Below are 51,491 nucleotides of genomic sequence, written 5' to 3'. Positions count from 1 at the left end.
TGAACTCCTGGAATCAACGGTTCAATAATTGCCCACTCAACATCGCTAACGTCAGTATTGTCAGGTTTTCGCTTCATCCCTCCATTCTACCCAATGAGTATAATTTGCTACTTCTCAAACATCCTCTAACTCCTGCTTTGTCCAATTCAATTCGTCAATGCGCTGATCCGCTTGTTGACCCGCACTCTCATCGACCCGTCGATTCACTTTGAGGGGACAGTAATATACCTTGTCGAGCTGGTCGATTTAGCGCCATCAAGGCTTGAGTCGCGTACTAGCTATCCATCAACACTGGAGAAAACGGGTGCTTGCTGGGAACCACCCTTACCAGCATCGCTGCCACATGGTCTAACAAGCTCAAGCCCATCCCCATCGGGGTCATACACTCGATAGTCAATCACCCAAAACTGTCCCGTTTCACCATTGACGTACACACAGCTAATCAACCCGATGCTCCGAATCACTCGATGTGCATTGCCGCTGTATTGCCGTCGTGTCAGTTCAATTGATGTGGAATAGCGTTTGTCCAACACCGTATCATCGCACAGAAGATAACCGTTCTCTGACGCTTGTCATCAGGGTTTGACGTTGTCCCACAACAAACGAGGAGTCAGCTTCTCTCCACGCAGATAGCGATTAATCCGCTCATGGCTCATCTCGTCGGGGTGGTCAGCCAAGTTGTCATCGTGTAGTTGACGGGGCTGCTGAGCAGATCTTGGCAGTAGTTGAGTTTAGTGGACTTCATCATGTTCAGCTTAAATTGCTGCTGCGTCAGTCCTGTCGGTTTGAATGAAACCAGCACCACCATCTGGAATCTTAATTTGGGTAGAAACCCGCTGTCCATTTTCCGCCTGTTCGATATATATCCGGTTGGATTAACGTAACATTTAATTCCAGTTTCTGGGTGCTACACGATGCAACGAACTTATAGCATTACGAAGATAAACCGAAAGCGTGGAAAACTTGGGGAAGATAAATCAGCATCACGCAAAATATTGATTTCAATTGGTACATCTCCACCCAAAACGCTCTAGCTCTTTAATTTTCGACTACTCAATAAACTCCTTGCCAGCGATTTTGTGTTGCTCGATAGTGATATTATCAACTCCTAATCGCTGGGCTAATTGCTGTTGATTTAAGCCTTGCTTTTGTACCTCAATGAATTGCTCTATTGAATTGTCCTTGAAATGTAGTTATACATGAGCCAAAATAAGATTTTTTATTGCCCAATTTTACCGCTATTCTAGTTTCAGGATTTACGCGATCGCCCAATATTGGGGTAAATTCAAGAAGGTAGTATCGTGACTAGTTCACCTAAGATGCTAATGAAACAACATTGGCTTGAGCTAAAGTTACAGGTCTTAACTGCTTCGCTGTCAATAGCCGTAAGCACTTTTATTATGCCTTTTGTTAGCGCCAATGCACAGAATTTAAACCCCGCAAATAACAAAGAGAACCAACTTGCGCAGGCTGCGGATAGTTGTCGCCGAGTGTTTCCTCCTGAAGGAGTATACGTACACACTCAGCCAACAGTTTACGGCTCCGTAATTGGTAGTATTGCTGGTGGACGTTATGTGAGGATTGAACCTAAAAACATCAATGATTGGGTACCTATTTCAATTCCTTTAAAAGGTTACGTGTTTGCGGGTTATCTCACCTCTTGCGCGCCTGCACCACCGCCGCCGCCAAATTGCCGTCAAGTTGCAGCTAATAATGGTATATATGTTTACCAACAACCTTTGGCAAAGAGTCCTATTGTCGGTCTCATCGCGAGTGGACGCTATGTCATGATTGAAAATCAAAGTAGCAATGGTTGGGTACTTATTTCAATTCCTCTGAAAGGTTATGTATTTGCTAATTATCTGAGCGAATGTTCTTGATAGGGCTGCTATATAAATAAATAGTAAGCGTATACTTAAGTAAGTATATAACAAGTATTTCGCTGCTTCATTAATAGAATGATCCTCATTGATCTTCAGGTTTATAATAGGTGAGTTGAGTTTTGAGTATAGTGCCGCACTATTTAAAGCGATCGCCTTTAATAAGTAGTTATAAATATTATCCTTGACTCATTGTAGTGCCCATATGTTGTTCATGGGTTTTAAGAGTGCTGAGGGGATTTATATTCCTATTTACATAGCTAGCTATTTCTTAAGTCGTATTTTAGTAACGAGTAATCATTTCTCCACGAGTTTTCCACTATCTCAAATTATCGTTTTAAAGTCAGTATACATTGCTTATTGCAGACATTTCGTGAAATATAGTTTTTCTGTTAAATAAGGGATCGCTAAACATTTGTATCCTAGCTTTCTCAATGTTTTCGTGACAAAAAGGCATTTATGAATAGAATCAATCAGCTTTATTTACGTAGAAAGGTTGGGATTTGGGGAAGCATCTTTGGAGGATTACTCATTGGGATACCAGCCATACCGCTAGCAGCAAGTGCCCAATCCTCAGTCCTCAATCCCTGTCCGCGTATCTACTACGAAGAACCTTTCAACAGTAGAAATTTAGTACCTCAAGGTTGCCCATCTAATGCATTTACGCAGCAATATAGTGCATTATCGGCAACTCCCAATCGCATCGTTCCAGCTGATGCACCTACTACACCAGGAGAGGTAGTTCCCACACTTAGTCAACCAGGTGTAGCAGTTAGAGGAGCCACCCCAGGAATCACTAACCCCCCAGGAACCGCCCAGACACTTCCAGTACAGCCTCCCTTACCAGAAGAACGTAGTGAGCCAGTAGCACTGCTTAAGCCGACAGGTCAACAAGTTAGCGTGAGACTGAAGAACAATACTAACGCACTCGTTACCTATGAAGTTACTGGACAAACTGGACGGCGCTACTTGCCAGGTGGAGAAGAAGCGACATTGCAAAATGTGCCATTACCAGCAACGATAACCGTTGTCCGCCAAGATGATGGATTTGTGAAGATCTTACCCGTGACTACAGATGCTGAACCTGGTCTACTAGCAGTCTCACTCGATGAAGATGCAACTCCCCTTGATGACAATCAAGGCGTAATCAGAATTCAAAGCGATGGTCAAGTTTTTGTGAACTAAGGATGCATATGTAGTGCTTTACACAAGCAGCGATTGCAGAATAACCTTCCTGATTTGTAGCTGCATGGATCGCCAGTTGATTGAAGCAGTATTTGTCACTTAGTGCGATCGCTACAACAACACATACACCAATTTATGGAGAGGAGCGAACAATGATGAACATTAACCGTATTAGAAGCAGTGGAATACGTGCGAGTGCTGTCACTTTAGCATTAGTAACGACACTTGTTGCTGCTTGCACTGATAACCAGATTGCAGGTGGTCCCACAGCAGAGAGTAATGTAACCACAGAAGAAGTAGCTGAGGAAACAGCAGAACTAATCGGTAAACCAGTAACTGTGAGAAGCGAAGCAGCAGAGAAAGTTGGCGACAATACCTTCACTATTGTCAATGACGAGTTGTTTGGTGCAGACCAAATCTTAGTAGTAAATGCTACTGGAGAACCTTTCGTTCTTCCAGCAACTGATACACAGGTTCAAGTAACAGGTACAGTTACTCGCTTTGTCGTTGCTGATGTAAATCGAGTGTACAACTTGGGTTTAGATCCTAACTTGTACGTTGACTACGAAGGTCAACCTGCAATCATTGCACAATCGCTTGCGATCTCACCAAAACCAGGTGAAATTACTGAAAATCCTAGCGTTTACTACAATCAAGTAATCGCAGTTCCTGCTGAAGTTGAAAACATCGTCGGTCCTAATGCATTTACACTAGATGAAGACCAGTTAATTGGTGCGAGCGATCTGTTAGTCTTAATTCCAAATTCTCAACGCCCAGTTGAAGAAGGCGCAAGGGTTGTCGTTACTGGTGTACTTCGCCAATTCGTCGTTGCTGACTTAGATAGAGATTACGATTTAACCTGGGACTTGGATTTACAACGCAGGCTAGAAGTAGAATACGCTAATAGACCCGTGCTTATTGCTCAATCAGTGTATCCAGCATCACAAGAATAAGTAGTAACATCATTGCTGCTTGCAAAAACCAACCTATATTCGTATAGCTTGCTAACTAACACAGGCAATCTGAAACTATAAGGATTTGCTCTGCTGAACTCATAGCAGGGCAGGTTTCTTATTCCTGATAAAAATAGCCTTTGTACATAAATTTACTTAGTTTAAGGGTATTGAAAAAAATACATTTACGCTTTTGTAAACTTATTTATGAATGTAAAAGATAGCAATAAATTTAAAACTATCAATTACTTTGTCTGCCCTTAGTTGGAATATAAAGTTCTAGTTTTATAGCTTAAGATTGATTTTATCAAAATAACTAAACGATAAATTGTTAAATAGATTTTTGTAATAATTTCGGCAAGGAGAAACTAGTAATGAAAAGCTCTTTTTTACTTAAAGCAACTGCAGTAAGCTTGCTAACAGCAGCAACAACAATTTTACCCTTATCTCTATCTGCTCATGCTCAAGTAACTGCGCCTGGAGTGGTATCAGAAGATATTTATGAAGATGATGATTTTGATTGGGGTTGGTTAGGATTAATTGGTTTGTTTGGTTTAGCAGGTTTAGCAGGGAAAAAGCGTTCTGAACCCACAGCTTATCGCGACCCTGAAGTAAGAAGATAAATCAAAACACAAGCTCTTCTGTAATGACAAGCACATATTTAAGTCTTCTTAAAGAAGGTTTATTACTTCTTTTGCCAAAGTGCTGCAAAACAGTTAATTTGATATTTCAGCTATGAGAAGGGATTTTGAAGATGAAGCGTCTTAAATTTTCTAAAATTGTTAGTGCTGGCGCTCTAATACTGAGTGCAGTAGTTTTGTTTCTAACTCTTTCTGCTTGCGCTCCAACTCCAGTAACTACTGTTCCAGCAGCCCCTGTGGTTCCGCCTACAAGAGTTGTGTACGCTGATGATGGTTTTGATTGGGGATGGTTAGGGTTAATTGGTTTATTTGGTTTGTTTGGCTTATCTCGTAAAAAAAGCCGTATAGAAACTAATGCATATCGAGAGCCAGATGTGGTTAGTCGCACAGATTATCGGGAATAAAGCTCTTTGACTTTTAGAACGCAGATTAGAGCAGAATAGCTGCTAAGTGTAAAAAATGCCAGTAAGCAAGTAGTAAGCCTTAGAAATACCATCTAAGGCTATTTTTTATAAGAAATTATTTAGTAATATTATCCTTTACTACGAATAGTAAACCTCACACACGAATGTTGGAAAGGTTCTTCTTGTACCTCAATTCTGAGGAAAGGTAATGTTCTATTCCTTCTCTAGTTTTCCCTAATTGTAGTAGGAAGATATAAAGAAATGTTGTTTTATTTGTGCAACACTTTCATTGAAGTGAAACGATACAAACTACAACAAATTGTAATGACTTACTTGCCAATTTTTATACTTGTAAAAATTGGCAAGTAAGCCTGAATGTAGCAATTTGCATAAACAGCGATCGCAGCACATAAAAATGAAATCAGGGTGAAATCACTGCCCTTCGTTTGAGTGAAATTACTGTTACATCATCAGATAGAGATATTAATGATTTGAAATTTGTATATTCATGAAATAAAGATTTGAACGGAAAGATTAATATGCCTCATCAACAATATCAAACTAGTATTGACGCAGCGATTCACTGCGCATATGAATGCGAACATTGCGCCGATCAGTGTTTAGGCTCAATGCCAGAATGCGCTCGTCTTTGTCGCGATTGCGCTCAGATCTGTTGGGCGATCGCAAGTTTCATGAGTCGCGGTTCTCGCTTTATTCCGAATGTCGTTCGTGCTTGCATAGATATCTGCGAAGCCTGTGCAGCAGAATGCGAACAGCACGATAGCCCACATTGCCAAAACTGTGCTAAAGCTTGCCGCCAAGCCGTAGAAGAATATCATAAGATTGCAGACATTGCCGCAGCACGAGCTTAATTAGTTCAGAACCAACAATCGTTTGGGGTAATGCAGATGATAGGAGATGGTAAGGAACTTATACAGCAGAAAACGCGATCGCATCACAACGAGCATAACGGTCATCACGCACACCACTAACAGAATGCCGATACTCCCCATCACGGACACGCTGGACATTCTGGACACGGAGGACATCTAGGACATCACGATCCAGCAATTTTTAAGCGACGGTTCTTTATCTGCTTAGTCCTTACAATACCTATTCTGTATTTTTTTGAGCAATTGCAAGGCTGGTTAGAGTATGAAGCGATCGCCTCTCCTGGCTCTAACTGGATCAACCCGCTCTATTGCCTATGCTGCCGTATTTCTAGCCTCAAGTGATGCCAAGTACATTCACGGTACAACTTTAGTTGTAGATGGCAGATTAATGCAGTTTATGGGACAAGGAGCTTAATCACGAAACATAGCTTTCTGCAAAGATTGTGTGGTTACATTTGTTATAGACTGGCAACAGAGCCATCATCTACCCGCTAGTAGCACCGAGTACAAAGCTTAACCGTTTGGAACACACACAAAGCAATGACATCCACTACTTCTTCCGGTCGTCCACGTCGCTTCAATTCGAGGTAAGGGCGATTCTCTTCTAGCAACTTAGCGATCGCCTCATTAAAACACACTTCCATTTAGTTTGATCTCTTTTTCATCTTTGCATCTGTCATCGAAGTAGCGATAAAAGCAGGAGAAACTGTAATCACCTGTAGGTCATATTTGGCAAGGTTCAGGGCTGCTTTGCATACGCAGTAAGGTATTTCTTCTGGAGCAGGCTGTACGGCATCTTCAGACAGACATATTTTCCGAAACTTACTTTTTTGCAACACGTTGACCCACTGAAAGTACACAATTTGCATAAGAGCATTGGTGTTTAAAATTATTCTGACCAACCCATGATTTCAGTCGAAGGGTAACAATGTCAATTTACAGATTATTAATAGGGAGGAATCTTTAAAAACTACTGTTTTATTGAGTGAAACCGTTGCTGCTAGTATTTCAGTTCAAGTATTAGCTAGTTATTTTCAAATCCTTAGCATTGTTTTTCTACTTTCATTTGGGATTCTTCTGAGATCAGATGGCTTCGGATTATTACAGGCATCGTTGTCAAGTAATTGTAGTTAGTGTTCCATCTCGGTTTATCTTCAAACGTCAGTTCAATTTATAAGGTTTCATTAGCTTCTTACTTCAATCTTTAGAGGGTTTTTTTAAGAAAAAGTTTCATTTTTACTATTTTTTATTAGCCTGTATTACGGAATAAAATTAATACTTTAGTTGTGACAAGTTCAACGATTTTTGGCGATCGCTTTTAAGTTAAAGTTCTTCCTCCACGACTTTTCCACTATCTCTCTCTATCTTCGAGCTATAGCAATTCAATTTGGCTAATAGTTAAGTTTGAGAATTTTGGAGAAAAAAGATGACTCTTTACAAACTTGATGAATATTATCCTGACTATCAAAACGACATTTTTGATGGTGATGATATCAAAAGCTTTGATGTGTATGCACAGGATGATAAAGTTGGTTCTGTAAAGAATATCATGGTCGATGAAGACGGAAATTTTCGTTATTTCATTGTTGATACAGGCTTTTGGGTGTTTGGTAAGAATGTGTTTCTTCCAGTGGGCATGGCTAACATAGATTATGACGACAAAAGAGTATATGCTCCGCAATTAACCAAACAGCAGGTAGAAGATTTACCAGAATTCAGTGAAGATTTAGCGCTCGACAATGACTACGAAGAGCGCGTTAGAGGAATTTATCGTCCTTACATGACGATGCCCATTCCCAGTGCAGCGATTGGTGCTACTACCTATACGTATGCTCACGAGCCTTACTTCTACAATCTGCAAGACCGCAATCTGACAACTTATCAAGAACGACTAAGAGAAAGAGGTCGTTATAGACGCGACATTCTTTAATTTGACAATAATTTGTGCTGCCGCAGTTTTACCTGTGGCGTAGCACCAAGTCACACTTATTCTATGTCCCAACCAGCCGATCGCGATCGCATCACTAAATATAAACGAAGCAACTCTTGTATATAAATTTAGGTAAGTTCTTATCACTAAACTTGTGGTTCGTTAAGTTTCGGTGGTTTTTAGGAGCGCTCATCTATCCAATTCAACACGATCGCCTAGCACGGTAATCAAGTCTGGTTAGTTGGGAAAGAAATTGCTTTAGAAGATAAATATTTGGAGTACAACCCTTTTGAGCAGGTTTATTTTTAGGGAGATCAATCTCAATCTTTATGTTAAAGCTAACTATCAATTTAAATGCTAAGTGAGTGAAGAACAATAGCGGTTCATGACACTTAACAGTATAAATTCGCAAGCGAACTATGAAGAAAATTAAGTATGCTTTATTGAGCTTATTAGGATTAATTGGCGCAATTCTGATTTGGGGTTTGCTCGAACCCTACCTCATCGATGTAGAACCTCAAGTTGCCGTAATTCCTGGTTTACCTGCTGCTTGGGAAGGGCAAAAAGTTGCGGTTATCGGTGATTGGCAAGTGGGAATGTGGCTAGACAATACCCCTACAATTAATCGGATTGTTCAGCTAGTTAAGGAACGCCCCGCGTTCGCGCTAATTATTGGTGACTTCATTTACTCTCCAGGCGAGAACCCCAGCGCAGAAATTAGTAAGGCGATCGAGCTTGTGCGTCCACTACCTGCCTCTGGTATCCCAACATATGCCGTATTAGGCAATCACGATTATGGCATGAAAGCAAAGGATGCTCCTCCAAACGCGACTTTAGCAACCAAAGTAGCTGAGTCTCTTGAAGCAGTGGGCGTGCAAGTATTGAAAAATGAAGCTGTTGCGATCGTGCCGTCTTCAAACCAAAGTCAGACATTAGCGAGCGATCGCAAAGCACTTTTGTATTTAGTAGGTATAGGATCGCACTGGGCTAATGAGGATAAACCAGCTGTAGCGCTAGCTGAGATACCGGATTCAGCACCTAGGTTTGTAATGATGCATCATCCTGAATCCTTTGCTCTATTTCCTGCCAACTCTGCACCTATAGCTGTAGCAGGGCATACTCACGGCGGACAAATTCGCTTGCCATTTACTCCAGAATGGTCTTGGCTAACTTTTACTAAAGAAGATCAAGTTCATGCTGACGGCTGGATTGATGAATATGGAAAACAAGGAAACCATCTTTACGTCAACCGAGGGATTGGTTTCAGTATCTTACCAATCCGAATCAATTGTCCGCCTGAAATTACTCTTTTCACACTTATGTCACACAGATCTACATAAAACTTATTTTTTATTTCAACATTTTTGTTTGCTAATTAACAAATAGAATACGCTCGTGACGGTAGTTTACTGTTGTTTGACTTCTAAATTTAAATAAAGTTAAGTTCGACTATTTTTACGATTTTAACGCTACTCAATGCATATTTTTGGTGAGTAAATTATGTGCTTTCTTTTGACTTTTTAAATAGTCATTAAATTACATTGACCTCTTACTTTGCAGCTACAAAAGTCGTTTCTTCAGTAGTTTTTTTGAAGTTCCCTTTTAAGTAATGTACGCTACTCGTTCAATTACTTGCATGGTCTTTTGTTCAGCATCTCTTTTGATTTAGCCAGGTGGAATCGCGCTATTTTTTGCTTATGAGATTAACTTAGACTCAGTTAAACTCGATATTGTTAGTAGAAATATAGAATAAGCCATTTTTAAAAGCTAATTTCTCTAGCAATGGTGTTAATTGTGTTAGTTACCATTATGGTACACACCCTAGCTTAAGCTTAAAGTTCCCTCTCTGATGCTGTGATACCATTTCTAGATATTAACTTCGGGAATTTACTGATATACAAATCATTCCAGCACGGTATTATCGAACATAAAATAGCTTTATAAGATGTTAAACCCCACTTCATTTAGTACGTCGAAACAACTGCCATTCTCTACCTAAAATGTTTCTCCACAAGTTTTATAACCTTTTTTTCTGAAATACCGCAGATTACCATCAGTCAAGTTAATTGTGACAAATGTTCACTCTTGTATGTAAAGTGACAAAAGAATGGAAGCTATAACCGCTAGAAAGAAAGCAAACATTAACAGATGAAAACTCCAGAAAAACAGGTACTCAATCGAGAACGGCAGGAAATTTTGCAACAGTTAGAAGACTGGCTTGAGACACCAATGCTCGTACTGAGTTTTGCGTGGTTAGCACTGTTCGTTATTGAGTTAATCTGGGGTTTAACGTCCTTACTCCAAGCAATTGGTACTGTTATCTGGATAGTTTTTATACTTGACTTTATCCTCGAATTTACTCTAGCTCCATATAAGCTTGCCTATCTTCAACGTAACTGGTTAACAGTTATTGCTCTACCCTTACCAGCACTGCGCTTATTCAAGTTTGTTCGTATTTTACGGGTGCTGAATACTACACGAGCGGCTCGTGGCATCAGGTTACTACGTGTGATTACACGGACTAATCGGGGAATGCGGACGATTAGTGCTAGTTTAGGTCGTCGTGGCTTCGGCTATGTTGTAGCAACAACGCTGATAGTTACCTTAATTGGAGCCGCAGGAATGTATGCGTTTGAAAGCAATACTCCTGATGGGCGCGGTCTAAATGACTATGGCACAGCACTTTGGTGGACGGCAATGTTGATGACCACGATGGGTTCGGAATATTGGCCTCAGACTCCAGAAGGGCGAGTGCTTTGCTTTTTCCTGGCACTATATGCTTTTGCTGTATTTGGTTACTTGACAGCAGCGATCGCTACATTTTTCATCGGTCGCGATGCTGATGATGACGAAGCTGAAATTGCTGGGGCTAAATCTATAGCAGCACTACATGCTGAAATTAAAGCTTTACGTCACGAAATTCAGGCGCTATCTCGCCAGTCAGAATCGTAAATATTTCAAATCTTGATACAAGCAATATTATAATGAAGCATTAAGGTCGAGTTAGCAAAACAAGAAAATTATAGTTAAGCAAAATTAAAAAGATTTGCAAATAAAGTTATTGAGTTACTAAGTTGCTGCGACTAGCTAGATTGCACAACTTATTTTTGAAATTCTTACTTAAATCTCCCCGACTTTTCCACAATCTACAGCTAACTTCAAATAAAGGCAGTTAAATCTACTTAACTGTAGTTCATAACTCATCTCTTAATTCAACCAATTGCTGGCGTTGTACATCGTAGTTGCGGTTTAGAAAAGCTTTTCAGCAGGAGCTAAATTGTCAATGCGATCGCGCAACGCCCTTTACTGTTCAAAGACAGTATAATGCTGAACTAATCAATTCATTTTTTACTGCGATTATACTGAACAAATTACCTGCTATAGCAGTCCTAAATTGTTTATAAAAATTTCTTCGTGTGTCTTCTCTTTGTGCCCTAGCCTAGTGCCTTCGGTTAACGGCAACCCCTGCGGGGAGTGAGTCCTACCCTGCGAGAAGGATACGCCTAAGTGATGCTTTTCCCAAAAAAACTTAGAACCTAAATAGGATACTTATACAAGCCTTGTATTTGAAGTTTTGCTATCAATTTCATTGTTCACAATTCGAGTCGATTAGTAGAGTAAGTAAATCAGATTAGCTCTGATGTGGTTTTCTCTAGACTTACGTTTTTACTTGTTTAGGACAATCCAAAATTACGGTGCTACCAGGCTGCTTTATAATTCTACAGAGCAGATTTTTCATATTATCAATGTCTAAAGATATACCTTTTCGTATCTAAATATTACTAGATCAAAGCTGTGGAAATGGGACGGTCAGGTTCATGGTTTTAGGTTTTTCTCCACTTCAGATTGAGAATAGCCTTAGTATTACAAAAAAAATTCACAGTATTACTCCGCTTTATTAGAAGTAGTTTTTCCTTACTCAAGGTAGATTTTAACTTTGCATTATCTCAATTAAAATGACTGTTTTGTAAGTAATAGTACGGTGGTAATTGTATAAAATTACATTATTCGAGACAATTGCCAATTCAAACTTTAAAATGCAAAATCCAAATTTTAAGCATTAGGATCAACAGCTATGAATATTCAGGCAGCAATAACAGCAGCATGGAATAAAATTGGAGGAATGATTGACAGCTTTATCATCATGCTGCCAAACATCGTCTTGGCACTTATTGTTTTTATCCTATTTTTCTTTGCTGCTCGCTGGTTGAAGTTATTAGTGAAACGCTTCACGCGAAGGCATCGGCAAGCACGAAATTTAGGGATGGTACTAGGGCGATTAGCTCAGGGGACTGTCATTCTCCTGGGGTTATTTGTCGCGCTATCAATTATTGTTCCAACATTTAGAGCCGGAGATTTAGTACAACTACTAGGTATTAGTGGTGTAGCAATTGGTTTCGCTTTCCGCGACATTCTGCAAAACTTTCTAGCTGGAATTCTGATTCTTTTGACTGAGCCATTCAAAATTGAGGATCAAATCGTCTTCAAAAACTTTGAAGGAACGGTGGAAAACATTGAAACGCGTGCTACAACAATTAGAACCTACGACGGTCGCCGGATTGTCATTCCTAACTCCGAACTATTTACAAATTCGGTGACTGTCAACACTGCTTTTGATGCTCGCCGGATTGAATACGATGTCGGTATCGGTTACGGTGATGATGTTGACGAAGCAAAACGTTTGATGCTAGAAGCGATCTATAGCGTGGACGATGTTTTGAGAGATCCAGCTCCCGATGTCCTCGTACTAGAACTAGCTGAAAGTAGCGTTAATATCCGCGCTCGTTGGTGGATTAAACCGCCAAGGCGGATGGACGATCTCAATTCGCGAGACAAAGTAATTTCTGCCATCAAGCATAAGCTAGTAGAAAATGGCATTGACTTGCCTTATCCCACACGCCAAATTTTATTTCACGACCAAACTGAAGAAACAGATGGCATTCGCAATCGTCAGCGTGAAGGGTGGCCCGCTGGCAATAAAGAAGTACCGAAACCTCGCAGCATTAGCGGTTCTCTCAAGCGGTTAGCTGAAATTCGAGCCTCAAAAAACGGTGATAACAGCAACCAAAATTTAACTGCGGAAGATGGCAAATGAAAAACGTCAAAATCGCTAAACTCTGGGACTCGCTGCAATCGAGTTACTTGTTCTTGCCAGGAGTTATTGTGGTAATCGCCATCGCCTTGGCGATCGCAATCTTAACGCTTGACCGAGCCGGATATTATGGTCCCTTAGAAAAGTGGGGCTGGATGTACACAGGCGGTACAGATGGAGCTAGAGCGGTACTTTCAGCTATCGCTGGTTCTGTAATTACCGTTGCAGGTACTGCCTTTTCAATTACAATAGTGGCTCTGCAACTAGCTGCTTCTAATTTTGGTCCCCGCTTGCTGCGTAACTTTATGCAGGATGTTGGTAATCAAGTTGTCCTGGGGACATTTATTGGTACATTTATCTACTGCTTGCTTGTTCTGCGGACAGTCAGGGGAGAAGGAGATGGTTACACCTTCTTTGTGCCGCAAATGTCGGTGACAGTCGCCTTAGTACTCGCGATCGCAAGTATCAGTTTGCTAATCTATTTTATTCATCACGCCTCCACTATCATTCAAGCGTCGCACGTAATTTCAGAGGTCAGCACCGATCTCGACCGTGCTATAGATCGATTATTTCCCGAAAAAATTGGACAAGGCTTGTCTCAAGTTGGGCAGCGCGTGGTAGAAATTCCTGCAAATTTTGATGTAGATGCCTACCCGATTAAGGCAAATCGTAGCGGTTATTTACAAGCGATTGACGATGACAAGCTCATGCAGATTGCCTCTGAAAAAGAGTTGCTAGTGCGGTTAGAATTTCGCCCAGGCAAGTTTGTCGTCCAGGGTAGCGAGTTAGTTGTGGTCTATCCTGAAGAACAGGTCAACCAAAAACTCATTAAAGAGCTTCGAGATACTTTTATTTTTGGTAAAGAACGCACCGAGCAGCAGGATGTAGAGTTTCCGATTCATCAATTAGTTGAAATTGCGCTACGTGCGATTTCTCCCGCCGTTAACGATCCATTTACTGCGATTAGGTGTATTGACCGATTGAGTGCCGGACTGTCACGCCTTGCAGGGCGCGATTTCCCCTCTCCCTACCGCTACGATGATAAAGACAACCTGCGCGTCATTGCCCAACCAGTGACGTTTGCAGGGCTAACTGATGCTGCCTTTAACCAAATTCGACAGTATAGTACCTCGGATGTTGCTGTGACTGTTCGTTTACTAGAAGCGATCGCAACCATTGCTCTTCATACCAAAAATCCCAGAAACCTTGCAGCACTGCGTCGTCATGCCGAAATGATTAAGCATGATAGTTTCAATGACGTTTCCCAAGAATTAGATAAAAAAGATATTGAACAGCGATATCAAGCAGTAATGAAAGTGCTTTAGACGGCGAGGAGCGATCGCTTGATGGCAACCCATTAATTTGAGTATTGCTACATCCGGTTCATCCAAAACCAACGATAGCCATATGCTTCTAGAGGAATAGAACTAGAACCATTGCTTAGGGGTTCGTACTGGCGATCGCCAAATAGCTCAATCAAACGTTTGTCATCCTGCAATTTAAGCGTTACACTACACGCTCTGTCTGCTAAATTATGCAACACAACCACTACTCGTTGCGACTCGCAGCAGTGGGCGAAGACACATGGTTCGTCTGTTTCTATAAATCTGCCACGAACCTATGCCTAACTCTTGGCATTGCTGGCGGGTACGAATGAGGCGCTCCATCCAATTGATTAATGAGTTGGGATCGCGCTGCTCAGTCGCAACATTCACTCGCTGATACCCGTACTCTCCTTCTGCAATCACTGATCGCACATTAGCAACTCGTTGGCTTTGGGTCAGGTTTAACTCCCGTCCCCATTCTTCTGGTGTCTGATTTTTATAAAGCGCGATCGCCGTACCCTGTTCTTGATTGAGTAACGAAAAGCAGGGAATATCCGACGCTCCATCACCAACATAGATCGCTTGCGTCAGAGAATACGCAGTTCTTCGGCGGGTACGTCTCGGTAAACAAAAGTTTTACCGTCATCTTGATGATGCTCAATTCCTTTTGCTATTTGAAAGAGATAACGAGTTTTCTCAGTATGAGTAACAATTTTTTTCAAAAACTTAATTCCGCCATCTTCGTCATAAGAGAACTCACATCCCCACATAGCTTTAAAACAAGGCGCAATGCAATTATGGTAAGCAATTTCTACCATGCCGCAAGTAATTAGGTAAAATTCAACTTCTACTTCAGGATTGATTTGGTAAGCGCTTTGTTGCAGGCGATCAAACATTTGAGTCACGCCATCAAATGGCTGTAACTGTTCGCCGAAACTAGTAATATATTCCTTGGTAATCTTATTGCCTTGACGTTTTGATTCCTCAATTAGAGCGTAGAATCTTGCTAGAATTTTATCCCAACCGCTTTCAATCAGTTATAAGATATTTTCATTTGACTTGATTGCAGTGGTCTTTCTGTGACTCGAAGCCATTAATAAGTTGCTGAGTGCAAACAACACAGAATTTTGTTTACTTGTTCAACTTTAATCAAGCCACTGATTGGGTTTTATAAATTAGATTGCTATCCGAATCGCTAAATTGATCCGTTGAGGCATCCAAGACTAATTTACCCGCTTGAATACCAAGAATGCGATCGCTATACTGTGTTGCTAATTCAACTTGATGTAAATTGCAGAGAATCGTGATGCCTTCCTGGTCGCAGAGCGATCGCAACAGTCGCAGCACCACATGGGCAGTTTCAGGGTCAAGACTAGCGACAGGTTCATCTGCCAGAATTAGGCGAGCTTTTTGGGTAAGGGCACGGGCAATTGCAACTCGCTGCTGTTGTCCTCCCGAAAGGCGATCGGCGCGTTGAAAGGCAAACTCTAATAATTGCACCCGCTCTAAGGCAGCTAACCCTTCCCGCAATAAGCTAGCAGGAAACTGGCTCGTTAAACAGCGCCACAGTGGCAGTTCTGGCAAACAACCTCCCAGGCAATTCTCTAGAGCGGTGCGACGCCGCACCAAGTTAAATTGCTGAGCCACCATTGCAATCTGCATGCGTGCCTGCCGTAACTCTAGAGCAGAACATTGGTTTAAATTCCGCCCTTGAAACCAAATCTTTCCTGTATCAGGCTGAGTAAGTTGCAGAAGGCAGCGCAGCAAAGTTGTTTTTCCAGATCCACTCGTACCCAAAATCGCAGTGAAAGTATGAGGCATGACCTCAAAGCCAACATTGTGGAGCGCGAAGTGACCGCGCTGGTAGGATTTAGTAAGATTTTCAACAACAATCATGTCAATTCAATCGCTGGCGGAAGTAGGCGCTGAATGCATCAATTAGACTGACCATAGCTAGAATCAGCAGCAAAATAGTACAAAGACGAGGAAAGTCGAGCAACTTTAAGCTAACTAGCAATTCGTAGCCGATACCTCCAGCCCCAACGATACCCAAAATTACAGAAGAACGGACATTAAATTCCCATAAGTACAAACTAATGCCAATTAATCCAGGTAGAGCTTCGGGCAAGACCGCAAAGGCAAAGGTGCGAAGGCGATCGCTTCCAGTGGCTTCAATAGCTTCAATCGGTTCGCTGGGTAGTGACTCCAGCACTTCAGCATAGAGCTTTGCCATCGATCCAGTCGTGTGAAATGCTACACCCAAGGCTCCAGCAAAGGGTCCTAAACCCACAATTGAAACAAAAAATAAAGCGAAAATAGCAGTATCAATACCGCGTAGCAAATTTAGTAGCCCTCGCAAGGGAGTGGCTAACCATTGCACCGGAGTAATATTTCGCGCAACTAACAAGGCTAGAGGAACGGCAACCAGAATTGCACAACCTGTACCAATAATGGCAATTGCTAAGGTTTCCCAAATCGCTTCAAAAAAGATGGGTAGCTCTGAAAAATCAGGCGGAAATAAACGAGACAGCCACTCTCCCACCGTAGGGATGCGCTGCCAAAATTGCAACAAATTGACCCTTGCTGTGCGGGCACTAGCAATCAGTAGGGCGATCGCCAGCACTCCCCAAAAGCTACGATGTAGGAGTTTCCAGATACCTCCCTGTCGTCGTTGCTCCGCTGCCAGGATTGCATTTAAATTAGGGGAATCATCTGCTCGATCGACCTTGTGCTTAGTAGATGGAAAGGTCATTTTAGCTTGCCAACTAGTAATCCTGCTTGCTCAATCGGAGCGTAGTTACTGCCGTCGGATGAGACAAACCCCGTGTAATTTTTGGGCAATAAAGTTTTAGCTTGTTCTGGAGGTAGATTAACTAGTGCTTCTTGCAATTGAGTTCTAATTGTCTCTGGGAAATCGCCTCGAACTACAATTGGATCGTTAGGCAACGGCTCAGATTGCCAAATGATCTTGAGTTTACTTTTGTCAATCTTGCCTTCATCGGTCAAAACATCTAGATTACGGTCGTAGTCAGAGGCAATATCCACTTGGTTGCTTAGTACAGCGATCGCTTGTGCGGCGTGACTGGCACCTTCGTTATAGTCAAATACAACTTTCGGATCGAGATTGCGTCGCTTAAATTCCGCCTGGGGAACGAGCCAACCCGACGTCGAGCCTACATCTGCCAAACTGAGCTTGAGCTTGGTACCCTGCTGACTCTGAGCAATTGCCTCTTCTAGAGTATTGAATGGTGCATCTGCTCGTGCCATCAAGACTGAATAATAAGTAGGTTTGTCTTTGTAATTGACAGTAGCAATTGCCTGCAAGGAAGGATCGGTGTGCTTTGCCAGCATATAGCCCCAAGGACCTAACCAAGCAACATCCAAAGTGCGCGATCTTAGTGCCTCTGAAATACCAATCCAGTCATCCGCAACTGTTACCTCAGCTGGTAAATTTACTTGTTCTGCCAGTGCGTTAAACAATGGTTCAAACTGTTTGCGATTTTCGTTAGGAATCGGAAAGTAAGGACCTACCCCAAAGGTCAGCCGAGTAAGTGAGGTAGCTTCAGGGGAGTTGTTAGAATTTTGCGTTGTAGTGGGAGTGCAAGCCACCACCACGACCATTGCCATTATTCCTAATAAAACTCCTTGTATCCAACGGCTTTTGAACATTTTGAGATTTTGAGAGCAGTAGTTATTGTTGTCACTTTTACAAGGATAGCTAGCTGAGCGCGCTCAAGCGCATGCATAGTAAATAAAAATTTCTGAAATCTCTTCAAGTTACGAGTGCTTAGAGTAAAATGTTGCTGTCAGAGATGATTTTTGCTCGAATCATGGGGTAGGATTAAGCCGAAGCCTTTCTCCGTACGTTGTCAAACACTGTTACATGTACCTGCAACTGAGCAACACCATCTTTACTCGCGGGCGTGTGGGCATCTCCTATAAATAAATGCAAAGCAAAGATTTCAGTTTGGGTGCGATCGTCTGAGTCGTTTATTTAGTGGTGTAGCTTTTGAATAAGTGCAACTGTTCATTTACACTCGCATCCACAAGTTAGAACGTGACCCCAACCGAATCATACGCGGTGATTCTTGAGCTATTTTGAGGTAGACACACTACTGCTTACTCTTCTGCCGTAAAGAATAGCTCCAAAGCCAGTTACGTACATTAGCAAGCTATAAACAGCAGCAGGTACAGCCATATCAAGATTATTGAGTAAACCAGCAGTGATTGCGATCGCTAACGTTCCATTCTGAATTCCAACCTCGATCGCAATACAAATCTGTTGAGCTAACGGCAAACGAAATAGCTTTCCGACCCATAATCCTGCCAATGTTGCCAGTAGATTGAGTAACAAAACTCCGATTCCCACCTGTGCGATGAATCCTGGCAGTTTACTTCCTTCCCGAATCAAGATCAGCACAATAATCAATGCCAGTAAACCTGCTGCAAGACGACTCATTTGTTTTTCAATACGCTTCGCTGTGTTGGGAAACTGGTGACGGATGACCATTCCGATTGCAATTGGCAACAATGTGATCAGAAAGATTTGCAGTATTGTTCTTCCGATCGGCAGTGAGATTGCGGCATTTTGACCCATAAAATACTGAAGCGCCAGATTCGTAAAGATGGGAATCGTGAACACGGTGATTATGCTGCTGAATGCTGTCAGCGTCACTGAGAGAGCAACATCGCCTTTTGCTAGATAGGTAATAAGATTGGAGGAAGGACCACCAGGGCAGACAGCAAGGACAATTAAGCCAACTGCGATCGCACTCTGCATCGGAACAAAGAGCGTAATTAGCACTCCAATGAGCGGTAGTAGCAATACTTGACATATTGTTCCCACTGCAACGGCTACAGGGTCGCGGGTAATGCGTTGAAAATCTTTTGGAACTAGACTTAGCCCCATTCCTAGCATGACAACTGCCAGAGCTAGTGGCAGTAAAATAGTAGTGAAGAAATTGCTCTGCATGATAGTAGAAATTTACACGATTGAGTCAGTTCTCTCGGTGCGCACTGGGGAACTCAAGGGAAAGTTATCGAGCCGCCATGAGCGTAGACGCTAACCTAGCCATCACTGTGTCCACGAGTTCCTCATCCACTTCAGGCGAAGCAGCACAATTAGACGCAGGCGCAGGTAATAGAACTATACCAGGAGCCGCACTCGATTCTTGAGGATCAAAGTTTTTCAAGTCCGTCGCGCCTTTCGTAGCCTCATCAAAGGTGGCAGGGATCGCACCAAGGGTTGCCCCAAGAAAATTCGCAGAGCAAAATTACCGATTTGGACAAGTTCGCCGAGTTTGTTCAGGAGCATGGAGGCAAAACTCAAAAGCAGATGGCTCAGTTGTGGGATGGCACAATTACAACGATTTCAGTTTGGGCGCAACCGCCTCTCACCAAAAGTGTCAAAATTCCAAAAAAGTCATCCACTTTTAATAATATTAGTGTTGACAACTTGTTCACATTTTGTGAACATAGAAGGATATTAGATTATTTTTCTTAGTTTTAATTGACTTAAAGAGGCTATTTTATCTAATATTCATGCACGTTATTAGTAATAAAAAGCTAGAAGAATTTTATGAAATTCATTCAGACGCAAAGACTCCTTTAGATAACTGGTACAGGATTGCAAGATCAGCTGAATGGAGAAATTTAGCTGAAGTGCGTCAAGTCTTTCCAAGTGCTGATCTTGCTAGCAACTCTACGATTTTTAATATTAAGGGCAGTACCTATCGACTCATAGTAAGTATTGATTATGCTAGGCGAATAGTTTATGTCAAATACGTTTTGACTCATGCAGAATACGACAAGGAGAAATGGAAAGATGACCCTTACTATTGATAAAAACGTTTATGGTTCTCTGTTGGTAGAATTTCAACCAAAAGTAGTAGAGACTGAAGAAGAAAATGAGAAGTATTTGGAGATCATTGAAAAGTTAATGGCGGAAAAAAACCGCACTCCAGAGCACGATACTCTCTTGGATCTTTTGGTGATTTTGGTTGAAAAATTTGAAGAGGAGCATTATCAACACAAAGGCTCAACTCCTCAATCTATTTTGCTGCACCTAATGGAGGAGCATAATATGAGTCAATCAGAACTAGCAGAATTAGTTGGTTCTAAAGGTGCTACTTCAGAAATCCTCAGTGGCAAGCGCGGTGTTAGTAAGCGATTGGCTAAGAAATTAGCAGAGTTCTTTCACGTATCGCCTGAGGTGTTTATTTAGTGGCGAAACTTTTGATATAAGTGCAACTTTTCATTTACACTCGCGACTCAAAATAAGCTGACCATTTGGCAGATGAAGCTGTAGTATCTCCAGGCCGTGTCGGTAAGCCACCACTACCTGTGATGATAAAGTTTCCCGTGGAGCGATCGCTACTACGAGCAATGCAACTATTAGCAACTAGCGTACCGGTGTCAATCACGTTTGCTGGTAATTCTGTCAAGCTGTTTTGGACAAATGTGGTGTCTGGTGTAGTGATGTTACCTGATGCGATCGCGCCACTCGCATTAACATCAACTCGGTTATTGCCATCAAGGATAGCGTAGTTCGTTTCTGAAACACTTGGGCGATAGCCAAAGCCAAAAAAGACAGGAGTATTCAGCGTAATGTTACCACCTTGACCTTCAGGTGCAAATGCCAAAATATCACTGTCATTAAAAGCAATGATTGAGTCAGCCGTTAGGGTAATGTTACCGCCACTTCCTACACTGCTAGCCAGGTCTGTTCTAATATCGCTGTTACCCCGCAGGCGAATATGACTTGCAGCGATCGTAATGTTGCCACCACCTGATTAAGTAGCAGCGGTAGTAATTCCGCCATTTTTGGCATTTAATTCTTCTCTGGCATTGGTTAAACATCTGCTATTAGACAACTCTAAGACAAAATACGAAATTGCAAATCTCTATCTCGAAAATCATACTATTTAGTATGATGAAAATATCCTTTTGAGAATGATTGCTTATGAGGCGAAAGATCGCTGTTACTCTAACTGAGGACTTGGTTGCCTTTCTCGACTCACAAGCTGATGGCAACCGCAGCCAGTATTTGAACTCCTTACTCGCAAAAGAGCGCCAGCGGACTATTGAAGCTGAATTAATTAAAGCGCTTCAAGATGATTGCTCTGACCCAGAGTATTTAGCTGAAATTCAACTGTGGGATACTGTTGTTGCCGATGGACTAGACGATGCCGAAGGGTAAACTCACTTATCGTCGTGGAGACATCTACTGGGTGGCAATGGAGCCGACAGTAGGGGCAGAAGTACAGAAAACTCGTTCCTGCTTGGTTATCCAGAACGATACAATGAACCAATACGGACAAGTCACGATTGTTTTGCCATTTCGCCCTGGTAGTAAGCAGGCTCCTTATGCAGTAAATGTCGAAGCTTCGCTGACTAACGGACTGGATAAAGCTCGCTTTGTTGATGTCGGGCAAATTCGAGCCGTCAGTTATCAAAGAATGCGCAATAAAGTTGGCGTCATTGAAGCTCACTATTGGCAACAGATTCGCCAAGCTTTAGATATTGTCTTAGGATTCGATTTAATTGATCCTTAAATGAATGTATATCATCGTTTCGCGATCGCTGCTGCGGCGTTTCTAGTCGATGGCAAAGACAATCCCATTAAAATGTCAAAAATGCGCGATGCTCGACGCGGCACAAGCTCAAGCATTGCATGGGGAAGAAGGTGACAATTGCTGGAATCCGCGTATTTGTTACAGTCGTCGCTCGTATGCACGGCATCGCGATCGCCGCAACCAAAGGCGCAGCTGCCTGCGCCAGGAAGAGTTAATATAAATTCCGGTTGAATTTGAACCGCTTCACCAAGTTACGTTCGCGGTGCTTGTGGTGTAACGTCATGCTGGAGCCGATACGCCTGTTCATGCGATTGCTGTTGAAGTTTGGCAAGGACAACATAAAATTGCCGTTGTACCTGCGGTGCATTGTGCAGGGATGGTTGCCAGTCAAGTGCATGGTTACGTGAGTAAGGTATTGAAAATGTTAAAAGTAGTTTGTTGGAAGTGTTGGATGCACAGATACACCGGAAAGCAGAACTATCTGAAGAGGAGATTTTTAATCAAACTTTGAATATTGCGCATGATGAAGATGTTTCAGTCTGGGTGAGGGCGATCGCCGCTTATTTACAACAAAATAATGACAATGCAGTAACGCTTGCACAATTGCAGCAAGCTTTGAATATACCGCTTGTTAATGTTTGGCTTGGTTTACTACTTTCTGAGAAGCAATACAAGTGGCAACGAGGTGAAAGTTTTTACCAGGATGCACGAGAAGTTTGGTTAACTACTTTTTAGCTGAGCAAGCAGCATTAGATTTTTACCTTTTGTACTTCCCTGTTATCATACGCATCATTAATGGAACTACATAACATAAGTTCGGGATAAGAAAAGGAGGAGAGTAACAAGCTGAAAATTGTGACCAATTCAGCCTCCCTGTCCTTATGTCTAGTTTAAAAGCTCTGTTTTGTGATGTTGATGATTTATTACCAGAACTTTGAATCGCAGTGGCGAACAGTCAATTAGTCGTAGTATTGGAGTGACCAACACATCTGCGTACTTGACCCAAGAAATAGACTTCTTGCGTGAATAATTAATAAGGTGGCACAAGTAGGTTAAGGAGAAAGCAGCCATGACCTACAGGCAAATCAAATACCTGAAACCAAGCACCTTCAAACGTAAATGCGGAGTGCCTCGCGAAACCTTTGACCAGATGGTGGAGGTGCTGCAACCCAATCTCGACCGACGGGGACAACGGGAGACAGTGTAAACTCAGTGCCCTTAGCCCAATTGTTGCTGGTACTCGAAAAAGGCGCGAGAATATCGCACTCAGTTCCATATTGCCACTAGTTGGGGATTGAGCGAATCTGCTGTCTGTCTAATGATTTACCTACCTCCCAAAGCTCCTGAAACACTTAATTTTCTAGTAAGAATTAGTTGTAACTCGTGATAATTGTCGGCTGCTATATTGGCAACCGCTTTAGTGAGTCTGCCAGCTGTCTACCAGCAAGAGGCAGTAGTATACGATTATTAGCAAGCCAATAACATGGTTCTACTCAGTCAGCAACATATGTAGTGGGCAAGGAGACAGAATTGATATGGCAGCAATGCAGGAGTGCATTCCCTTAAAACTAACCAGCTACCTTGAAGGGTTGAACAACGCACTTAGACAACGAGTATCGCGGCTATTGAGGAAGACCTTGTCGTTTTTTTAGAAACTTGAAAATCACATTGAGACAATTTAGAATTTTGTTTGTTACTATAATGAACTTGTCCGTTCAGAGTTATCCAGTTGTTAGCAAAAGCTGTTGATTTTCCACCCCTTAAGAAATCATCAATACCAAATTTATTCACTAAGTGGTAGCTTGACTTGGTGAATTTATCAATTCCTCCACCAATTCTCCACTATTTAGATTTATCTAGAAAGATAAATATAGTTGTAATTATTAATTTGAATTAGTTGAATATTCTTTTCCTCCTTAAATGAAGAATAATGGCAAGAGAAAAAGCTATCTGTAATACAAGAATTGACACAGTTGGTCAACCAAAGAAATGTTGTTTCAGAAACAAAACCAAGTTCTCAAAAAACGCAAGTATGCCTGTAGGTTAATTTCTTGGATAATTTTAGCTACTCTACTTCTCTCATTATCTGTGCTACCAAGTTGGGCGCGAAATACTCCAGCCGATATACAGGTTATTGATCGCCAACCAGATCAACCGATTACTGAACCAGTGCAATCTGTACCTGCGGCTCCTACTGCGCCTGGATTAAATGATCCGCAAGAATTTGAAGCATTTGTAGACAATTTCTTTAAAGAAGAAATGTCGAAGTCTCATATTCCTGGTGGAGTCGTTTCTGTAGTCAAAGATGGCAAGATCTTTTTTGCTAAAGGTTATGGTTACGCCAACGTAGAAAAGAAAATCCCAGTTGAAGCCGATAAAACTCTCTTTCGTGTTGCCTCGCTTTCCAAGCTCTTTACCGCTACAGCAGCAATGCAGTTATACGAGCGAGGATTGCTGCAATTAAATGGTGAGGTTAACAATTACCTTACAAATTTCCAACTAGAAAATCCTTATCCCGAACCAGTTAGAGTTGCTCAACTAATGACGCATACGGACGGCACTTCTCAAAGGCGGATTGGACTTGCGGCTCGCACCGCCGAGGAGATGCAGCCACTAGGAGACTACCTAGCTGACCAAATGCCGCCTGTCGTCTGGTTTCCAGGCAAACTCTACAACTATTCCAGTCATAGTAGTGCGTTGTTAGGTTATTTGGTACAAAAGATTTCCGGTCTTCCCTTCGATCAATATATCGACAAAAACATCTTTCAACCGCTGAATATGCCCCGCAGCACCTTTGTCCAGCCACCGCCACCACCCCTTGCAGAGGATTTGGCTATGGGCTATCAGTATCAAAACGGTAACTTTAAATCTGTTCCCTATTTATATCTCAACATTGCCCCAGCGGCTTCGCTGCAAACAACTGCTATAGATATGGCTCACTTTGCGATCGCTCACTTACAACTCGGTCGCTATGAAAATGCGCGTATCCTCAAGCCGGATACCGCCCAGTTGATGCACCAAACGCACTTTACCCAACATCCCCTATTACCTGGCACTGCTTACGAGTTTCACGAACGGCTGGAAAATGCGATTAGAGCGCTCACCCACTTAGGCAGCTTGCGTGGATACTCTAGTTCTCTTACCCTGCTAAGCGACCGAAACATTGGTATCTTTACTGCAACCAATAGTTTCGCTGGGATACATGGAAAATTACTATCTCAATTTTTTGACCGCTATTTTCCTGTTACTACACCTGCACGTAAGCAACCGATTTCCCTCACTCAGGAGCAACTGAATCGGTTTACTAGCATCTACCGTGACTTGGAGTATCCCCGCGACACCTTTGCTAAAATGAGCGCACCTTTTAAGCATATCAAGATTGAGAAAGGTGATAACGGCACTTTGCAGGTTCGGACTCCTAGTTTATTTTTTCTAGGAAATGCTCCCCAGATCCAGTTAGTACCTGTGGAACCGTTGTTATTCCAGCGAGCCAACGACGAAGCTTTCACTGGTTTTGGTGAGGACAGCAGCGGTCGAATTGCATTTGCGTTTAATCCACTGTGGCCCGTTATCGGAACCTTCGAGCGAATTCATTGGTATGAAAGGGTCTGGGTACAATTAGGAGTTGTTGGCTTTTGTGCTGTAGTCTTTCTATCAGCTGCGATAATTTATCTGATCGTGCCTTTAATTCAACGTTTGCGCAGTAAGCGTCAAAGACGACAAAAGTTGTGTTGGGCTTGGATACTTGCAGGTTTGATCGGTACTTTGAATCTAGTTTTTTTGATTGGCTTTCCCATATCAATTTGGCTGTATAACTTTTGGCGGCTAGTGTATGGCGTACCTGCTGTCGCGATCGCATTACTTTGTATTCCTCTACTTACCTCTGCGTTGACACTAGGATTGATAGTTTTTACCGCTTTGGCTTGGAAAAATCAGTATTGGTCTTTTGTAAAGCGATCGCATTATTCTTTAATAACCATAGCTGCGTTGGTCTTTATTCCCTTTCTTGCCTACTGGAATTTGTTGGGATTTCAGTTTTAGCAATTGGCGCTCTGTAGTTGGCACAAGAACATATGACAAATAATAATACAGCAAAGCGTCCGCAACAAAAAATTTGGTTAAGTGAGTGCGACGATTTAATGCGGGGTGCATCAGGTGGTTTTTTATTTGGAATTCCGCTGCTGTACACGATGGAAGTTTGGCAGATTGGTTCTACCGCTGAACCGTCAGAAATGTTAGTGGTTTTAGCAGTCACATTCATCATTATTTCTCTGATTAATCGCACTGCTGGTTTTCGCAAAAGTCAAGCTAACTCCCCCTTAGAAGCCGCAATGGATAGTGTGGAAGCGATCGCAATTGGACTTGTTTGCTCAGCAGGAATATTGATTCTACTACAGAGAATAACTTTAGAAATCACACTCAGTGCAGCGTTGGGTAAAACGATCTATGAGAGCATTCCGTTTGCGATCGGTGTAGCTGTAGCGAACGAATTTATCAGTGGCGAACGTCAAGACAAAAGTGGTTCTAAACAGGACAAAGCAAAACTACAAAACCAAGATCAGCTAAATGCTACTATCGCTGATTTAGGCGCTACCTCAATCGGTACTTTGTTTATTGCATTTAACATTGCGCCTACGGATGAAATCCCTATACTGTCGTCTGCAATTTCCGCACCTTGGTTGCTGGCGATTATGGTTGCCTCATTGTTGATATCTTACGGTATTGTGTTTGAAGCAGGTTTTGTCAATCAACAAAAGCGCCAACAACAACGAGGCTTATTTCAGCACCCCTGGAGCGAAACGATCGCCTGCTACTTAGTATCTTTAGTAGCCTCAGTTTTAATGTTATTTTTCTTCCACCAACTCAGGTTTGCAGATCCGTGGTTTATGTGGTTGAGCTACAGCATAATTTTGAGTTTACCATCGACAATTGGTGGCGCAGCCGGACGGTTAGCAATATGAGTCAAGGACAGCAACCCCCCGATCGAGAACAGCAAAAGCGATCGCTGGCTGAGTGGGTATCTTTTGGTATTGCTTCATTCATCTTGGCGGCGATCGCAGGTTTAGTAATTTATGAGTGGCTAGCGCAAGATAACCGTCCTCCCGCGATTTCTGTCAGACGTGCTGGGAACACTCGCCAAGTTCAAGACCAATTTTACATTCCTTTTGCTGTTACCAATACTGGCGGACAAGCCGCTGATGCAGTGCAAGTTGTTGCCCAACTGCGGGTTGATGGTATGGTTGAGGCAACTGGCAAACAACAGATTAGTTATTTATCCAAAGGTGAAACTAAAAAAGGAGCTTTTGTATTCAATCGCAACCCAAATCAAGGTGAACTCATCTTGCGAGTTACAAGCTATCAGCAACCTTAGTTCAAGCGCACAAGAGCAATAGAGAGAAAGCCTTATCTTGGTAGACTAAGGCTTTCTTTCAAGAACTAACATATGAAATTCACGACTTTGCTTCGATGATTTTCATCAGACTATGAGCATCACTTTACTACTGAGATGAATCTAAGACAATCTTTGTAGCTTAATAAAAGCTAGATTATGCTCTTGATAATCAGTTGCTTCGATTCAGCGATTGCCTTTTTTACCACTTAAGCCAAATAAACCAACCAAGCCAACTAAACCAATCCAACCCCAATCGAAATCATTATCTCTTTCAGCCACAACTCCAACCCCTGGACGTGGTGCCACAGTCCCAACTGGCTCTGTAGTGCAAGCAGGTAAAATTATCATACTTGCACCTAAAATAACAGTACCAACCGCTTGAATTAACCGAGAACGTTTCATAACTAAAGCACCCCCTATTTCCTCAATTTTTAATTGCTCGAAAAACTCTCAAAGTGAGTAGAAATTGAAGTTTTGTTTCTTGATTAGAAAAACGCCAGTAGTTGATTATTCCCTATAGTTATTGCGGACTGACTCAGGCTCTTGATAAGCAGTTGCATCGCTGCGACGACCTTTATCTTTACCAGCTAAACCAATTAATCCCAACCAACCCCAGTCAAAATCATTATCTTCATACACTCCTTCGCGTTCGTATACTCCTGCTCCAACTCCAGGTACTGCTTGAGCTGAGGTAGGTAGAGTTAACGGTATAACTGCTGTAGATATTGCTAGCAAGCTAACACCAACTAGTTTAATCAATTTACTACTTTTGGTTTGTTCCATGACTTCTATTTCTTACTAAGATTTTAGCTTGACTTATTAACATTAACCTATCAATAATAACTCTAGCTAAAGTCAATCTTAAGTAATAGAAAATCTCTTATATTTATTTTTGTATTTAGTATAAGAAACTACATCAATGTAATGTTTTTAATCTAAATAAATTACTAATCTTTTTAAAAAATAAATATTTAGTTTATATGCTAAATTATTTTATATTGTTAAGTTAATATTAAAAGTTCTACTTTTAATACTTTATGTTTTTGCTCTTGTTTTATTTTTGCAAGCACGAGTAATTGTACATATTATCTATTTATTCAAATATATTAGTGCAATTAAATTTAATTAGGTAAACAGTTTTAATTATTTTTTTTCCTGCCATTTGTTCATGATATCCTTGACCAAGACTTCTTTGAACCAGATTTGTACTATAATTAATAGCGGAATTGCCAGAAATAAACCTAAAAAACCAAACAAGCTAGCAAAAACTACGACTGCTAAGATGGTGAAAACTGGCATCAGATCTACTTCTTGCTTCATAATGAAAGGAACCAAAACTAAACTTTCAAATTGTTGAATTGCAATATAAAGTAATATAACTGCTCCTGCCTTCCAAGGAGCATCAAGCAGAGCAAGAAGCACTGGTGGAATGACGCTCAAAGTTGGTCCTACATTGGGAATAAATTCTAATAATCCAGCTAAAGTAGCATTGACTAAAGGTAGCGGTACTCCCAAAACTGACAGCCCAATAAAAGAAACTAAACCGATAACGACCATTGCGATGAGAGTACCTTTAATCCAACCAACTAAAGATTCTTCAGTTTCAGATAGTATTTCGTTAACTCTGCGTCGATAAAAAGCGGGAAAAGCAAGGATAAATACTCGTCGGTATTGAGAAGGGTTAGCTAATAGCATGATTGTTAGAACTAAGAATAGTAATACGCCCAAAATAGCAGTAAGCGAGTTGTTGAGGAAGACAAAAAAATTGCCTAACAACCTTGCTACCCAGGTTTGAAGCTGTTGTGGAATATTTTCTAAAACACGGAATTCAAACATTGCTCCTGGGATTCTAGATTGTAACCAATTCACCCAAGTATCAATTCTGGCTGATACTTGAGGTAGGACTCCAATCAGTTGTTGCAATTGATCGATAATACGCGGCACAATAACTGCAAAAAATCCAACAATGAGTGATAGTAAAATGACAACTGTAATAGCGATCGCAATTCCACGCTTAATATGATATTGCTGCATTTGTCGCACAATTCGGTTTAAAGCTGTTGCTAAGACTACAGCCGCAAACAACAACAAAACAACTTGCCGAATTCGCCACAGAATATAGAGAGAAATCACAAAGACAAGCAAGCCGAGCCATTGACCTAAGCGCACAATCTTGCCTCCATATTTTGCTTTTTCAAGCAAGTGGCTGGTTTAGTTCTCATTAGTTTTCAGTCATGATGAATCGTGCGATCGCGTTGTATATTGACTGCTGAAAAATTATATGCATTAGCTGCCTTGTTTAAGATTGACCAAGTTTTTAGAAAGGCTTAGTGGAGATGTTTACTATTGCAACAACGATATTCTGAGCAATTAATAGCTTCTTTAGTGAGAACCGTGACTGGATTTATGGCACACCTAAGATACGGATTCGTGGAAAAAAAATGACAGTGCATACAAGGGACGCGATTGAGATGACTTAAAAGATCAGTAGTAATATGGCTTTGTATTTTTTTCTGCAATATCCCAAAAACAATTAATGCCCCAGCAGCAATGGCTAAGTAAACAGATAAGACATTTCCTGCAAATTCAGGAGGATTTACTAAGTTTATATTTTCTCTATCTATCAGTCTTCCTTCGGGGATTTCTAAAATTAAATTTGGTTCATCCAAAATTTTTGGTTCCAAAGCTTTTTGATGAAGAGTTTTTTCATTCGCTATCGTATTTTTCATCAAATCGTTAGTATTCACCTCCGTTAAACGGACGGTAGTCGAACGCGCGATCGCATCAAACCTGTTATTTTGTAACATAGCTAGCTCCAAAAAAAGTTACATTTATTCGAGATTGCTATTAGAACTACTGCAACTGACTTAGATTGAGGTTAGGTGGTAGTAGAACTTCATTCACTGCATGGATAATTCCATTGCTGGCTTGAATATTTGGTTGAATAACTTTAGCGTCATTGACAGCAATTTGGTTTTGAGCCGGATCAATTTGAATGTTTACAGATCCATCTGCAAGCGTTTTTAAGTCCCCTGCTGAGAGTTCGCTGGCGGTAAATTGCCCAGGAACAATGTGATACAGCAAAATTTGGATCAAAACTTTGCTATTTTCCTGTTGTTGCAACTTTTCCAAAGTTCCTTCAGGTAACGCTGCAAAGGCTGCGTCTGTAGGAGCAAAAACCGTAAATGGTCCTCGTACGCTCAAGCTTTCTGCTAACCCTGTAGCATTTAATAAAGAAGTTAGTGTAGAAAATTGATTTGATGCTGCTACTGCAACCAAGTTGTTAGAAGTTGTCGGACTAGGCGTTGGGGTAATTGCAGGAGTTTGACCACTCGCAGCAGTACGACCTACAATATACTGAGTGGCTGCCACATTGCTAGCTAAAGGTTGCACTTGTCCTAACCGTACTAGAGCTTGATATATATGGGCTGCGGCTTCTGCTCTTGTGAGTGATTGTTGTGGATTTAGTTGTCTGACATTGGGATAGTTGACAATAAGGTTAGCTTGAGTTGCTGCTGCGACTTCATCTATGGCATAAGCAGGAACTGCTTCAGTATCTAAATAAGAAGTCGCGATCGCATTTTGCAGAGAACTATCAGCAGTCAAATTCAAACCATTTGCTAAAGCAACGATCGCCTGCAACTTGGTAATATCTTGTGCTGGTTGAAATTCTCCTCCAGGGAAGCCTCCCATAAACCCTGTTTCGTATGCTTCCTCAATCGCAGCTGTCGCCCAATAGTCGGTTGGGACATCGGTAAATCCAGAGCCTTCTAACTGGCGCACGCGGTTTTGATTAAAAGCTTTCTGAATCATTGCTGCAAACTCAGCCCGTTGTACTGGTTGTTCTGGTTTGAAAGTGCCATCAGGAAAGCCAGCAATGATATTTCTAGCAGCTAGCGCTTGGATAAATGGTTGCGCCCAATAGTTAGCCGCAACATCAGAAAAGTTAGTAGCTGTGCCTTGAACAGGTGACGGAGTTGGAGTTCCAGAAGATTGTGCAAAAGCAGGTTCAGAAGCTGTGTTGAGACTTACAGCACCAACTAATACTCCAAAAATCAGTAAAATAGCACTTAAAGAAGACGATCGCTGAAATAAACTATCCATCCAGTGTTCGCTTTTATTATGTTTTAGCTAAGCTTTGTTTATTCAGACTTTGATTAATGCAAAACCAAGCTCTAAAGATGTACAACTCAGTTTTTAGAGCATCAGTTGCTGAACAAACTAGCTATGTGCTGAAATTAAACTTTAATAGTGGAAAACTAGTGGAGGCTTTTGTCAAAGGCTTGCCTTGCGGCTTCCTTACCAGCACAAACATATTAGCTTTTAAAGCAAAAACCACAGTTAATAATTATTTATTGTCATCTATCTTTAAGGGTATATATCTTAACAAAAGAAGAGTTATATTTATCGTGCTTAAATATCTTTAGAATTTCGTTGACTGATAGATAGTTTACTCATAATTAACTTATCTGGGTTTTGTTTTGTTTCCTCTTCTAATGCTTCTAGAAGTTGACATAGCCGCAGACAGTGAGTGAAGTTATTAATATCTTTAGCTTCTAACAAAAACTCAATTTCCTGAGCCAGTTGTGAAGCTTGAGCGAAACCAAAACTACCTAAAGCACCTGCAAGTTTATGCGCCTCTAGAACAGCCTGCGATCGCAGTTGAAGACTCAGCGTATCAGAACATAAAGCTTCCACTGCTTGCTTGATCACTGCGAGGCGATCGCTCATTCCTGCGGTAAAAACTTCCCTGAACTTAGTTACTGCTGACAAAATTTCTTTTTGCATCTCGTTCAAATCGGACACTGTTGGTTCTGGATGCGAATCTTGCCATAGTGGGTTCAGGCGATAGCCTAAACCGTAAACGGTTTCGATAAAATCACTAGGTGCACCTGCGGTCTTAAGTTTTTGACGCAAGCTTTTGATGTAAGACTTGATCGTATCTTCTTGCGGCGGATCTTCTAAATTCCACAGGCGATCGACGATCGCACCCCGACTAAATGTCCGCCGAGTGTCGCGGAGAAACAACGCTAATACCGCATACTCTTTTGGAGTTAAATGCAAAACTTGCTCTTTGTACGTCACTTCACAGCTACTTGGATCGAGGCGCAACTCACCCCATTGCAACACTGGAGGTAGCGTAGAACATCCCCGACGTAACAAAGCGCGGACGCGAGCAAACAATTCTGGAAAATCAAACGGTTTGACAACATAATCATCTGCACCAGCATCCAAACCTATGACTTTATCAGTGCTAGTATCTTTTGCTGTTAGCATGAGAATTGGTATTTGCTCACCTTTTTGCCTGAGTTGCCGACACAAACTTACGCCGTCTAGCTTGGGCAACATTACATCAAGCAGAATCAAATCGTAGTTGAATGCGACTGCTAGTTCCCAACCTTCTTGACCGTCAGTGGCAACATCAACAAGACAATGCTGCTGTTGTGCAAGTGTTGCTGCAATAGATTGAGCGATTGAACTATCGTCTTCAACTACAAGAATTTTCATAGCAACTGTCTACTTCTAGAAGAATTATCTCTAGGAACAAAAGCTTTTTAATTTAACTGAAAGATTTTTAACTGGGGCAAACATCTATCAAAAGCAATGCCTTCTCGATCTCTATATGTGTGTTAGCCGATGCTCAGAAGCATAAACTAGTAACAAAACGCTCTCATTTAGAACTTCCCAGCCGTCCTCGCCAGGCTAGCAACAACAGCAATTAACTCAGCTGCCCTGATTGGTTTAGCAACATGAAGTTGAAAGCCTGCTGCTAAAGCCTTGGTATAATCTTCTTCTCTAGCGTATCCTGTCAAGGCTACGGCGGGAATTGTTCCCCCCATTTCTGGTCCCAATTCTCTAATTTTACGCATTAGCGTGTAGCCGTCTTCCCCTGGCATCCCAATATCACTAACTAACACATCTGGTCTTTGCGCGAGTGCCGTAAGTGCCTCAGCGACGGAAGCAACAGCAATCACTTCTGCACCAGCCTCATCAAGGACGACACTAATCCACTGCCGCGCATCAGGTTCATCATCTGCAATTAGTACGCGTAAGCCATTAAGCCTTGGCGGATTATTGAATGTTTTGGTATTCTCCCTAACTACATAAGAGTGCGCTCGCTCTGAATTGGTAACGGTAAAATTTTCTGGTGGGATAGTGTGATAAGGTAAGTTAATCGCGAACGTTGCGCCTTGTCCGATACCTGGGCTATTTGCTTGAATAGTGCCGCCGTGTAATTCGATTAGGTGACGCGCGATCGCTAAACCTAAACCCAACCCTTTATTCGTTCTGGCGCTCGTGCTATCTGCCTGACGAAAGCGATCAAAAACATAGGGGAGAAAGTCGCGATCAATACCTATGCCTGTGTCGCTGACTTGAATTTGAACATAATTTGGGGAGTAGGAAATAGGGAGTAGGGAATGGTCAGTTTCTCCATTTATTTTTACTGACAATCTGACTGTTACCTTTCCTCCTTGGGGTGTAAACTTAATCGCATTAGAAAGTAAGTTCCACACGACTTGTTGTAAGCGTTCTGAGTCACCCCAAACAAGGGGTGAGTGATCGCTGGTTTCTTCTGACTCTTGCATAAACATTAAATCAATTGCTTTCTCATTAGCAGCTGGTTGCACAACTTCGATGGCTGCGGTAATGACTGTTACCAAATCAACTCTATCGAAATTGAGTGCAAGATCTCCTCTGACAATGCGGGAAATATCAAGTAGATCTTCAATCAGTTGCATTTGCAAGTTAGCGTGGCGTTCAATTGTCTCCATTGCTAAAGCCGCTCGATTTTTATCTAGCATCCCTGTTTGCAACATTCCTGCCCAACCAATAATTGCCGTCATTGGGGTACGCAGTTCGTGTGAAACGATTGCCAAAAAATCGTCTTTAGCACGGTTGGCGGCTTCTGCTTCCGCGCGGGCGGCTTGTTCGCGCAGCAATAACTGTTCGCGTTCTTCCTCGGCGAGTTTGCGCTGAGTAATATCTTGCATAATTTTGGCAAAGCCCCGCAGATTTCCATTGTCATCGCGTAACGCGGTCACAATACAATGAGTCCAAAAATGCGTACCATCCTTACGAATGTGCCAGCGATTTTCTCGCGAAAAACCTGCGGCGATCGCTCTTTGCAAAACTTGTTCTGGTAAGCCTTGCTGTATTGCCTCTGGCGTAAAAATCCGTTCAAAAGGCTGCCCAATAATTTCTGCTTCCTGATAGCCTAATATCCTTTCTGAACCGACGTTCCAAGTCGCAAAAATGCCGTTTGAGTCGAGCATAAAGATTGCATAGTCTCTCACTCCTTCTACTAAAATGCGATAGCGTTCTTCGCTGTGGCGCAGCCTTTCTTGGCTTTGACGTAGATGCTCATAATTGCGTTGAGCTAGTTTTTGAGTTGAGCGCAGTCTTGTGTTAAGAGTGGTAATAAGTCCTGCTACGAGTCCAAATTGGATTACCCCGCTTATTCCTTGTTGGGTAGGTAGTAGCGTATAAAGTGGGGGGACAAAGAAATAATCGCATAGTACAGCAGACAAAGTAGTGGCAAGTAAACCTGACCTCATGCCACCATACCAAGAACTCACCATCACCGCTGCGAGAAACAACGGGTAAATATGAGGCTGGGTTAGCCGCCACACAAGTTTTGTTAACAGAAAAGCGATCGCTACGGCAATCATAGCAACGCTGTAGCCCTTAAAGTGAAGGCGCATCGTTCTCAGCATATTCTACAGCTTGGGCTTACTTTTCTGTGTTGATGTAACAAGTTTATCTTTCATCGTTTTTTGCCCGATTTTTCCACTTTTTCGCCTTATCTTAAGAACCGTAATAGTCTCAATACTTAGGTTTTTCTCAAGTTTGACAGCATTAACCGCATGCTGTTTATATGACTTTAAATCTAACAACTTAATAACAGTCCTGGCATAATTGCCCTAATAAAACCATCAAATTTTATGCAAAACCCTCGCCCTAGCAACGTTATAATTCGTATCGTGATGGCGATCGCCTTTCTATTTGCGCTTTTTGCAGTTGGCGCACTTATTTATCAGGCTTCTCGATTTACAAACACAGACGATGAGGAAGAATTAAGACTATATGAAAAACAACAAGCGCGATCGCTTGTTAAGTTAATAAATTAGAGCAGAAGGTAAAACGCAATGACAAAGAAGAGAATCTTAGTTATTGATGATGAAGATGATATTTTACAATTGATCCAAACTTGCCTAGAAATTATGGGCGGATGGCAGGTTCTAATTGCTCATTCAGGTCGTGAAGGCTTACACTTAGCCCAAGATCGTCAACCCGATGCAATTCTCTTAGATATTATGATGGCAGACGAGGATGGGCTAACTACGTTAAAAAAACTTCAATCTAGTACAATCACTAATACTATTCCTGTTATTTTACTAACAGCTAAAGGGCGCTTTTTGAGGCAAAGTTTTATAGATTTGGGGGTTAAGGGTATACTCAATAAACCATTTAATCCTCTGAAACTTGCTGAGCAAGTAGAAGCAGCTTTAAATTAAATAAAATATTAGTTGTAATCTTATATATCTCCTATAATACCTAAGCTTAATAGCGTAAAGATTTAATTTGAAAATAAAAAACAACTTATAGCAAAGCAAAGTAAAATTACTCTATGCCGAAACGAAAATAATAATTATTTGTATTTCAACACATACGTCACTAATTTTTATATTTTCCTTAAAGAAGTTATGAAATGTCCCTAAGATAGGATATAATTTTAGATACTGCATCAATTTGCAATAGCAATATTCAACAAAAATTTTATTTAAGACTACTTCTGAATTCAACCAGTAGTAAAGAATTACTTGCTCTCAGAATCTTTCTGGATAGTTGCTAAATGGAATCAATAATTATTTTTTTGATCTAACTCATATCTACCTCAAAATTGCTAATACCTAATAATGAGAGGGCGCACTGAATGTCCACTCTACCTTAAACAACATAAATAAGCGATCGTGCCTTATACCAATTCACTTTAAGATCGCTATAGATGACTGACGCAGGGATTAATTTGTGGCAAGCATTTAAAAAATTGGTATTACTACACATATAGTCAAAGTATTGGATGCTAGTGATAAGTGCCATAGCCTAGCTAATCTCCACCAGTTTTCCACTATTACGATCTAATGTTATAAATTCAATTCTGTCTCAGTTTTTAGAACTAGTATGTTTTACAGTTATGGAGTTGAACAACTTGCACAAGGAGACAATTAAGCAAATTCTCAAACAACCCATTTTATATTTAGGAATGCTCGTAATTGGTAGCGCTGGATGCGAATCTCTAGAAAATAGAAATGCTCAAATCCAACCTTCACCTACTTCACAAGTAGCTCAGCCGAACAATGGTAACTTTGTTGCCGAGGTTGTTCAAGAAGTAGGCTCAGCAGTTGTCAGAATCGATGCTACCCGTACAGTTGAAGTACCTGCTGCTAGTAACCCGCTAATTGAACGATTTTTTGGTGAAGAACTGTTTCCCCCAGAACAGCGAGTTCAACAAGGTATTGGTTCAGGATTTATTATTAGCCCAGATGGTCGCATTCTCACTAACGCTCATGTGGTGGAAGATGCTGATGAAGTATCAGTTGTGCTAAGAGATGGGCGGCGTTTTGCTGGAAAAGTTGTCGGTGCAGATCCTATCACAGATGTAGCAGTTATTGATGTCGAGGGAACAAACTTACCTGTAGTTGAGCTAGCTAATTCTGACAATATTGTCGTCGGGCAATGGGCGATTGCGATTGGTAATCCTCTTGGTTTAAATAATACTGTGACTCAAGGAATTATTAGCGCTACAGGACGAAGTGGTTCAGATATCGGTGTCAACGATAAACGACTTGATTTTCTGCAAACCGATACAGCAATCAATCCTGGTAATTCTGGCGGACCTTTGCTTAATGCTCAAGGCGAAGTCGTAGGAGTGAACACTGCTATTATTGGTGGAGCGCAAGGATTAGGCTTTGCTATTCCGATTAACACTGCCCAAAGAATAGCAAATCAGTTAATTACAACTGGTCGAGTTGAACACCCATACATTGGCGTGCGATTAATTGAACTGACACCAGAAATTCAGCAAGAAATTAATCAGAGTAATCTTGGTTTTAAAATTGAGCAAGAACAAGGAGTTTTAAGCGTTGACGTTGCTCCCAACTCTCCAGCAGCCCGTGCTGGTCTACGTCCAGGTGACATTATCACTCAAATCAATCAAGTAGAAATTCAAAATGCCGACCAAGTACAAGACTCTGTAGAAGCAACCAATTTAGGTAAAACACTCCAAATTACTGTCAATCGTAATGGTTTGCCTCAAGAATTAACTTTGCAACCAGAACAGTTACCAGCTGCTTCTTCGTAACAAGTTTGGTGAGCTTCCTTAAGTGAACTTCATCTGTTCAGCTTAGATTGCTGCTGTCGTCAGTCCTGTTGACTTTACCTAGTCCACCTCCGTGGATTAGCTGCGACTTTAGTCACCCAGCTATTTGGATCAATTTGATGCAGGTTTCCATGTACCGTGAAACCCCATTGGAACAACATTAGGCAATCCTAATCGACAAATTGGTGCTTCTGTAAGGCGATCGCCAAAGATCCAAACTTCACTGCTATTAGTATTACCATCATAAACAACAGTTACAATCCAACCGCGATCAGGATTTTCAGGATTGGGAACATAAATTGGTTCAGTAGGGTAGCGGTTTTCACCACAATCAGCGATCGCTAATGCTTGAGTTCGATAGTCAAAACGCGCGATCGCCCCAAACATCTCTTGGCGCGGATCAATTCCTGGGCGATGTATAGAAAGATAAATCTGCTGTGCTTGTTTGCCCATCAAGTATGGCGGAATGACAGGAAATTCACAATGGCGATCTAGGATATTTTCTATAGCTGTCACTTTCCCCAATCGCGGATCGAGACATATTTGCCAAAGTGCGCTTTTAGCAACTGTGTGGGTTTCACCCGTGGCGACTTCTTTGAGATATTGATTAGTTTGAAAGTCTTCATAGCGGATGACATCGACGATAATATTGCCGCGATCGTCTACATAACCATTGGCGAAATGCCATTGATACCAAGCTTCAGTTTCACCCTGACAAACTAGTGCTAAATCTCGATCAAACACTAAAAATTCTGTACCAAGTTGCGGTTGCCATTCTAACGAATCACTAAAATTATTTAAGCCGATGAGAATTGGTAAAGGATTGAGTCGTACAGGAGGTATAAAAAATACTAAATACTCTCCTGCTAAAACAAAGTCATGTACTAGCGGAACACCGTTAAGAGTATATGTCGCTTTTTTCAAGATTTTGCCAGTCGCATCGCTTTTGTAGAGATGTAGCGTTGCATTTAAGCCAGGGGTAATGCCAAAGTTGAAAATTTCTTTGGTTTGAGCATCAATTTTGGGATGAGCAGAATAAGGTGAATTATCTTGCAACCCTCCTAAGTTGTCACAGCCCCGTGTTGCCAAACTTTCTAAATCAAGCGCATGAGGATTACCACCTTCCCAAAGTGCTAACAGTTTGTCAGGAAGTGCTAACACCGAGGTATTTGCCGCGTTTTTAATGGGTTTGAACCACTGATTCCAAAATGGTCCTGGTGCTGCCATACCATAGTTACCATAAAGCAGTTGCCCTGCTGCGGCTTCTTCTTGATAACCTTGTGTTTGGACATAACGATATAAAGCTGTCGCTGCGGTATCAGCAAAATTTACTGCTAAGATTGCACCATCGCCATCAAACCAGTGTCCCATACGCATCTTTCCACGTTCAAGTCGGGCTGGACCATTGCGATACAGCGTACCACTTAGATTAGCGGGGATTTCACCGGATAAGATGGGTAACTTGGTATGAGAAAATTCCTTTGCAGGTTGCGCGATCGCATTTGCCCAAGATGGTTTTGATTTTGTCGCGTACATTCTTCAGCTTGTGTGCATACTTTCCTAAGATAGCAAGAACACTTTTGCACTTGTGGCTGCTTTAAGATTGTGACCTGTGCCAACTTTGCATATATGATAGCCCCATCTACGAATTGGAACTTATTTTGAGCTTTAAGCATTTTGAGTTAACTTTAATCATCATTGATAACTCCCCAAAGCGATAAAATGCTTGAGGAATTAAGTATTAAGTTGACCTAAGTGCTAGCTAAAATTTAGTTTATGAATGCTCTGATCCAGGAAGTACAATCAAGTTTATTGCAGTTGTTGGGTAGTGCTATTGAATCACTGCCAGCATTTGTAGCAGCAATCATCATTCTATTTTTAACACGTTACGCAGCTAATGTGACTCGGAGAATGACTTATGTCACAACTAAGCGGGTAGTAAAAAGTCAATCGCTGCGATCGCTTCTCGTGCAGATTACTCATGTAGCCACTTGGGTAGCTGGTATTCTCTTTGCCTGTGTACTAGCGTTTCCTGATTTGCGTTTGGGAGATATTATTGGCTTACTTGGTTTAGGTTCAGTAGCGTTTGGTTTTGCGTTTCAAGACATCTTCAAAAATTTTCTGGCAGGAGTCTTGCTACTTTTAAATGAGCCTTTTCGTTTAGGAGATCAGATTATTGTTAATGGTTCAGAAGGAACAGTAGAAGATATTACTATTCGCTCTACTCAAATTAGAACATATCAAGGAGAACGCGTTTTAATTCCCAATGCCATTGTATTTACAAGTTCCGTGCAAGTACTGACTGCAATGCCACATCGCCGGACTGATTTGGAGGTGGGTGTAGATTATAATACTGATTTAACAAGTGCAATTGATTTATTTCTAGAAACTGTCAAACAGGTTAAAGGTGTTTTACCAAGTCCATCACCTGAAGTTGATGCTGTTGCTTTTGGTGATAGTGCGATTGAGCTAGTAGTACGTTACTGGAGTGCGCCGCAGAAAATTCAGGTACGTCAAACAAGAACCCGCGTTATCGTTGAACTAAAACGAGCGTGCGATCGGGCTGAAATTAATATTCCTTACCCAATTCGTACGCTTTACTATTACAACCAAGAAAAATACAACGATCATTATCCGGCTGAAAATAATACTGATTCTCATGTAAATTAAAGTTCGTTTGACAAAAGTTTGAGTGGTTATACCAGTCTCTATCTACTTTGAATAATGAATTAGCATATGACGTATTTCTGATTCTGTAGAACCACTTATGTAATGTATTGTATTAATATCAGTGGTTTTGCGATTTCTCTGTTTGTCTAAATAGGATAGTATGTAAGGCAAATATTAAGCTATATATACTTATTACTAATCTTTCGATAAATGCTAAACTTATATTTCACTTATTTAGAGCAATTTGTAAATAAAATTAAATCTATTTTTTCAAAAAGATACTCATTTGAGCAAGTGCGATCGCCATTTGTTTTACTGAAACAATTAGGACTTTCTGGCTGGACAAGAATCGCTATTTATTTATTTTTAGACTACATTATATTACCAGCAGATCTCATTCACAAAATTCTACCAGATACTCAATTTACAGATATATGTTCTTCTTTATCTACTATTTCTTTGTCACTTGCTATATATATTGTTCCAGAGCTTAAAGAAGTCACTAGGCAACAAAACTAGAATAGCTATAATTCGGGTAAGTTACGCTCACCCGATATCACTTAACTGAAAATACTACCAAAAAATTCTATAGCTTCTTTCAAAGCAGCAATAAAGACATCAATTTCTTGCCGAGTATTATAAAAAGATAAACTAGCTCGTGCTGTAGATTGAATGCCAAGATGGCGGTGTAACGGTTGAGTACAATGATGTCCGGCGCGAATTGCAACACCTGCTTGATCTAAAATTGTCGATAGATCGTGAGGATGAACATCACCCACAGTAAATGCTGCTAGTGCGGCTCTGCCTAAACCTGCTACTTTAGGTTGAGGACCATAAGTTTGAATTTCAGGGATTTGTCCGAGTTGTTCCCACAAGTAAGCTGTTAATTCCGCTTCATAAGCATAAATATTATCTATACCAATGGCACTCAGATAGTCTACTGCTGCACCAAGGGCGATCGCTTCTGCAATTGCAGGGGTTCCGGCTTCAAATTTATGTGGTAAATCTGCGTAGGTAGCATGGTCTAAAAACACATCCGCAATCATTTCACCACCACCTAAAAAGGGTGGCATTGAACGAAGTAGATCTAATTTACCGTAAAGAAAACCGATACCAGTAGGAGCGCACATTTTGTGTCCAGAAGCCACTAACCAATCGCAGTCAATTTGCTGCACATCTATAGGCATGTGTGGGACACTTTGGCAAGCATCAATTAATACTTTTGCACCATGTTCGTGAGCGATTGCTACAATTTCTTTAACTGGGCTAATACAACCTAAAGTATTAGAAACATGAACTGTGGCGACAAGTTTTGTTTTGTCGGTAATGAGTGTTTTAAAGTGTTCTAAATCGAATTCTTGTTCTACTGTTAATTCAACAAACTTCAGAACTGCACCAGTGCGTTGTGCTAATAATTGCCAGGGAATTAAGTTGCTATGGTGTTCCATGACAGAGAGAATAATTTCATCTCCTGTCTGTAAGCTGCTTCCCCAACTGTAGGCGACTAAGTTAATTGCTTCGGAGGCGTTGCGGGTGAAGACAATTTCTTGACGTGAGGCGGCGTTGATGAAGGCTGCAACTTTATCTCTTGCAGCTTCGTAAGCATCGGTAGCTTTAGCACTGAGGGTATGAACGCCACGATGTACGTTGGAATTATACTGCTCGTAGTAATCGCGGAGTGTGTTGAGGACGAGTAGGGGTTTTTGGGATGTTGCGGCGTTGTCTAGATAGACTAAGGGCTTACCGTTGACTTCTTGGTGGAGAATGGGGAAGTCACTGCGGATGCGATCGGCTAGGGTTTTTTCTCGGGTGAGTGTCATGGTTAGAGGGAGGGGGGAAACGAACCTTACTAGGCGCAGAGGTTATTAATTAGAGATTGATGGTTTTTAGTAGGGTTTGTTGCAGGGAGGGGATGGGGATTTGGTTGATGATTTCGGCGGCGAAGGCGTTGACAAGGAGGCTGCGGGCGTCGGTGGCGTTGAGTCCTCGGCTTTGGAGGTAGAAGACTTCGTCGTCGTCGAGTTGGCTGACGGTTGCGCCGTGGGCGCATTTGACGTTATCGGCTGTGATTTCTAGTTGGGGTTTGGTGTCTACTCTGGCTTTGGGTGAGAGTAATAAATTGCGGTTAAGTTGGGCGGCGTCGGTTTGTTGTGCGGGTTTGGGTACAAAGATTTTGCCGTTGAAGACTGCGTGGGCGCGATCGCCGACGATACATTTATGTTGTTGGTGACTTGTACCGTAGGGATGATTGAGTGCGAGAGTACTGTGCGTGTCGGCGAGTTGATTTCCGGAGATCTTGGTTAAACCGTTGAGAATTGTTTGGGTTTGTTCGCCGGTTTGGTAGATTTCTAGATTGTGGCGTGATAGCTTTGCACCTAAAGTAATTGCAGTGCAAGTGTAGCGACTATCTCTGGCTTGGGCGATCGCAGTTTTACCAATATGAAAAGCTTCTGGGCTATCGCGTTCGATTCTGGTATGGTTAACTTGAGCGTTTTCTGCTAGCCAAATTTCTGTAACAGCGTTGGTGAAGTAGATTGGTTCGCCGACTTCGGCTTCGGTTTCTTCTGCTGCTAAGTTCGTCATTTGATTGAAGTAATCTTCAATTAGCGTGACGCTACTATTCGATTCTGCTACGACAAGACAACGCGGTTGCGAAACGATGGGAGTGTGACTTGCAGTTGAAATAAATAATAGATGAATTGGTGTTTCGACAATAATATTCTTTGGTATCCAGACAACGGCAACATCTGCGATCGCTGCTGTATTCAGCGCCGTAAAGACTTCTTGTGCGCCTGGAAGTTGTGCTAAGTGTTTTTCTATTTGAGAACGATACGCTGGTGGTAGCTCATCAAGGTTACTCGCGATTACTCCATCAGGTAGTGTAACTGCTGACAACTCAGGTGCATAAACACCATTAACAAATACTGACCGACTGCGTGCTTCTGGTAGCAACAGAGGTTCAAGCGCCATTAAATTCAGTGTTGATGACGGTGCGGCTTGAAAATTAACTGACTTTAAAGCAGATAAATCGGTAAATCGCCACTCTTCATCGCGAGTCGTTGGCAATTGGGATTGCTGTACAGTTACAGATGCGCGATCGCGAATTGCTTGTAATAAAGATACTAATTCTGGTTCTTGAACAGCGATCGCTTGTGTTTGATATAGACTCAACCCAGCGTCAACTGAAGATACTACCCCAACTTGGTTTAGGTCAGGAGTTTGAATACTCATCTTGCTCCTACCTCAGATACATTTTCTTCTAGCACCCAGTCATAGCCACGCGATTCTAACTCTAGTGCTAATTCTTTACCACCACTCGTGATGACACGACCATCTGCCATAACATGAACAAAGTCTGGCACGATGTAGTTAAGTAGACGCTGATAGTGGGTAATTAAAAGAATGGCATTGTCTGGAGTTGCTAGCTGATTGACTCCACTAGCAACAATTTTGAGCGCGTCAATATCTAATCCTGAATCTGTCTCATCTAAAATTGCCAGCTTTGGTTCGAGTAGCGCCATTTGCAGAATCTCATTGCGCTTTTTCTCACCACCAGAAAAGCCTTCATTAACACTACGGTTAAGAAAAGTAGGATTCATTTTAACGACTTCCAGCTTCTCTTGGACTACTTCATCAAAATCAAAAGCGTCTAATTCTTCTAACCCCTGTGCTTTGCGTCGCGAGTTGTAAGCTACTCGGAGAAAGTCTAAGTTGGTGACACCAGGAATTTCTAGTGGATACTGAAATGCCATAAACACACCACTTTGGGCGCGTTCTTCTGGTTCCATTTCTAGTAAGTTGTTACCTTGATAAATCACCTCACCGCCAGTAACTTTATAAGCTGGGTGTCCTGCTAAAACCTTTGAAAATGTGCTTTTACCAGAACCATTTGGTCCCATGATGGCATGAATTTCACCGGCTTTAATTTCTAAGTTAACACCTTTGAGAATCGGCGTTCCTTCTACTTCGGCTGTCAAATCCCGCACTGACAGCACAATTCCACTGTTTTCTACAATCATCTTTTTGTCTTTGTGTCGTTCATTTAGCAGGACGGTACAGGGAGAATACTTAGCCCACAGTTAGCCTACACTGCCTTCTAGTTTCAAGCTCAGTAGTCGATCTGCTTCTACTGCAAACTCCATTGGTAACTGATTGAAGACATCTTTACAGAAGCCACTAATCATCATAGAAACAGCATCTTCTGCAGATATACCACGCTGTGAAAAGTAAAATAGCTGTTCTTCACCAATCTTAGAAGTTGACGCTTCATGTTCTACTTTGGCAGTGTTGTTCTGTACTTGAATGTAGGGGAAGGTGTTGGCATGAGCATTATCCCCGATCAGCATTGAATCGCACTGTGAATAATTTCTTGCACCTTTGGCATTGGGACTGACTTTGACTAAGCCGCGATAGCTATTCGAGGAGCGTCCAGCGGAGATTCCTTTGGAAACAATAGTACTACGAGTATTTTTCCCAACGTGTACCATTTTAGTTCCAGTATCGGCTTGCTGCATATTGTTCGTTAATGCAACTGAGTAAAATTCACCAACTGAGTTATCGCCTGCGAGGACGCAACTGGGATACTTCCAAGTAATTGCTGAACCTGTTTCTACTTGTGTCCAGGAAATTTTAGAGTTCACACCTTGACACAAACCGCGCTTAGTTACGAAGTTGTAAATTCCACCTTTGCCATTTTCATCTCCAGCATACCAGTTTTGCACTGTAGAGTATTTGATTTCTGCATTGTCTAGCGCAACCAACTCTACGACAGCCGCATGGAGTTGATTTGTGTCGTACATCGGTGCTGTACAACCTTCAAGGTAGGAAACATAGCTCCCTTCCTCAGCAACGATCAGCGTCCGTTCAAACTGTCCAGTGTCACCACTGTTAATGCGGAAGTAAGTAGACAGTTCCATCGGACATTTAGTGTTCTTGGGAACATAGACAAAGGAACCATCGCTGAATACAGCACTGTTTAACGCAGCAAAGTAGTTGTCTGCAATGGGAACAACGCTACCTAAGTACTTTTGCACTAACTCTGGATATTCTCGTAAGGCTTCGGAAATGGAACAGAAGATGACGCCTTCTTCAGCAAGCTTTTCTTTAAATGTTGTCGCCACGGAAACGCTATCAAAAATAGCATCCACTGCTACGTTAGAAAGTCGTTTTTGCTCTGAGAGAGGAATTCCTAGTTTTTCAAAAGTTTCTAGAAGCGTAGGATCGACTTCTTCTATACTGTTGAGCTTGGGCTTCTTCTTCGGTGCAGAGTAATAAATGATATCCTGGTAATTAATCGGAGGATACTCGACATTAGACCAGGCAGGTTCTGTCATTTTTTGCCACTGACGGAAAGCTTTGAGGCGAAACTCTAGCATGAACTCTGGCTCTTCTTTCTTAGCAGAGATTAGCCGAATCACATCTTCGCTCAGTCCACGTGGAATCGTATCTGCCTCAATGTCGGTGACAAATCCGTATTTGTAGGGCTGATTGACTAAGGTTTTGACAGTGGCACTCATGGGTAGTGTTCTCTTAGTGTTCTGTAATAGGATCTCTTTAAGGCTGGAAGACGGGTATTAGTTTAGTTTTTGACGTTTTTGATGCAACTGCTGTTACAATTGAATCAACTAAAACAACGAGTATGTTGTTTAATCTATCTCCATTTTACGCTACATTAACAACAGCTATGTTGTCAAAGTAAATTTTTCACCTAAAAATTTTGGTAAAAAGATGGCGATTACGCAGCAGCAGTCCTCCACCAAGCAGGATATCCTGCATTATCTACTTAAACAGGGTCAGGCAACAGCCCAGGAACTTGCTACGCAGCTAGAAGTCAGTCCACAAGCAATTCGCCGTCATCTTAAAGATCTTGAAGTAGAAGATCTCATACACTACGCAGCAGTACAAGCAGGGATGGGACGTCCGCAGCATATGTACCAGATAAGCCCTCAAGGGCGCGATCGCTTGCGACGCGATTCAACTGATTTGGATAGTTATGGTGAGTTTGCTGTTTCTTTATTAGATACTCTGGCAGAAACTGTCGGGCGCGAAAAGATGAGTTCCATTTTACGCAAACAATGGGAGCGTAAGGCAATCGAGTATCGCGATCGCGTTGGTAATGGTTCCCTCAAAGAACGCGTAGCTAAGTTAGTCGAGTTAAGAAAAGCAGAAGGATTCATGGCAGAGTGGTATCCTGTAGATGAATTCAGGAGTGTAGGCGATCGCTTTATCCTGACAGAACATAACTGCGCGATTTCTAATGTTGCTGAGTCTTTTCCTAGCGTTTGCACTCATGAATTAGAAATGTTTGCTGCAATTTTACCCGACTGTACAGTAGAACGTACGCACTGGATTATTAACGGCGAACATCGTTGTGGATATTTAGTCCAAGCAAGACAAAAAAATCACTAATCTCCAACCTTTTTAATGGACGCTCAACAGCAACCTTCAACTCAATTTCTGACATTAGAAGAATCAGCCAAAGTAGATGCAGCGCTGCTATCGTCTCCTGAGAAGTTTTTGACTCGGCTCACGATTTCTTCTTGGAAGCTCTTGAAGCATATTGCCCAAGATTATAATGTTGCTATAGAAGATTTAACACCACAGCAAATCGTTGCTTGGTTTGAGCAAGATGGAAAAATTCGACGAGAGCAAGGCACTGAAGCTGCTTATCTAAAGTGGTAAGTGAAATTTGATAACAATATTTATTGTCTTGCAGTTCATTTAATTAGAGCTAATAACTTTGACTTTGAGATTGGTTAGAGTTGCATGATGGTTAAAAGTGCTTGTATGCACCATTTGTGTAAATGACATTTGTTCTCCTGGATCTATCCCATCACCTGCTTCTATAGATACAGATGTACTAGCAACAACTTGATTATTACGCCGGTCAAACACATTCAATTGAATTACTGGTAACACTCCAGCTAAGTTAGACTCGTTCGTGAGATTTCCTTTGATCTCTAAAATATTTTCATCAGGAGTGGGTGTAATTGTGACATCAGAAAATCGGATATTTTCTAATGAAATTATCTGAGGTTTTGATTTATTACGATTAGGTAAAATGTTATTTATGATTCTAGTTTTATTACAAATACTACTAGATAAATCAATAATTTCTCCACGCCATTCTATATAGCATAAAAGATCTTGAGCTAAGGTTACTTGAGGAAATAGCAGAAAAGCTATAACCACTCCTATTACTTTAAACATACATTTTTCTATAAAGATTAGGCTTATTAAAAATCTTTTTAACAAGTAACAATTATTCTTCGCGAGTATTAATAACTAGTCAAGTACTACAATTACAGTATAGTTATGCAAATTAACTAAATTAATATGAAATGTGAGGTAGGCATCTTATTTGTTTTGTCCATACTTATACCGCTAACAGTTTCCAGGTCTTCTATTGCAGATTGTATTTAACATATTTACGAAGCGAGAATCGGGAACAGAACTACCTTGAAATAGAAGAGCAGTTGAGGCAGGGCCGTAAGAAGTAATTCCAATAATTTGATTTAAACTAGGATTCTGTCCTCCGTTTTGCCCTACAGATGCTACTCCAAAATTTTGTATCCAAGGTCCACCACTTGAACCTCCTCGCATATCAGAACCATATTCTACCGAATTGGGAGTTCGGGTGCGGAAACTTTGAGCATTAACTTGGTGCATTTTATTGCCATTATCAAGATTGCCTGGATAACCAAGTAAAGTTGCGTGGTTAGGAAAAAGACTAAAAGTCTTAAAACCAAGAGAGCCAGTCACTTGACCAATTTTGCGGTAGACTCCTTTAAAGGATAAATCGTTGATTTCAATTACCGCGTAGTCAGCTGCGTTGGGAACAACGCCATTACCTTTAGCCCAAACATCTGGAGTTAGTACATAACTCCAACTCCAAGACTTATAGGGCGCAGCACCATCTCGATATGCAGGAACAAATAAGAAATTAGTAAAGAAGCCATTTTGACCGCCACTACCACCGTGAACGCAGTGACCTGCGGTTAAAACAATTCTAGGTTTGATAACTGCACCAGAGCAAACAAAGTCACCTTGACCAGGTATTGTAAAAAAGAGTTTTCCTACTGCTCTATAAGGATAGACAAGATCTGCTGATAAAGGAACAAGTCGAGAACTTGTAAAGTAAGCTCTTGCTGAACCAGCATTGTTAGGTTGTACTAGTTGCTCATTGGCTATAGAATTTGTCTGACGTGGTTGAAATAACTTGTTTTGTAAATCAGGTGCAATATTAATTGTTGGTGCTTGACCGCTTGCACTTACTGGAGTTCCTGCTAATGGAACTGTCTGTGTTGTTAACTGATTGGTAGGTTTAGGTAAATTTAATGGTTTAGCATTCTGCAGCCGCTGTGGAGTCCAGTAAGTATTGTTGCTATTGGTAGTAAGAGTGTCATTGACTTTAGAAACAAAGCCAGGCGCAGCCATAACCACATTAGGTACTACACCTGCGATTGTTGTAATGAACACTAAGTATAATTGAAAACGAATTTGAAATTTCATATCTGATTTTCCTCTGAACACCACTTCTTCAAAAGAGTTTTTGGCATAAAATCTCATGCAATTACGATGGAACCAAAAGTTTTTAGTTCCTGAAAACAATCGCTTCTTTAAAAGCCTTAGCTTTCATTCAGAGCCACTAGGGTAGTTGCATGCGTACTGAAAGGTTCTCAAATTGCAAATATATTATCCAAACTAGTTTGCTGGTAAATCTCCGCTTCAATAATGCTGTGTTATTCATTAAATTTTTTATACAATCTTTATTAAGATGTAAGAATAACTTGATAACAGCATAAATGCAATATTGACATTCTTGAGGTATGTTATTATACAGGTAGATTGATTAAGATAGTAATCTTACTGTAATAAATTTAACCAATGATGTTTAAAGGAAAATTGGTTAAGTATTAAACAGTAAATTATCAAGTTTTCTTATAACCTTAGTAGAGCAATGCTCAAAGTTTCCTAGCTCAATGAGACTTAAGTTTTGAAGTCATCTTAGTACTCATAAGGAATTGGCTTTAGGATTCAATCAACAGCAGCTCAAAAGAGGTGATTGTGGCTATTTCGCTTTATTTTTTGCGCCACGGACAAACGGAGTGCAGCCGAAACAATGCTTTTTGTGGTGCTATTGATCCAAGTTTGACACCAGAAGGACTGGAGATGGCGCAAGCTTTTGCTGCGGCTTACCGTCATAGTTCCTGGGAGGCTGTTGTTTCTAGCCCCATGCAACGCACGATCGCAACTGCAAAACCTTTATGTGAAGCACTAGGAATAGACTTACAACTACGCGATGGTTTAAAAGAAATCAACTTTGGTAAATGGGAAGGCTTGTCAGTCGATGCGGTAGCTCGCGATTATCACGACGATTATATTCGCTGGTCAGCAGATCCGGCGTGGTATCCTCCGACTGGTGGTGAATTAGCCGTAGCGATCGCCTCTCGCGCCATGCAAGTCATTGAAGAAATTAAAAATTCGTACAAAAGTGGCAATATACTAATCGTCTCGCATAAAGCAACGATTCGCATCATGTTATGTAGTCTGCTTGGAATCGATGTTGGGCGCTTTCGTTATCGCTTAGGATGCCCTGTGGGTTCTGTTAGTATTGTAGAGTTTGGAACGCATGGTCCACTGCTTCATGCTTTAGCTGATCGTACTCACCTTAATGAGCATTTGCGCTCTTTACCAGGAACTTAATTAAAAAGCTGGGGGTTTAATTCTTCCCCAGCTACTAGATACTAATTCTTTTTCTGTCTACTTGTGCCAACCTTAAAATGAATTGGTGTTAGTAGTCCATTTCGTGCAAATTATGCCTCTCATCATTACTAATATCAAAAAAATCGCCTGTTTGACCATGCACATTAGTAGATAATGAGTAGACGTTGCTGCGATCGTAAGGTAATTCTATCTTAAGGACGTAATGAACATCTCGCAATCCTTTAAACCAAAATTGACCTTGATTGTCGGTACGAGTTGTTTGTGGTGGGATGGAATTAATTGTGACTTTGGCATTTGCTACTACGCCATGTCCATCGTGTATGCGGCGAGTATCAGCTAATTTACCATATAGCAAACTATCTCCCTGAGGACGCGCCCGAAACGCTAGGCTAGGTTGTAGTGTTAGTAATGCAAATACTGTTACAGCAAGGATGACACCCGTCACTAACCGTAGTCGTTTGGAACGCAGTAGTTTTTTGAATTTGAACATAGTTGCGTTTGGTTTACTCAGTGTCATGATTCAGTCTCCGTAGCGGTAAATGGTCTACCAGTAGCTAAGTCTTGACGATTTCTCACGCCAGAAATCACAGCAGCCATGCGTTGGAAAACTTCAATGTTATCCATGACACCAGTAAATAATCCGGCTCCAGGTCCTTGAGCAGCGATCGGAACATCGTCTGCCGTATGATTTGCAACAGTCGTACCGCGTTCTAAGTCATTAGTCAACAGTAAGCCATTGGGATCGCGCTCAGGATTAGGCTCAGTACCATCATCCCCAGAGGGAGGTAAATTCAAGTCGTCGGTTAAGAAGTTAGTCCGAAATGTAGGTCGTGCTGAAATACCTATCGCTAACTTAGTGCTAGGATTTGCCTCATTAGGATAGCCGTCGCCATCTATGTCTTGATAAGTCGGGAAACCTGCGTCTTCAAATGACTGCATGGCATCATTCAAATCAATTCTACCTTCGCGGATTGCTTGTGAGTCAACGGTACCACCTACAGTCTGACCTTGAGCGTGATCCGCCGTGACAAGAATGAGTGCATTAGGATTTTGGGCAACAAATTGGCGTACCGCTCCCACAGATTTATCCAAAGTGAGAACTTCGTAAAGTGTCCGATCAGGATCGAGGGGGTGAGCGAGTTTATCAGATTGCGAAGACTCAACTTGCAGCATCCAACCTTGAGGCGATTCTGCTTCAAGAACAGCGATCGCCTTTCTAGTCATCTCTTCTAATGTGGGAATTGTGGCAAATTCTGAGGGAACAGGAGGAGTTAATTGACGAGCGCCTCTACCGTCAATTGTTGCTCTACCACGCGCAATCAATAGATCCAGTACTGAAGGAATATTTTGTGGACCTAAAGCCGCGCCTTCACGAAAATCTCCTAAAAATAAACCAAAGATTGGGCGATTGTTAGGAGCTTGATTCATGCTGTTTAAGTCGGTGA

Annotated in this window: 59 protein-coding genes and 1 pseudogene (1 of these 60 cut by a window edge); 31 read left to right on the top strand and 29 right to left on the bottom strand. The window is 41.5% G+C overall.

From position 1 onward, the window contains the following. On the top strand, positions 1-212 hold a 212-nt coding region (locus tag CSQ79_RS28170; protein WP_289501359.1), incomplete at its 5' end, for a hypothetical protein. A 66-nt stretch (positions 213-278) separates the two neighbouring features. On the opposite strand, the gene CSQ79_RS27130 is transcribed toward CSQ79_RS28170, so the two are convergent. Beyond that, positions 279-530, bottom strand: a complete 252-nt coding sequence (locus tag CSQ79_RS27130; RefSeq protein ID WP_289501358.1) for a hypothetical protein — start codon at positions 528-530, stop codon at positions 279-281. A gap of 870 nt (positions 531-1,400) precedes the next feature. Here CSQ79_RS27130 and CSQ79_RS20080 point away from each other — a divergent pair. From CSQ79_RS20080 to CSQ79_RS20055, 6 genes are all read left to right on the top strand, one after another. Beyond that, positions 1,401-1,880, top strand: a complete 480-nt coding sequence (locus CSQ79_RS20080; protein ID WP_289501357.1) for an SH3 domain-containing protein — start codon at positions 1,401-1,403, stop codon at positions 1,878-1,880. A 459-nt stretch (positions 1,881-2,339) separates the two neighbouring features. Next, a complete protein-coding gene (locus CSQ79_RS20075) occupies positions 2,340-3,065 on the top strand; it encodes a hypothetical protein (RefSeq protein WP_099702921.1) in 726 nt (241 codons plus the stop codon). Positions 3,066-3,217: 152 nt separating this feature from the next. Then, positions 3,218-4,018, top strand: coding sequence for a hypothetical protein (locus tag CSQ79_RS20070; protein WP_099702935.1), 801 nt, complete (start codon positions 3,218-3,220; stop codon positions 4,016-4,018). Between the two features lie 374 nt (positions 4,019-4,392). Next, positions 4,393-4,641, top strand: coding sequence for a WGxxGxxG family protein (locus CSQ79_RS20065; protein WP_099702920.1), 249 nt, complete (start codon positions 4,393-4,395; stop codon positions 4,639-4,641). 131 nt (positions 4,642-4,772) lie between these two features. Continuing rightward, on the top strand, positions 4,773-5,063 hold the full coding sequence (locus CSQ79_RS20060) for a WGxxGxxG family protein (protein WP_099702919.1): 291 nt from the start codon (positions 4,773-4,775) through the stop codon (positions 5,061-5,063). 539 nt (positions 5,064-5,602) lie between these two features. Beyond that, a complete protein-coding gene (locus CSQ79_RS20055; RefSeq protein ID WP_099702918.1) occupies positions 5,603-5,935 on the top strand; it encodes a four-helix bundle copper-binding protein in 333 nt (110 codons plus the stop codon). A 58-nt stretch (positions 5,936-5,993) separates the two neighbouring features. Here CSQ79_RS20055 and CSQ79_RS28165 read toward each other — a convergent pair whose 3' ends face one another. Further along, on the bottom strand, positions 5,994-6,134 hold the full coding sequence (locus CSQ79_RS28165; RefSeq protein ID WP_289501355.1) for a hypothetical protein: 141 nt from the start codon (positions 6,132-6,134) through the stop codon (positions 5,994-5,996). Positions 6,135-6,218: 84 nt separating this feature from the next. On the opposite strand from CSQ79_RS28165, the gene CSQ79_RS20045 reads away from it, so the two are divergent. After that, positions 6,219-6,371 carry an SDR family oxidoreductase gene (locus CSQ79_RS20045; RefSeq protein WP_143755479.1) on the top strand — a complete coding sequence of 51 codons (153 nt, stop codon included), beginning with the start codon at positions 6,219-6,221 and terminating at the stop codon, positions 6,369-6,371. Positions 6,372-6,447: 76 nt separating this feature from the next. On the opposite strand, the gene CSQ79_RS28160 is transcribed toward CSQ79_RS20045, so the two are convergent. Next, complete coding sequence (locus CSQ79_RS28160; RefSeq protein WP_289501354.1) at positions 6,448-6,600, bottom strand: hypothetical protein; 153 nt, start codon at positions 6,598-6,600, stop codon at positions 6,448-6,450. Between the two features lie 782 nt (positions 6,601-7,382). Between CSQ79_RS28160 and CSQ79_RS20035 the strand changes: the two genes are divergently transcribed. The 5 genes from CSQ79_RS20035 to CSQ79_RS20015 all read left to right on the top strand — a co-directional run bounded on the left by CSQ79_RS20035 (position 7,383) and on the right by CSQ79_RS20015 (position 14,303). After that, positions 7,383-7,886 (top strand): PRC-barrel domain-containing protein, encoded by a 504-nt coding sequence (locus CSQ79_RS20035; RefSeq protein ID WP_015188534.1) that lies wholly within the window; start codon positions 7,383-7,385, stop codon positions 7,884-7,886. Between the two features lie 419 nt (positions 7,887-8,305). Then, the gene (locus tag CSQ79_RS20030) at positions 8,306-9,226 is read left to right on the top strand and encodes a metallophosphoesterase (protein WP_099702916.1); all 921 of its coding nucleotides are present in this window, start codon (positions 8,306-8,308) and stop codon (positions 9,224-9,226) included. A gap of 808 nt (positions 9,227-10,034) precedes the next feature. After that, positions 10,035-10,838 carry an ion transporter gene (locus CSQ79_RS20025; RefSeq protein ID WP_099702915.1) on the top strand — a complete coding sequence of 268 codons (804 nt, stop codon included), beginning with the start codon at positions 10,035-10,037 and terminating at the stop codon, positions 10,836-10,838. A gap of 1,123 nt (positions 10,839-11,961) precedes the next feature. Next, the gene (locus CSQ79_RS20020; protein WP_289501353.1) at positions 11,962-12,981 is read left to right on the top strand and encodes a mechanosensitive ion channel family protein; all 1,020 of its coding nucleotides are present in this window, start codon (positions 11,962-11,964) and stop codon (positions 12,979-12,981) included. After that, a complete protein-coding gene (locus CSQ79_RS20015; RefSeq protein WP_099702914.1) occupies positions 12,978-14,303 on the top strand; it encodes a DUF2254 domain-containing protein in 1,326 nt (441 codons plus the stop codon). Before CSQ79_RS20020 ends, CSQ79_RS20015 begins: the two co-directional genes overlap by 4 nt. A gap of 47 nt (positions 14,304-14,350) precedes the next feature. Here the strand turns inward: CSQ79_RS20015 and CSQ79_RS20010 are convergent, their stop codons facing one another. From CSQ79_RS20010 to CSQ79_RS28145, 8 genes are all read right to left on the bottom strand, one after another. Next, complete coding sequence (locus CSQ79_RS20010; RefSeq protein ID WP_289501352.1) at positions 14,351-14,527, bottom strand: hypothetical protein; 177 nt, start codon at positions 14,525-14,527, stop codon at positions 14,351-14,353. Beyond that, positions 14,511-14,735 (bottom strand): hypothetical protein, encoded by a 225-nt coding sequence (locus CSQ79_RS28155; protein ID WP_289501351.1) that lies wholly within the window; start codon positions 14,733-14,735, stop codon positions 14,511-14,513. Before CSQ79_RS28155 ends, CSQ79_RS20010 begins: the two co-directional genes overlap by 17 nt. Positions 14,736-14,890: 155 nt before the next feature. Further along, the gene (locus tag CSQ79_RS28150; RefSeq protein ID WP_289501350.1) at positions 14,891-15,208 is read right to left on the bottom strand and encodes a hypothetical protein; all 318 of its coding nucleotides are present in this window, start codon (positions 15,206-15,208) and stop codon (positions 14,891-14,893) included. Between the two features lie 244 nt (positions 15,209-15,452). Then, entirely contained in the window at positions 15,453-16,199 is a 747-nt protein-coding gene (gene phnC / locus CSQ79_RS20000) for a phosphonate ABC transporter ATP-binding protein (RefSeq protein WP_099702912.1), read from the bottom strand. 1 nt (position 16,200) lies between these two features. Next, positions 16,201-17,055: a phosphonate ABC transporter, permease protein PhnE gene (gene phnE, locus CSQ79_RS19995; protein WP_099702911.1), complete on the bottom strand. Its 855-nt coding sequence runs from the start codon at positions 17,053-17,055 to the stop codon at positions 16,201-16,203. Then, the gene (locus CSQ79_RS19990; RefSeq protein ID WP_099702910.1) at positions 17,052-17,972 is read right to left on the bottom strand and encodes a phosphate/phosphite/phosphonate ABC transporter substrate-binding protein; all 921 of its coding nucleotides are present in this window, start codon (positions 17,970-17,972) and stop codon (positions 17,052-17,054) included. Before CSQ79_RS19990 ends, phnE begins: the two co-directional genes overlap by 4 nt. 424 nt (positions 17,973-18,396) lie before the next feature. Beyond that, positions 18,397-19,275 carry a bile acid:sodium symporter family protein gene (locus CSQ79_RS19985; RefSeq protein WP_099702909.1) on the bottom strand — a complete coding sequence of 293 codons (879 nt, stop codon included), beginning with the start codon at positions 19,273-19,275 and terminating at the stop codon, positions 18,397-18,399. Positions 19,276-19,339: 64 nt separating this feature from the next. Beyond that, the gene (locus CSQ79_RS28145; RefSeq protein WP_289501349.1) at positions 19,340-19,495 is read right to left on the bottom strand and encodes a hypothetical protein; all 156 of its coding nucleotides are present in this window, start codon (positions 19,493-19,495) and stop codon (positions 19,340-19,342) included. Positions 19,496-19,844: 349 nt separating this feature from the next. On the opposite strand from CSQ79_RS28145, the gene CSQ79_RS19975 reads away from it, so the two are divergent. Continuing rightward, the gene (locus CSQ79_RS19975) at positions 19,845-20,144 is read left to right on the top strand and encodes a type II toxin-antitoxin system HigB family toxin (RefSeq protein ID WP_099702907.1); all 300 of its coding nucleotides are present in this window, start codon (positions 19,845-19,847) and stop codon (positions 20,142-20,144) included. Then, positions 20,098-20,526, top strand: coding sequence for a helix-turn-helix domain-containing protein (locus CSQ79_RS19970; protein WP_289501348.1), 429 nt, complete (start codon positions 20,098-20,100; stop codon positions 20,524-20,526). The genes CSQ79_RS19975 and CSQ79_RS19970 overlap by 47 nt, the downstream gene beginning before the upstream one ends. 34 nt (positions 20,527-20,560) lie before the next feature. Here the strand turns inward: CSQ79_RS19970 and CSQ79_RS19965 are convergent, their stop codons facing one another. Further along, entirely contained in the window at positions 20,561-20,944 is a 384-nt protein-coding gene (locus CSQ79_RS19965) for a hypothetical protein (protein ID WP_099702905.1), read from the bottom strand. 62 nt (positions 20,945-21,006) lie between these two features. After that, the gene (locus CSQ79_RS28135) at positions 21,007-21,132 is read right to left on the bottom strand and encodes a hypothetical protein (RefSeq protein ID WP_289501347.1); all 126 of its coding nucleotides are present in this window, start codon (positions 21,130-21,132) and stop codon (positions 21,007-21,009) included. Between the two features lie 132 nt (positions 21,133-21,264). On the opposite strand from CSQ79_RS28135, the gene mazE reads away from it, so the two are divergent. The 8 genes and pseudogenes from mazE (at position 21,265) to CSQ79_RS19930 (ending at position 27,248) form a co-directional block, all read left to right on the top strand. Then, complete coding sequence (gene mazE / locus CSQ79_RS19960) at positions 21,265-21,501, top strand: type II toxin-antitoxin system MazE family antitoxin (protein WP_099702904.1); 237 nt, start codon at positions 21,265-21,267, stop codon at positions 21,499-21,501. Beyond that, the gene (locus CSQ79_RS19955; RefSeq protein WP_099702903.1) at positions 21,488-21,856 is read left to right on the top strand and encodes a type II toxin-antitoxin system PemK/MazF family toxin; all 369 of its coding nucleotides are present in this window, start codon (positions 21,488-21,490) and stop codon (positions 21,854-21,856) included. The genes mazE and CSQ79_RS19955 overlap by 14 nt, the downstream gene beginning before the upstream one ends. 49 nt (positions 21,857-21,905) lie before the next feature. Beyond that, complete coding sequence (locus tag CSQ79_RS27125) at positions 21,906-22,097, top strand: hypothetical protein (protein ID WP_143755478.1); 192 nt, start codon at positions 21,906-21,908, stop codon at positions 22,095-22,097. A gap of 227 nt (positions 22,098-22,324) precedes the next feature. After that, positions 22,325-22,612: a hypothetical protein gene (locus tag CSQ79_RS19950; protein WP_143755477.1), complete on the top strand. Its 288-nt coding sequence runs from the start codon at positions 22,325-22,327 to the stop codon at positions 22,610-22,612. 833 nt (positions 22,613-23,445) lie between these two features. Next, positions 23,446-23,559: pseudogene (locus CSQ79_RS19945) on the top strand (IS1 family transposase); the annotation flags it as partial. Between the two features lie 307 nt (positions 23,560-23,866). Next, positions 23,867-25,918, top strand: a complete 2,052-nt coding sequence (locus CSQ79_RS19940; protein ID WP_289501346.1) for a serine hydrolase — start codon at positions 23,867-23,869, stop codon at positions 25,916-25,918. Positions 25,919-25,950: 32 nt separating this feature from the next. Then, positions 25,951-26,838 (top strand): TIGR02587 family membrane protein, encoded by an 888-nt coding sequence (locus CSQ79_RS19935; protein WP_099702901.1) that lies wholly within the window; start codon positions 25,951-25,953, stop codon positions 26,836-26,838. Continuing rightward, positions 26,835-27,248: a TIGR02588 family protein gene (locus CSQ79_RS19930; RefSeq protein ID WP_099702900.1), complete on the top strand. Its 414-nt coding sequence runs from the start codon at positions 26,835-26,837 to the stop codon at positions 27,246-27,248. The genes CSQ79_RS19935 and CSQ79_RS19930 overlap by 4 nt, the downstream gene beginning before the upstream one ends. A gap of 204 nt (positions 27,249-27,452) precedes the next feature. Here CSQ79_RS19930 and CSQ79_RS19925 read toward each other — a convergent pair whose 3' ends face one another. The 7 genes from CSQ79_RS19925 to CSQ79_RS19890 all read right to left on the bottom strand — a co-directional run bounded on the left by CSQ79_RS19925 (position 27,453) and on the right by CSQ79_RS19890 (position 34,984). Beyond that, on the bottom strand, positions 27,453-27,671 hold the full coding sequence (locus CSQ79_RS19925) for a WGxxGxxG family protein (protein WP_099702899.1): 219 nt from the start codon (positions 27,669-27,671) through the stop codon (positions 27,453-27,455). A gap of 105 nt (positions 27,672-27,776) precedes the next feature. Then, positions 27,777-28,052, bottom strand: a complete 276-nt coding sequence (locus CSQ79_RS19920; protein WP_289501345.1) for a WGxxGxxG family protein — start codon at positions 28,050-28,052, stop codon at positions 27,777-27,779. Positions 28,053-28,412: 360 nt separating this feature from the next. Next, positions 28,413-29,438 carry an AI-2E family transporter gene (locus CSQ79_RS19915; protein ID WP_099702931.1) on the bottom strand — a complete coding sequence of 342 codons (1,026 nt, stop codon included), beginning with the start codon at positions 29,436-29,438 and terminating at the stop codon, positions 28,413-28,415. 158 nt (positions 29,439-29,596) lie between these two features. Continuing rightward, the gene (locus CSQ79_RS19910; protein ID WP_289501343.1) at positions 29,597-30,076 is read right to left on the bottom strand and encodes a hypothetical protein; all 480 of its coding nucleotides are present in this window, start codon (positions 30,074-30,076) and stop codon (positions 29,597-29,599) included. Positions 30,077-30,122: 46 nt separating this feature from the next. Beyond that, positions 30,123-31,373, bottom strand: a complete 1,251-nt coding sequence (locus CSQ79_RS19905) for a fasciclin domain-containing protein (RefSeq protein WP_099702898.1) — start codon at positions 31,371-31,373, stop codon at positions 30,123-30,125. 309 nt (positions 31,374-31,682) lie between these two features. Beyond that, complete coding sequence (locus tag CSQ79_RS19895; RefSeq protein WP_099702896.1) at positions 31,683-32,777, bottom strand: response regulator; 1,095 nt, start codon at positions 32,775-32,777, stop codon at positions 31,683-31,685. A 167-nt stretch (positions 32,778-32,944) separates the two neighbouring features. Then, entirely contained in the window at positions 32,945-34,984 is a 2,040-nt protein-coding gene (locus tag CSQ79_RS19890; RefSeq protein WP_099702895.1) for an ATP-binding response regulator, read from the bottom strand. Positions 34,985-35,212: 228 nt separating this feature from the next. Between CSQ79_RS19890 and CSQ79_RS27120 the strand changes: the two genes are divergently transcribed. The 3 genes from CSQ79_RS27120 (at position 35,213) to CSQ79_RS19880 (ending at position 37,632) form a co-directional block, all read left to right on the top strand. Further along, positions 35,213-35,398: a hypothetical protein gene (locus CSQ79_RS27120; protein WP_143755476.1), complete on the top strand. Its 186-nt coding sequence runs from the start codon at positions 35,213-35,215 to the stop codon at positions 35,396-35,398. Between the two features lie 18 nt (positions 35,399-35,416). Continuing rightward, positions 35,417-35,785, top strand: a complete 369-nt coding sequence (locus tag CSQ79_RS19885) for a response regulator (protein ID WP_099702894.1) — start codon at positions 35,417-35,419, stop codon at positions 35,783-35,785. A 680-nt stretch (positions 35,786-36,465) separates the two neighbouring features. Continuing rightward, positions 36,466-37,632: an HhoA/HhoB/HtrA family serine endopeptidase gene (locus tag CSQ79_RS19880; RefSeq protein WP_099702893.1), complete on the top strand. Its 1,167-nt coding sequence runs from the start codon at positions 36,466-36,468 to the stop codon at positions 37,630-37,632. Positions 37,633-37,761: 129 nt separating this feature from the next. Here CSQ79_RS19880 and CSQ79_RS19875 read toward each other — a convergent pair whose 3' ends face one another. Next, complete coding sequence (locus CSQ79_RS19875) at positions 37,762-39,186, bottom strand: carotenoid oxygenase family protein (protein WP_099702892.1); 1,425 nt, start codon at positions 39,184-39,186, stop codon at positions 37,762-37,764. 240 nt (positions 39,187-39,426) lie between these two features. On the opposite strand from CSQ79_RS19875, the gene CSQ79_RS19870 reads away from it, so the two are divergent. Both CSQ79_RS19870 and CSQ79_RS19865 read left to right on the top strand, forming a co-directional pair. Then, on the top strand, positions 39,427-40,320 hold the full coding sequence (locus CSQ79_RS19870) for a mechanosensitive ion channel family protein (RefSeq protein ID WP_099702891.1): 894 nt from the start codon (positions 39,427-39,429) through the stop codon (positions 40,318-40,320). Positions 40,321-40,530: 210 nt separating this feature from the next. Further along, positions 40,531-40,839, top strand: a complete 309-nt coding sequence (locus CSQ79_RS19865; RefSeq protein ID WP_099702890.1) for a hypothetical protein — start codon at positions 40,531-40,533, stop codon at positions 40,837-40,839. 41 nt (positions 40,840-40,880) lie between these two features. Here the strand turns inward: CSQ79_RS19865 and CSQ79_RS19860 are convergent, their stop codons facing one another. The 4 genes from CSQ79_RS19860 to sufB are packed head-to-tail and all read right to left on the bottom strand — an operon-like array spanning position 40,881 to position 45,836. Then, positions 40,881-42,140 carry a SufS family cysteine desulfurase gene (locus tag CSQ79_RS19860; protein WP_099702889.1) on the bottom strand — a complete coding sequence of 420 codons (1,260 nt, stop codon included), beginning with the start codon at positions 42,138-42,140 and terminating at the stop codon, positions 40,881-40,883. 49 nt (positions 42,141-42,189) lie between these two features. Next, positions 42,190-43,551 carry a Fe-S cluster assembly protein SufD gene (sufD, locus tag CSQ79_RS19855; protein ID WP_099702888.1) on the bottom strand — a complete coding sequence of 454 codons (1,362 nt, stop codon included), beginning with the start codon at positions 43,549-43,551 and terminating at the stop codon, positions 42,190-42,192. Then, on the bottom strand, positions 43,548-44,339 hold the full coding sequence (gene sufC / locus CSQ79_RS19850) for a Fe-S cluster assembly ATPase SufC (protein ID WP_099702887.1): 792 nt from the start codon (positions 44,337-44,339) through the stop codon (positions 43,548-43,550). Before sufC ends, sufD begins: the two co-directional genes overlap by 4 nt. Before the next feature lie 60 nt (positions 44,340-44,399). After that, positions 44,400-45,836 carry a Fe-S cluster assembly protein SufB gene (gene sufB / locus CSQ79_RS19845; RefSeq protein ID WP_099702886.1) on the bottom strand — a complete coding sequence of 479 codons (1,437 nt, stop codon included), beginning with the start codon at positions 45,834-45,836 and terminating at the stop codon, positions 44,400-44,402. A 211-nt stretch (positions 45,837-46,047) separates the two neighbouring features. On the opposite strand from sufB, the gene sufR reads away from it, so the two are divergent. Together sufR and CSQ79_RS19835 are read left to right on the top strand one after the other, a co-directional pair. Further along, a complete protein-coding gene (gene sufR, locus CSQ79_RS19840; protein ID WP_099702885.1) occupies positions 46,048-46,728 on the top strand; it encodes an iron-sulfur cluster biosynthesis transcriptional regulator SufR in 681 nt (226 codons plus the stop codon). Between the two features lie 15 nt (positions 46,729-46,743). Further along, positions 46,744-47,001, top strand: coding sequence for an NDH complex assembly factor CRR9 (locus CSQ79_RS19835; RefSeq protein WP_099702884.1), 258 nt, complete (start codon positions 46,744-46,746; stop codon positions 46,999-47,001). 39 nt (positions 47,002-47,040) lie between these two features. Here the strand turns inward: CSQ79_RS19835 and CSQ79_RS19830 are convergent, their stop codons facing one another. Both CSQ79_RS19830 and CSQ79_RS19825 read right to left on the bottom strand, forming a co-directional pair. Continuing rightward, positions 47,041-47,529, bottom strand: a complete 489-nt coding sequence (locus CSQ79_RS19830; protein ID WP_099702883.1) for a hypothetical protein — start codon at positions 47,527-47,529, stop codon at positions 47,041-47,043. A 174-nt stretch (positions 47,530-47,703) separates the two neighbouring features. Further along, positions 47,704-48,831 carry a trypsin-like serine peptidase gene (locus tag CSQ79_RS19825; RefSeq protein WP_289501342.1) on the bottom strand — a complete coding sequence of 376 codons (1,128 nt, stop codon included), beginning with the start codon at positions 48,829-48,831 and terminating at the stop codon, positions 47,704-47,706. A gap of 555 nt (positions 48,832-49,386) precedes the next feature. Between CSQ79_RS19825 and CSQ79_RS19820 the strand changes: the two genes are divergently transcribed. Continuing rightward, positions 49,387-50,025, top strand: a complete 639-nt coding sequence (locus tag CSQ79_RS19820; RefSeq protein ID WP_099702929.1) for a histidine phosphatase family protein — start codon at positions 49,387-49,389, stop codon at positions 50,023-50,025. 88 nt (positions 50,026-50,113) lie between these two features. On the opposite strand, the gene CSQ79_RS19815 is transcribed toward CSQ79_RS19820, so the two are convergent. Both CSQ79_RS19815 and CSQ79_RS19810 read right to left on the bottom strand, forming a co-directional pair. Continuing rightward, entirely contained in the window at positions 50,114-50,563 is a 450-nt protein-coding gene (locus CSQ79_RS19815) for a carboxypeptidase-like regulatory domain-containing protein (protein ID WP_289501341.1), read from the bottom strand. After that, on the bottom strand, positions 50,560-51,491 hold the end of the coding sequence (locus CSQ79_RS19810) for an alkaline phosphatase (RefSeq protein ID WP_099702882.1). The gene runs 1,117 nt beyond the window's last position; the window shows 932 of its 2,049 coding nt (coding positions 1,118-2,049); its start codon lies off the right edge, out of view; its stop codon occupies positions 50,560-50,562. Before CSQ79_RS19810 ends, CSQ79_RS19815 begins: the two co-directional genes overlap by 4 nt.

Source organism: Gloeocapsopsis sp. IPPAS B-1203 (assembly GCF_002749975.1).
GTDB lineage: Bacteria > Cyanobacteriota > Cyanobacteriia > Cyanobacteriales > Chroococcidiopsidaceae > Gloeocapsopsis.
This window is presented reverse-complemented; position numbering and strand designations above follow the sequence as displayed.

Bases quoted from the DNA above. Each gene is read 5' to 3' on its own strand.
- CSQ79_RS20080 (WP_289501357.1), top strand. From the start codon at position 1,401: ATGCCTTTTGTTAGCGCCAATGCACAGAATTTAAACCCCGCAAATAAC.
- CSQ79_RS20075 (WP_099702921.1), top strand. From the start codon at position 2,340: ATGAATAGAATCAATCAGCTTTATTTACGTAGAAAGGTTGGGATTTGG.
- CSQ79_RS20070 (WP_099702935.1), top strand. From the start codon at position 3,218: ATGATGAACATTAACCGTATTAGAAGCAGTGGAATACGTGCGAGTGCT.
- CSQ79_RS20065 (WP_099702920.1), top strand. From the start codon at position 4,393: ATGAAAAGCTCTTTTTTACTTAAAGCAACTGCAGTAAGCTTGCTAACA.
- CSQ79_RS20060 (WP_099702919.1), top strand. From the start codon at position 4,773: ATGAAGCGTCTTAAATTTTCTAAAATTGTTAGTGCTGGCGCTCTAATA.
- CSQ79_RS20055 (WP_099702918.1), top strand. From the start codon at position 5,603: ATGCCTCATCAACAATATCAAACTAGTATTGACGCAGCGATTCACTGC.
- CSQ79_RS20045 (WP_143755479.1), top strand. From the start codon at position 6,219: ATGAAGCGATCGCCTCTCCTGGCTCTAACTGGATCAACCCGCTCTATT.
- CSQ79_RS28160 (WP_289501354.1), bottom strand. From the start codon at position 6,600: ATGGAAGTGTGTTTTAATGAGGCGATCGCTAAGTTGCTAGAAGAGAAT.
- CSQ79_RS20035 (WP_015188534.1), top strand. From the start codon at position 7,383: ATGACTCTTTACAAACTTGATGAATATTATCCTGACTATCAAAACGAC.
- CSQ79_RS20030 (WP_099702916.1), top strand. From the start codon at position 8,306: ATGAAGAAAATTAAGTATGCTTTATTGAGCTTATTAGGATTAATTGGC.
- CSQ79_RS20025 (WP_099702915.1), top strand. From the start codon at position 10,035: ATGAAAACTCCAGAAAAACAGGTACTCAATCGAGAACGGCAGGAAATT.
- CSQ79_RS20020 (WP_289501353.1), top strand. From the start codon at position 11,962: ATGAATATTCAGGCAGCAATAACAGCAGCATGGAATAAAATTGGAGGA.
- CSQ79_RS20015 (WP_099702914.1), top strand. From the start codon at position 12,978: ATGAAAAACGTCAAAATCGCTAAACTCTGGGACTCGCTGCAATCGAGT.
- phnC (WP_099702912.1), bottom strand. From the start codon at position 16,199: ATGATTGTTGTTGAAAATCTTACTAAATCCTACCAGCGCGGTCACTTC.
- phnE (WP_099702911.1), bottom strand. From the start codon at position 17,055: ATGACCTTTCCATCTACTAAGCACAAGGTCGATCGAGCAGATGATTCC.
- CSQ79_RS19990 (WP_099702910.1), bottom strand. From the start codon at position 17,972: ATGTTCAAAAGCCGTTGGATACAAGGAGTTTTATTAGGAATAATGGCA.
- CSQ79_RS19985 (WP_099702909.1), bottom strand. From the start codon at position 19,275: ATGCAGAGCAATTTCTTCACTACTATTTTACTGCCACTAGCTCTGGCA.
- CSQ79_RS19975 (WP_099702907.1), top strand. From the start codon at position 19,845: ATGCACGTTATTAGTAATAAAAAGCTAGAAGAATTTTATGAAATTCAT.
- CSQ79_RS19970 (WP_289501348.1), top strand. From the start codon at position 20,098: ATGCAGAATACGACAAGGAGAAATGGAAAGATGACCCTTACTATTGAT.
- CSQ79_RS28135 (WP_289501347.1), bottom strand. From the start codon at position 21,132: ATGCCAAAAATGGCGGAATTACTACCGCTGCTACTTAATCAGGTGGTG.
- mazE (WP_099702904.1), top strand. From the start codon at position 21,265: ATGAGGCGAAAGATCGCTGTTACTCTAACTGAGGACTTGGTTGCCTTT.
- CSQ79_RS19955 (WP_099702903.1), top strand. From the start codon at position 21,488: ATGCCGAAGGGTAAACTCACTTATCGTCGTGGAGACATCTACTGGGTG.
- CSQ79_RS27125 (WP_143755478.1), top strand. From the start codon at position 21,906: ATGGCAAAGACAATCCCATTAAAATGTCAAAAATGCGCGATGCTCGAC.
- CSQ79_RS19940 (WP_289501346.1), top strand. From the start codon at position 23,867: ATGTTGTTTCAGAAACAAAACCAAGTTCTCAAAAAACGCAAGTATGCC.
- CSQ79_RS19935 (WP_099702901.1), top strand. From the start codon at position 25,951: ATGACAAATAATAATACAGCAAAGCGTCCGCAACAAAAAATTTGGTTA.
- CSQ79_RS19930 (WP_099702900.1), top strand. From the start codon at position 26,835: ATGAGTCAAGGACAGCAACCCCCCGATCGAGAACAGCAAAAGCGATCG.
- CSQ79_RS19925 (WP_099702899.1), bottom strand. From the start codon at position 27,671: ATGAAACGTTCTCGGTTAATTCAAGCGGTTGGTACTGTTATTTTAGGT.
- CSQ79_RS19920 (WP_289501345.1), bottom strand. From the start codon at position 28,052: ATGGAACAAACCAAAAGTAGTAAATTGATTAAACTAGTTGGTGTTAGC.
- CSQ79_RS19910 (WP_289501343.1), bottom strand. From the start codon at position 30,076: ATGTTACAAAATAACAGGTTTGATGCGATCGCGCGTTCGACTACCGTC.
- CSQ79_RS19905 (WP_099702898.1), bottom strand. From the start codon at position 31,373: ATGGATAGTTTATTTCAGCGATCGTCTTCTTTAAGTGCTATTTTACTG.
- CSQ79_RS19895 (WP_099702896.1), bottom strand. From the start codon at position 32,777: ATGAAAATTCTTGTAGTTGAAGACGATAGTTCAATCGCTCAATCTATT.
- CSQ79_RS19890 (WP_099702895.1), bottom strand. From the start codon at position 34,984: ATGCTGAGAACGATGCGCCTTCACTTTAAGGGCTACAGCGTTGCTATG.
- CSQ79_RS27120 (WP_143755476.1), top strand. From the start codon at position 35,213: ATGCAAAACCCTCGCCCTAGCAACGTTATAATTCGTATCGTGATGGCG.
- CSQ79_RS19885 (WP_099702894.1), top strand. From the start codon at position 35,417: ATGACAAAGAAGAGAATCTTAGTTATTGATGATGAAGATGATATTTTA.
- CSQ79_RS19880 (WP_099702893.1), top strand. From the start codon at position 36,466: ATGGAGTTGAACAACTTGCACAAGGAGACAATTAAGCAAATTCTCAAA.
- CSQ79_RS19875 (WP_099702892.1), bottom strand. From the start codon at position 39,186: ATGTACGCGACAAAATCAAAACCATCTTGGGCAAATGCGATCGCGCAA.
- CSQ79_RS19870 (WP_099702891.1), top strand. From the start codon at position 39,427: ATGAATGCTCTGATCCAGGAAGTACAATCAAGTTTATTGCAGTTGTTG.
- CSQ79_RS19865 (WP_099702890.1), top strand. From the start codon at position 40,531: ATGCTAAACTTATATTTCACTTATTTAGAGCAATTTGTAAATAAAATT.
- CSQ79_RS19860 (WP_099702889.1), bottom strand. From the start codon at position 42,140: ATGACACTCACCCGAGAAAAAACCCTAGCCGATCGCATCCGCAGTGAC.
- sufD (WP_099702888.1), bottom strand. From the start codon at position 43,551: ATGAGTATTCAAACTCCTGACCTAAACCAAGTTGGGGTAGTATCTTCA.
- sufC (WP_099702887.1), bottom strand. From the start codon at position 44,339: ATGATTGTAGAAAACAGTGGAATTGTGCTGTCAGTGCGGGATTTGACA.
- sufB (WP_099702886.1), bottom strand. From the start codon at position 45,836: ATGAGTGCCACTGTCAAAACCTTAGTCAATCAGCCCTACAAATACGGA.
- sufR (WP_099702885.1), top strand. From the start codon at position 46,048: ATGGCGATTACGCAGCAGCAGTCCTCCACCAAGCAGGATATCCTGCAT.
- CSQ79_RS19835 (WP_099702884.1), top strand. From the start codon at position 46,744: ATGGACGCTCAACAGCAACCTTCAACTCAATTTCTGACATTAGAAGAA.
- CSQ79_RS19830 (WP_099702883.1), bottom strand. From the start codon at position 47,529: ATGTTTAAAGTAATAGGAGTGGTTATAGCTTTTCTGCTATTTCCTCAA.
- CSQ79_RS19825 (WP_289501342.1), bottom strand. From the start codon at position 48,831: ATGAAATTTCAAATTCGTTTTCAATTATACTTAGTGTTCATTACAACA.
- CSQ79_RS19815 (WP_289501341.1), bottom strand. From the start codon at position 50,563: ATGACACTGAGTAAACCAAACGCAACTATGTTCAAATTCAAAAAACTA.